This window comes from Microbacterium sp. M1A1_1b (assembly GCF_053345565.1).
The window spans coordinates 790,157-834,375 of record NZ_JBKFAJ010000002.1 but is presented as its reverse complement, the minus strand read 5'-3'; the positions used below and the strand labels follow the sequence as shown (position 1 = coordinate 834,375).

42 protein-coding genes and 1 tRNA gene (1 of these 43 cut by a window edge) are annotated in these 44,219 nt (G+C 70.7%); 10 read left to right on the top strand and 33 right to left on the bottom strand.

Annotated features, from left to right (window positions below):
* Positions 1-209: hypothetical protein (locus ACLBWP_RS08590; protein ID WP_447654832.1), on the top strand; the 209-nt coding region annotated here is incomplete at its 5' end.
* 234 nt (positions 210-443) lie between these two features.
* On the opposite strand, the gene ACLBWP_RS08585 is transcribed toward ACLBWP_RS08590, so the two are convergent.
* From ACLBWP_RS08585 to otsA, 13 genes are all read right to left on the bottom strand, one after another.
* The gene (locus ACLBWP_RS08585) at positions 444-1,214 is read right to left on the bottom strand and encodes a fumarylacetoacetate hydrolase family protein (protein WP_447654831.1); all 771 of its coding nucleotides are present in this window, start codon (positions 1,212-1,214) and stop codon (positions 444-446) included.
* Between the two features lie 30 nt (positions 1,215-1,244).
* Positions 1,245-2,369, bottom strand: coding sequence for a branched-chain amino acid aminotransferase (locus ACLBWP_RS08580; RefSeq protein ID WP_447654830.1), 1,125 nt, complete (start codon positions 2,367-2,369; stop codon positions 1,245-1,247).
* Positions 2,370-2,384: 15 nt separating this feature from the next.
* Positions 2,385-3,452 carry a 3-isopropylmalate dehydrogenase gene (locus ACLBWP_RS08575; protein WP_447654829.1) on the bottom strand — a complete coding sequence of 356 codons (1,068 nt, stop codon included), beginning with the start codon at positions 3,450-3,452 and terminating at the stop codon, positions 2,385-2,387.
* Between the two features lie 12 nt (positions 3,453-3,464).
* Positions 3,465-5,054 (bottom strand): phosphoglycerate dehydrogenase, encoded by a 1,590-nt coding sequence (gene serA, locus ACLBWP_RS08570; RefSeq protein WP_447654828.1) that lies wholly within the window; start codon positions 5,052-5,054, stop codon positions 3,465-3,467.
* Positions 5,055-5,209: 155 nt separating this feature from the next.
* A complete protein-coding gene (locus tag ACLBWP_RS08565) occupies positions 5,210-5,584 on the bottom strand; it encodes a hypothetical protein (RefSeq protein ID WP_447654827.1) in 375 nt (124 codons plus the stop codon).
* Positions 5,581-6,045 (bottom strand): hypothetical protein, encoded by a 465-nt coding sequence (locus ACLBWP_RS08560; protein ID WP_243561464.1) that lies wholly within the window; start codon positions 6,043-6,045, stop codon positions 5,581-5,583. Before ACLBWP_RS08560 ends, ACLBWP_RS08565 begins: the two co-directional genes overlap by 4 nt.
* Positions 6,046-6,109: 64 nt before the next feature.
* Positions 6,110-7,300: a mannitol-1-phosphate 5-dehydrogenase gene (locus tag ACLBWP_RS08555; protein WP_243561465.1), complete on the bottom strand. Its 1,191-nt coding sequence runs from the start codon at positions 7,298-7,300 to the stop codon at positions 6,110-6,112.
* A 168-nt stretch (positions 7,301-7,468) separates the two neighbouring features.
* Entirely contained in the window at positions 7,469-8,494 is a 1,026-nt protein-coding gene (gene ilvC / locus ACLBWP_RS08550) for a ketol-acid reductoisomerase (protein WP_243561466.1), read from the bottom strand.
* A gap of 45 nt (positions 8,495-8,539) precedes the next feature.
* Positions 8,540-9,040: an acetolactate synthase small subunit gene (ilvN, locus tag ACLBWP_RS08545; protein ID WP_243561468.1), complete on the bottom strand. Its 501-nt coding sequence runs from the start codon at positions 9,038-9,040 to the stop codon at positions 8,540-8,542.
* Positions 9,037-10,860: an acetolactate synthase large subunit gene (locus ACLBWP_RS08540; protein WP_243561469.1), complete on the bottom strand. Its 1,824-nt coding sequence runs from the start codon at positions 10,858-10,860 to the stop codon at positions 9,037-9,039. The genes ilvN and ACLBWP_RS08540 overlap by 4 nt, the downstream gene beginning before the upstream one ends.
* 41 nt (positions 10,861-10,901) lie before the next feature.
* Positions 10,902-12,596, bottom strand: a complete 1,695-nt coding sequence (gene ilvD, locus ACLBWP_RS08535; protein ID WP_243561471.1) for a dihydroxy-acid dehydratase — start codon at positions 12,594-12,596, stop codon at positions 10,902-10,904.
* Positions 12,597-12,715: 119 nt separating this feature from the next.
* On the bottom strand, positions 12,716-13,513 hold the full coding sequence (gene otsB, locus ACLBWP_RS08530; protein ID WP_447654826.1) for a trehalose-phosphatase: 798 nt from the start codon (positions 13,511-13,513) through the stop codon (positions 12,716-12,718).
* A complete protein-coding gene (otsA, locus tag ACLBWP_RS08525; RefSeq protein WP_243561475.1) occupies positions 13,506-15,092 on the bottom strand; it encodes an alpha,alpha-trehalose-phosphate synthase (UDP-forming) in 1,587 nt (528 codons plus the stop codon). The genes otsB and otsA overlap by 8 nt, the downstream gene beginning before the upstream one ends.
* A 134-nt stretch (positions 15,093-15,226) precedes the next feature.
* On the opposite strand from otsA, the gene ACLBWP_RS08520 reads away from it, so the two are divergent.
* The gene (locus ACLBWP_RS08520) at positions 15,227-17,821 is read left to right on the top strand and encodes a hypothetical protein (RefSeq protein WP_447654825.1); all 2,595 of its coding nucleotides are present in this window, start codon (positions 15,227-15,229) and stop codon (positions 17,819-17,821) included.
* An 85-nt stretch (positions 17,822-17,906) separates the two neighbouring features.
* A complete protein-coding gene (locus ACLBWP_RS08515; protein ID WP_243561480.1) occupies positions 17,907-18,878 on the top strand; it encodes a magnesium transporter CorA family protein in 972 nt (323 codons plus the stop codon).
* Positions 18,879-19,022: 144 nt separating this feature from the next.
* On the opposite strand, the gene ACLBWP_RS08510 is transcribed toward ACLBWP_RS08515, so the two are convergent.
* A complete protein-coding gene (locus tag ACLBWP_RS08510; protein ID WP_447654824.1) occupies positions 19,023-20,174 on the bottom strand; it encodes an SLC13 family permease in 1,152 nt (383 codons plus the stop codon).
* An 87-nt stretch (positions 20,175-20,261) separates the two neighbouring features.
* On the opposite strand from ACLBWP_RS08510, the gene ACLBWP_RS08505 reads away from it, so the two are divergent.
* Positions 20,262-20,453 (top strand): hypothetical protein, encoded by a 192-nt coding sequence (locus ACLBWP_RS08505; RefSeq protein ID WP_447654823.1) that lies wholly within the window; start codon positions 20,262-20,264, stop codon positions 20,451-20,453.
* An 84-nt stretch (positions 20,454-20,537) separates the two neighbouring features.
* Here the strand turns inward: ACLBWP_RS08505 and ACLBWP_RS08500 are convergent, their stop codons facing one another.
* Positions 20,538-21,698, bottom strand: a complete 1,161-nt coding sequence (locus tag ACLBWP_RS08500; RefSeq protein ID WP_243561486.1) for a mechanosensitive ion channel family protein — start codon at positions 21,696-21,698, stop codon at positions 20,538-20,540.
* 75 nt (positions 21,699-21,773) lie between these two features.
* Between ACLBWP_RS08500 and ACLBWP_RS08495 the strand changes: the two genes are divergently transcribed.
* Both ACLBWP_RS08495 and ACLBWP_RS08490 read left to right on the top strand, forming a co-directional pair.
* Entirely contained in the window at positions 21,774-23,306 is a 1,533-nt protein-coding gene (locus ACLBWP_RS08495) for an amino acid permease (RefSeq protein WP_243561488.1), read from the top strand.
* Positions 23,307-23,377: 71 nt separating this feature from the next.
* Positions 23,378-23,683, top strand: coding sequence for a hypothetical protein (locus ACLBWP_RS08490; RefSeq protein ID WP_243561489.1), 306 nt, complete (start codon positions 23,378-23,380; stop codon positions 23,681-23,683).
* A 98-nt stretch (positions 23,684-23,781) separates the two neighbouring features.
* Here ACLBWP_RS08490 and ACLBWP_RS08485 read toward each other — a convergent pair whose 3' ends face one another.
* The 10 genes from ACLBWP_RS08485 to ACLBWP_RS08440 form a co-directional block, all read right to left on the bottom strand.
* A complete protein-coding gene (locus ACLBWP_RS08485) occupies positions 23,782-24,612 on the bottom strand; it encodes a VOC family protein (protein ID WP_447654822.1) in 831 nt (276 codons plus the stop codon).
* An 88-nt stretch (positions 24,613-24,700) separates the two neighbouring features.
* On the bottom strand, positions 24,701-25,315 hold the full coding sequence (locus tag ACLBWP_RS08480; RefSeq protein ID WP_447654821.1) for a PepSY domain-containing protein: 615 nt from the start codon (positions 25,313-25,315) through the stop codon (positions 24,701-24,703).
* Positions 25,316-25,393: 78 nt separating this feature from the next.
* On the bottom strand, positions 25,394-26,650 hold the full coding sequence (locus ACLBWP_RS08475; RefSeq protein WP_447654820.1) for a sensor histidine kinase: 1,257 nt from the start codon (positions 26,648-26,650) through the stop codon (positions 25,394-25,396).
* A 73-nt stretch (positions 26,651-26,723) separates the two neighbouring features.
* Positions 26,724-27,401, bottom strand: coding sequence for a response regulator transcription factor (locus ACLBWP_RS08470; RefSeq protein ID WP_447654819.1), 678 nt, complete (start codon positions 27,399-27,401; stop codon positions 26,724-26,726).
* Between the two features lie 126 nt (positions 27,402-27,527).
* Positions 27,528-27,740 (bottom strand): SCO4848 family membrane protein, encoded by a 213-nt coding sequence (locus ACLBWP_RS08465; protein ID WP_447654818.1) that lies wholly within the window; start codon positions 27,738-27,740, stop codon positions 27,528-27,530.
* 117 nt (positions 27,741-27,857) lie between these two features.
* A complete protein-coding gene (locus tag ACLBWP_RS08460; protein WP_447654817.1) occupies positions 27,858-28,769 on the bottom strand; it encodes an alpha/beta hydrolase in 912 nt (303 codons plus the stop codon).
* Positions 28,759-29,685, bottom strand: coding sequence for a hypothetical protein (locus ACLBWP_RS08455; RefSeq protein WP_447654816.1), 927 nt, complete (start codon positions 29,683-29,685; stop codon positions 28,759-28,761). The genes ACLBWP_RS08460 and ACLBWP_RS08455 overlap by 11 nt, the downstream gene beginning before the upstream one ends.
* Before the next feature lie 31 nt (positions 29,686-29,716).
* The gene (locus ACLBWP_RS08450; protein ID WP_447654814.1) at positions 29,717-30,175 is read right to left on the bottom strand and encodes a hypothetical protein; all 459 of its coding nucleotides are present in this window, start codon (positions 30,173-30,175) and stop codon (positions 29,717-29,719) included.
* Positions 30,172-30,609: a hypothetical protein gene (locus tag ACLBWP_RS08445; protein ID WP_243561501.1), complete on the bottom strand. Its 438-nt coding sequence runs from the start codon at positions 30,607-30,609 to the stop codon at positions 30,172-30,174. Before ACLBWP_RS08445 ends, ACLBWP_RS08450 begins: the two co-directional genes overlap by 4 nt.
* Before the next feature lie 61 nt (positions 30,610-30,670).
* Positions 30,671-30,746 (bottom strand) — tRNA-Lys (locus tag ACLBWP_RS08440).
* Positions 30,747-30,857: 111 nt separating this feature from the next.
* On the opposite strand from ACLBWP_RS08440, the gene bcp reads away from it, so the two are divergent.
* Positions 30,858-31,328: a thioredoxin-dependent thiol peroxidase gene (gene bcp / locus ACLBWP_RS08435; RefSeq protein WP_243561503.1), complete on the top strand. Its 471-nt coding sequence runs from the start codon at positions 30,858-30,860 to the stop codon at positions 31,326-31,328.
* A 70-nt stretch (positions 31,329-31,398) separates the two neighbouring features.
* Here bcp and ACLBWP_RS08430 read toward each other — a convergent pair whose 3' ends face one another.
* Positions 31,399-31,833, bottom strand: coding sequence for a hypothetical protein (locus ACLBWP_RS08430; RefSeq protein WP_447654813.1), 435 nt, complete (start codon positions 31,831-31,833; stop codon positions 31,399-31,401).
* 263 nt (positions 31,834-32,096) lie between these two features.
* On the opposite strand from ACLBWP_RS08430, the gene ACLBWP_RS08425 reads away from it, so the two are divergent.
* Positions 32,097-32,345, top strand: a complete 249-nt coding sequence (locus ACLBWP_RS08425; RefSeq protein WP_017888820.1) for a WhiB family transcriptional regulator — start codon at positions 32,097-32,099, stop codon at positions 32,343-32,345.
* A gap of 256 nt (positions 32,346-32,601) precedes the next feature.
* On the opposite strand, the gene ACLBWP_RS08420 is transcribed toward ACLBWP_RS08425, so the two are convergent.
* Complete coding sequence (locus ACLBWP_RS08420) at positions 32,602-34,101, bottom strand: sensor histidine kinase (protein WP_243561506.1); 1,500 nt, start codon at positions 34,099-34,101, stop codon at positions 32,602-32,604.
* Between the two features lie 117 nt (positions 34,102-34,218).
* Here ACLBWP_RS08420 and ACLBWP_RS08415 point away from each other — a divergent pair, with 117 nt between their 5' ends.
* A complete protein-coding gene (locus ACLBWP_RS08415; protein WP_243561507.1) occupies positions 34,219-34,689 on the top strand; it encodes an Rv3235 family protein in 471 nt (156 codons plus the stop codon).
* 566 nt (positions 34,690-35,255) lie between these two features.
* On the opposite strand, the gene secA is transcribed toward ACLBWP_RS08415, so the two are convergent.
* The 6 genes from secA to mtrA form a co-directional block, all read right to left on the bottom strand.
* Entirely contained in the window at positions 35,256-38,036 is a 2,781-nt protein-coding gene (gene secA / locus ACLBWP_RS08410) for a preprotein translocase subunit SecA (RefSeq protein ID WP_447654812.1), read from the bottom strand.
* A gap of 143 nt (positions 38,037-38,179) precedes the next feature.
* Positions 38,180-38,890 carry a ribosome hibernation-promoting factor, HPF/YfiA family gene (gene hpf, locus ACLBWP_RS08405; protein WP_447654811.1) on the bottom strand — a complete coding sequence of 237 codons (711 nt, stop codon included), beginning with the start codon at positions 38,888-38,890 and terminating at the stop codon, positions 38,180-38,182.
* A 161-nt stretch (positions 38,891-39,051) separates the two neighbouring features.
* Positions 39,052-39,753 (bottom strand): phosphoribosyltransferase family protein, encoded by a 702-nt coding sequence (locus tag ACLBWP_RS08400; RefSeq protein ID WP_447654810.1) that lies wholly within the window; start codon positions 39,751-39,753, stop codon positions 39,052-39,054.
* Positions 39,754-39,860: 107 nt separating this feature from the next.
* Positions 39,861-41,615, bottom strand: coding sequence for an LpqB family beta-propeller domain-containing protein (locus ACLBWP_RS08395; RefSeq protein ID WP_447654809.1), 1,755 nt, complete (start codon positions 41,613-41,615; stop codon positions 39,861-39,863).
* Complete coding sequence (gene mtrB, locus ACLBWP_RS08390; protein ID WP_243561512.1) at positions 41,612-43,276, bottom strand: MtrAB system histidine kinase MtrB; 1,665 nt, start codon at positions 43,274-43,276, stop codon at positions 41,612-41,614. The genes ACLBWP_RS08395 and mtrB overlap by 4 nt, the downstream gene beginning before the upstream one ends.
* 5 nt (positions 43,277-43,281) lie before the next feature.
* Positions 43,282-43,956 carry an MtrAB system response regulator MtrA gene (gene mtrA / locus ACLBWP_RS08385; protein WP_243561513.1) on the bottom strand — a complete coding sequence of 225 codons (675 nt, stop codon included), beginning with the start codon at positions 43,954-43,956 and terminating at the stop codon, positions 43,282-43,284.
* A 145-nt stretch (positions 43,957-44,101) separates the two neighbouring features.
* Between mtrA and ACLBWP_RS08380 the strand changes: the two genes are divergently transcribed.
* Positions 44,102-44,219, top strand: the 5' end (the start) of a protein-coding gene (locus tag ACLBWP_RS08380) for a glycerophosphoryl diester phosphodiesterase membrane domain-containing protein (RefSeq protein WP_447654808.1). 1,271 nt of this gene lie beyond the right edge of the window; the window shows 118 of its 1,389 coding nt (coding positions 1-118); it begins with the start codon at positions 44,102-44,104; the stop codon falls past the right edge of the window.

The following is a 44,219-nucleotide window of genomic DNA, read 5'->3' as shown; positions in this document are numbered from 1 at the left end:
GAATTGTCTCCGACTCGACCAGCAAGCTGACCGAGCACGGGGTCAATAAATTGGCATTGACAATGTGCACGCTGTTGAGTTCTCAAGGACCAGACGCACCGAGCTTCTTCTCCGTCAAGAAGTGCCTGCTCGGGCAACTTCGGTACTGTACCACTACTTCAGTGGCGGTCGAATCGACCGGCTTCATTGGAGTGGGTGGTCCCGCTTGAGGTCGGCTCCGTCGGACTGCATCTTCCGTGAACTTGCGTTCCGGGTGACCGTCTCGGCTTCTCCGCCGCACCTTTGGGGTGACGAGTAAGAACTCTACGGGTGATCCCCCGATCGGGCAAACCGGGCGCGCACCACGGCGTGTCGCCCGGAACCACGGGGAACACGTGTCGTGCAACGCCGACGGCCCGACATCCGCGCGGGATGTCGGGCCGTCGTCGTTCGGGGCGGATCCCTCAGTGGCGAGCGATGACCGGGTTCTTCAGTGTGCCGATGCCCGAGATGGTGACCTCGACGACCTCGCCGTCACGGATCTCCGCCACACCGGCGGGTGTCCCCGTCAGGATGACGTCACCCGGCAGCAGTGTCCAGATCGACGACACGAACTCGACGAGCGACGGGATGTCGTGGACCATCTCGTTGGTGGACGCGACCTGACGCAGGTCGCCGTCGACGCGGGTCTCGAGTCGGATGTCCGACGGATCGATCTCGGTCTCGATGACGGGGCCGAGCGGGCAGAACGTGTCGAAGCCCTTGGCCCTGGCCCACTGGCCGTCGCGCGCCTGCAGGTCGCGAGCGGTCACGTCGTTGGCGATCGTGTAGCCCAGGATCACACTCGCGAAGTCCTCGCGCTTGACGTTCTTGGCGAGCGAGCCGATCACGATGGCGAGCTCACCCTCGTGGTCGACGCGGCCGATTCCCTCGGGCAGACGGATCGGCTCGTCGGGTCCGATCACCGAGGTGTTCGGCTTGAGGAACACCACGGGGTCGTCACCCGACACGTCGTCCATCTCGGCCGCGTGCTCGGCGTAGTTGAGCCCGACACCGATGACCTTCGACCGCGGGATCACCGGGGCCAGGAGCTTGGCCTCGGAGAGCGGCACGCGCTCCCCCGTCGTCTCGAACCCCTGGTACATCGGGTCACCCGCCAGCACCACCAGAGCGCGCTCGTCGAGGATGCCGTACCGGGGGTCTTCACCCTTGCTGCTGAACCGTGCGATCTTCACCGTTCGACCCTACCGACGTCCGCGCCGCGATCAGGACGGGTCGGTCAGCTTGGTCATCCACCTGTGCGAGTCGGGACGACGGCCGGACTGGATGTCGGTGAGTTCCTGGCGCAGGGACATCGTCAGCTCGCCGGCGCCTTCGGTCGGGGAACCGATCGTGAACCCGTCGCCCCGGAGCTCGGCGATCGGCGTGACCACGGCGGCCGTGCCACAGGCGAACGCCTCGGTGATCGTGCCGTCGGCCACTCCGTCACGCCACTCGTCGAGCGTCACGCGACGCTTCTCGACGCGCAGCCCGCGGTCTTCGGCCAGCTGCAGGATCGAGTCGCGGGTGATGCCCTCGAGGATCGAGTCGGAGTCGGGGGTGACGAGGGTGCCGTCGGCCTTGACGAGCACGACGTTCATGCCACCGAGTTCTTCGAGGTACTTGCCCTGTTCGGAGTCCAGGAACATCACCTGCTGGCAGCCGTGCTCGTACGCCTCTTGCTGCGGGAGCAGCGACGCCGCGTAGTTGCCACCGGTCTTGGCGGCGCCGGTCCCCCCGCGGCCGGCCCGGGCGTACGTCGTCGACAACCAGATCGAGACGGGCTTCGGACCCGAGGTGAAGTACGCACCGGCGGGACTGGCGATCAGGTGGTACGCGACGGCCTGGGCCGCGCGGACCCCGAGGAACGACTCGGTCGCGATCATGAACGGGCGCAGGTACAGGCTGGTCTCGGGCGCGGACGGCACCCAGTCGACGTCGGTCTGCACGAGCTGCCGGATCGACTCGACGAACACCTCGGTCGGCAGCTCCGGCAGCGCCAGCCGTCGGGCGGACCGCTGGAACCGACGGGCGTTCGCGTCGGGTCGGAACGTCCACACGGATCCGTCGGGGTGGCGGTACGCCTTGAGCCCCTCGAAGATCTCTTGTGCGTAGTGCAGCACGCTCGCGCTCGGGTCGAGCGAGAGCGGGCCGTACGGGTGGATCGACGCGTCGTGCCAGCCGGCGTCGAGGGTCCACTGGACGGTGGCCATGTGGTCGGTGAAGTGCTTGCCGAAGCCCGGGTCGGCCAGGATGACCTCGCGCTCGGCCTCCGCACGCCGCTCTGCCGACGGGGTGGTGGAGAACTCGAGCCCGAAGACGGGTTCGGCGCTGACGGTGTCGGTGCTCATCGGTGTGGCTCCTTCTCAGGCGGTGGTGGTGCGTGCCGTGGCCGCGGCGGCGATCGCGTCGCCGATCTCGGACGTGCTGCGCTGCGTGGTGCCCCGGTCAGCCAGGTCCGCTTCGACGGCCCGCGTCACCGCCGTCGCCAGGTCCCCGCGACCGATGTGGTCGAGGAGGAGTGCGACGGAGAGGATGGCGGCCGTCGGATCGGCCTTCTGCCGACCCGCGATGTCCGGCGCGGATCCGTGCACCGGCTCGAACATGCTGGGGAAGGTGCCGTCCGGGTTGATGTTGCCCGAGGCCGCCAGACCGATGCCGCCGCTGATCGCGCCGGCCAGGTCGGTGATGATGTCGCCGAACAGGTTGTCGGTGACGATGACGTCGAACCGCGAGGGCTCACGCACCATGTGGATGGTGACCGCGTCCACGTGCTGGTAGTCCACGGTGACGTCCGGGTACTCCTGCCCGACGGCGGCGACGGTCCGCTGCCAGAGGGCTCCGGCGTGCACGAGCACGTTGCTCTTGTGCACGAGCGTCAGGTGCCTGCGTGGGCGGCGGTTCGCCAGGTCGAAGGCGTACCGGACCGTGCGTTCCACCCCGTACGCGGTGTTCAGGGAGACCTCGGTCGCGATCTCGTGCGGGGTGCCGACGCGGATCGCCCCGCCGTTGCCGACGTACGGGCCCTCGGTTCCTTCACGGATGACGACGAAGTCGACGGTGCCGGGTGACGCGAGCGGCGTCGCCACGGCGTCGTAGACCTTCGTCGGACGCAGGTTGACGTAGTGGTCGAACGCGAACCGGAGCTTGAGCAACAGCCCGCGCTCGATGATCCCGCCGGCCAGCCGTGGGTCACGGGGGTCCCCGCCGACGGCACCGAGCAGGATCGCGTCGTGCGCGGCGATCGCCGCCATGTCGTCCTCGGTGAGGATGTCGCCGGTCTCGAGGTACCGGGTGGCACCCAGCGAGAACGGGGTCTCGTCGATCACCAGGTCGTCGGGCGTGACGGCGCGCAGGACCTTGAGGGCCTCGTCGACCACCTCGGGTCCGATGCCGTCGCCGCGGATGACCGCGAGCCGGAGGGTCTGCGTCATGTGGGTGCTCCCCTACAGGGTGATGTCGATCTCGCGGAGCGAGGAGGCGTCGATCGTCCGGCGGACGTGCTCGAGGATCTCGGTCGGGACGGGCGAGTCGACGGTCAGGACGCTGAGGGCCTGTCCGCCGGCGGCCTGACGGGCGATCTGCATGGCGGCGATGTTGATGCCCGCCTCGCCGAACTCCTTGCCGTAGACCGCGACGATGCCCGGTCGGTCGGTGTAGTCCATCACGACGTGGTGCTTGTCGAGCGCGACCTCGACGTCGTAGCCGTTGATCTCGACGAGCTTCTCGACCTGCTTGGGGCCGGTGAGCGTGCCGGAGACGCTGATGGCCGGTCCGTCGGACTGGGCACCGCGGATCGTGAGCACGTTCCGGTACTCGGGGCTGTCGACGTCGGTGATGAGCCGCACGCTCACCCCACGTTGCTCGGCGATCAGCGGTGCGTTGACGTAGGACACCTGGTCGCTGACGACGTCGGTGAAGACGCCCTTGAGCGCCGCGAGCTTGAGCACGCTGACGTCGTACTGGGCGAGCTCGCCGTGCACCTCGACGTCGATGCTGGTGACGGGCGAGGTGGCGAGCGCCGTGAAGACCTGACCGAGCTTCTCGACGAGCGGGATGCCGGGACGGACGTAGGGGTCGATGACGCCGCCGGCGACGTTGACGGCATCGGGCACGAGTTCGCCGCCGAGTGCCAGACGGACCGACCTGGCCACGGAGACGCCCGCCTTCTCCTGGGCTTCGCCCGTGGACGCGCCGAGGTGCGGGGTCACGACGACGTTCGGCAGCGCCACGAGCGGCGAGTCGGTCGGGGGCTCGGACACGAAGACGTCGAGTCCGGCACCCGCGATCTGCCCGCTGGTGAGCGCACGGTGCAGCGCGTCCTCGTCGATGAGGCCGCCGCGGGCCACGTTCACGACGAAGGCCGTCGGCTTCATGATCGCGAACTGCTCGTCCGAGATCATGCCGAGGGTCTCGGGGGTCTTGGGCATGTGGATCGTGACGAAGTCCGCGCGGCGGAGCAGGTCGTCGAGCGGGACGAGTTCGACCCCGAGCTGCTGGGCACGAGCGGTCGTGACGTAGGGGTCGTACGCGATGACCGAGACCCCGAAGGCCTGCAGCCGCTGCGTGATCAGCGCGCCGATCCGGCCGAGGCCGATGATGCCCACCGTCTTCTCGTAGAGCTCGACGCCGGTGTAGGCGGACCGCTTCCACGCGCCGGCGGCGAGCGACGCGTGCGCTGCCGGGATGTGGCGGGCGAGCGACAGGATGTGGCCGACGGTCAGCTCGGCGGCCGAGATGATGTTGGACGTCGGCGCGTTCACGACCATGACCCCGGCGGTGGTCGCTGCCTTGATGTCGACGTTGTCGAGGCCGACCCCGGCGCGCGCGACGACCTTGAGGTTCGGCGCAGCGGCGATCGCCTCGGCGTCGACCTTGGTGGCGGAGCGCACCAGCACGGCGTGCGCGTCGGCGAGGGCGGCCAGGAGAGCCGGACGGTCGGTCCCGTCCACGTTCCGGATCTCGAAGTCGGGCCCGAGGGCGTCGACGGTGGCGGGCGAGAGTTCTTCGGCGATCAGGACGACCGGCTTCGGCACAGTTGCTGTTTCCTCACACGAGACGGGCGATGTCCGACCATCGTATCGACGCGACCGGTCCGTTACGACCGCGCGTCACGGTCCTGGGGACGCCGGAACCGACAGGAGGCCCGTGGCGGGATCGCCACGGGCCTCCTGTCGGTGGGGATGGTGCGTCAGGCGCCGATCCGGAGCGTCGAGGACACGTACTGCAGGAGCGTGAACCAGAGTGCCGACACCGCGCAGAGCGCGGCGACGAAGACCACGACGGTCCGGACCAGGTCCATCCGCCGCGACACCAGCCAGGCCACGACGAAACCGACCGGCGCGATGAGCACGTCGATCACCAGGACGGTCCAGGGGGTGGCGGTCTCGAGGCCCTTGCCGCCGTTCTGACGGACGAAGGCGTTGAAGTCGGACACCGACTTCGCGACGCCGACCAGGTTGCCGACGGCCTGCCAGGTCACCCAGGCCAGGCACACGGCGGCGACCACCCACACGGCGACCTTGCCCGGTGTGACGGTGCGAGGACGGTCGGTCACGACGCTCACCCGAAGCTCCTGGTCATGATGAAGGGCCACGGGATCAGCACGAGGGCGCCGACCAGCAACCACGTGAACTTGGTGCGGTCCCGGCTGCCCTGACCGAGCCAGAGCGTGGCGGCGAACCAGAACGCCGGCGCCATGATCGCCAGGACGCGCATGGCCTCGGACGCGATGCCGGCGACGCCCGTGCCGGTGACCGTCAGCAGGCTCGCACTGACGAGCCAGGCGACCGTGTACAGCAGGTAGATGCCACCGAAGACGCCCATGCCCACCAGGGCACCGGAGCCCAGCGGGCGTTCGGCGTCGGGTTCGGGTCGGGCCTTCGCACGGACCGGGTTGTGGGCGGCGTCGACGTGGGTGGCGTCGTCGGCGTCGTCCCAGGACAGCGCGGCTTCGTCGTCGTGGTCGACAGCGCCGTCCGGCGGGGACGCCGCGTGGCCGTCGCGTGCGGGAGGTGCCGGAGTCATGCCGTCGATTCTACGAGAGCCACGGCTTCCCGTCCGACGTCGGCCGACTCCGACGTCGGCCGGCTCAGACGTCGGCGGCCTGGGCCTGCAGGACCTCGGCGACGACGTCACGCACGGCGGGGAACAGCGGGTGGCTCTCCATCAGGCCCGTGAGGATCTCGGTGAGCGCATGTGCGGTCGCGCCCGAGCGGAGCAGCGCGTGCAGCTCGATCGATTCGGGGTCGTCCTGGTCGTCGAACGCCAGCGCCACGCGGATCGCACCGAGCAGGTGGTCGACGGGCATCCCCCGCTCGGCGAGCTGTGCGGCCGGCCCGACGAACCGTTCGCGGCGCCCGAGCTTGCGGAGGGGGTTGCGTCCGACGCGGACCGTGGTGTCGGGCAGGTGCGGGTTCGCGATGCGGGACAGGTTCGCCGCGACGTAGCGCGCGTGGTCGGCCGGGTCGAAGCCGTGCTTGGCGACCAGGAGCTCGGTGGTCTCGGCGAGGACGCCGTCGACCTCGGCGCGGACGTCGTGGTCCTCGAGTGCCTCGCGGATGAGCCCGATGCCGCGGACGTACCCGTGGTAGGCGGCCGTGGCGTGCGCGGTGTTGACCGTGTAGAGCTTGCGCTCGACGAACGGCTGCAGGTCGTCGACCCAGGTGACCCCGTGGATCTCGGGCGGTTCGACGTCGGAGTCGGCGAAGGGCGTGCGCTCGATGACCCACTCGTAGAACGGCTCGAGCACGACGTCCAGACCGCCGGACTGTCCGAGCACGCCGGACTGGTCGGGGACGATCCGGTCGATCGCGCAGTTCGCGAAGACCGCGGCGATGTCACGGTCTTCGAGGATGGGGGCGCGACGGATGCTGGCGTGCAGCGAGTCCGTGGCGTTGAACGCGTTCTCGCAGGCGACGATGGTCACGTCACCGCGCTCGAGCGGGCGGGCAGCCAGACCCTCGGCGATGACGGGTGCGACGAGCGGCAGGGTCCGGGCGCCGACGGCCGTGGTGACGACGTCGGCGTTCGCGATGGCCTGCACCACGCGGGCGCGGTCGGTCTTGCTGTTGAGCGCCGTGAAGCCGTACACCAGGTGCTCGACCGGCATCTCGCCGACCTCGTGCACGACGAACCGGCCCGCTTCGTTGAGCGCGGAGACGACCCGGTCGTCGACGTCGACGAAGGTGAGCTCGTAGCCGCTCGCGACGAGGAACTGGCCCACGAAACCGCGCCCGATCTTGCCGGCGCCGATGTGGACCGCTCGTTTCGTCACCGCCATCCGATGATCATCCCATGCGGAACGGGCGTGCTCTGACGCAGGGCAGGGGCGTGCTCGGGTGGGGCGCTCGTGGTGGTGGAGAGTTGCTGCATACCGTTCGGGTCACATCGAGAGGCGGCGGTGCACCGGAGCACACCGCCGCCTCGTCATCGAGTGGTCTTCGGAAGACTACCGCGCGGCGGAACCGTCGACGTAGTCGGAGTCCGTCTGCTTCCACGCGAAGAGCGCACGCAGCTCGCGACCGGTGGCCTCGATCGGGTGGCCCTCGCCCTTCTCGCGCAGGGCCGTGAACTCCGGAGCACCGGCGTCCTGGTCCTCGATGAAGCGCTTGGCGAACGTGCCGTCCTGGATGTCGCTCAGCACGGCCTTCATGTTCTCCTTGACCTCGGGCGAGATCACGCGCGGGCCGGAGACGTAGTCACCGAACTCGGCGGTGTCGGAGATCGACCAGCGCTGCTTGGTGAGGCCGCCCTCCCAGATCAGGTCCACGATGAGCTTGAGCTCGTGCAGGACCTCGAAGTAGGCGATCTGCGGCTGGTACCCGGCCTCGACCAGGGTCTCGAAGCCGTACTGGATGAGCTGCGAGGTACCACCGCACAGGACGGCCTGCTCGCCGAACAGGTCGGTCTCGGTCTCCTCGGTGAACGTGGTCTTGATGCCGCCGGAGCGCAGACCACCGATGGCCTTGGCGTACGACCATGCCAGGTCCCAGGCGCTGCCCGAGGCGTCGACCTCGACGGCGACGATCACCGGGACGCCGCGGCCGGCCTCGTACTCGCGGCGGACGGTGTGGCCGGGGCCCTTCGGCGCGACGAGCGACACGTCGACGCCCTCGGGAGCCTGGATGTAGCCGTAGCGGATGTTGAAGCCGTGGCCGAAGACGAGCGTCGCGCCCGGCTGCAGGTTCGGCTCGATGTCGTCCTTGTAGACGATGCGCTGGACCTGGTCCGGAGCCAGGATGACGACGACGTCCGCCCACTTCGTGACCTCGGCCGGGGTGTGGACCGCGAAGCCTGCCTCTTCGGCCTTCTGGCGGCTCTTCGAGCCCTCCTGCAGGCCGATCTGCACCTCGACGCCGGAGTCGCGGAGGTTGAGGGCGTGGGCGTGGCCCTGCGAGCCGTAGCCGATGACCGCGACCTTCTTGCCCTGGATGAGCGTCAGGTCGGCGTCGGCGTCGTACACGATGTCAGTCACGGTGCGTGATCTCCTTGTTGGTGGTTCGTTGATCGGCCAGCGCGCTCAGCGCACGCGGTCGGTGATGCTCTTCGGTCCGCGGCCCATGCCGAGGAGTCCGGCGCGTGCCAGCTCCTTGATGCCGTAGGGCTCGAGGACGCGGAGGATCGCCTGGATCTTGCCGGGGTCGCCGGTCACCTCGACGATGAGCGAGTCGTTCGCGACGTCGACCACCTGGGCACGGAACAGGGTCACTGCTTCGAGCACGGCAGAGCGCGTCTGGTTGTCGACACGGACCTTGACGAGCATGTGCTCGCGTTGGACCGACTGCGAGAAGTCGAGTTCGACGATCTTGATGACGTTGACGAGCTTGTTGAGCTGCTTGGTCACCTGTTCGAGCGGCAGGTCCTCGACGTCGACGACGACCGTGATGCGGGACAGGCCCGCGACCTCGGTGTTGCCGACGGCGAGGGACTCGATGTTGAAGCCCCGTCGGGCGAAGAGCCCGGCGACGCGGGTCAGCAGGCCCGGCTTGTCCTCGACCAGGAGTGACAGGACGTGGCTCATGCGGGTTCTCCGGTCATGTCGGCGTCCTCGTCGTCCCACGTCGGAGCGAGGTCGCGGGCGTACTCGATCGAGGAGTTGCCGGTGCCCTGCGGGACCATCGGCCACACCATGGAGTCACGGCTGACGACGAAGTCGATGACGACCGGACGGTCGTTCGTGTCGAGCGCGAGCTGGATGGCGGCGTCGACGTCCTCGGCCTTCTCGACGCGGATGCCGAGCGCGCCGTACGCGTCCGCCAACTTGACGAAGTCCGGAACCCGGCGGGTGCCGTGGCCGGTCTGCAGGTCGGTGAACGAGTGACGACCGTCGTAGAACAGGGTCTGCCACTGCCGCACCATGCCGAGCGACGAGTTGTTGATGATCGCGACCTTGATCGGGATGTCGTTGATGACACAGGTCGCGAGCTCCTGGTTGGTCATCTGGAAGCAGCCGTCACCGTCGATCGCCCACACCACGCGGTCGGGCTGGGCCACCTTGGCGCCCATCGCGGCCGGCACCGAGTAGCCCATCGTGCCGGCGCCACCGGAGTTCAGCCACGCGTTCGGGCGCTCGTACTTGATGAACTGCGCGGACCACATCTGGTGCTGCCCGACGCCCGAGGCGAAGACGCCCTCGGGTCCGGTCATCTCGCCGATGCGCTTGATGATCGCCTGCGGGGCGAGCAACCCGTCGGTGGGCTCGGTGTACCCGAGTGGGAACTCGGTGCGGAGCTGCTGCAGGTGCGCGTGCCAGTCGGCGGTCGACGCGCGCTCGGCGACGGGGACCTCGGCCCACGCGGCGGTGAGGTCGACCAGGACCTCGCGCGCGTCGCCCACGATGGGGACGTCGGCGTACCGGATCTTGGAGATCTCGGCGGGGTCGATGTCGACGTGCACGACCTTGGCGTCCGGCGCGAAGTCGTCGACCTTGCCCGTCACGCGGTCGTCGAACCGGGCGCCGAGCGCGATGATCAGGTCGCTCTCCTGCAGCCCGAGCACTGCCGGCACCGTGCCGTGCATGCCGGGCATGCCGAGGTGCTGCGGGTGCGAGTCGGGGAACGCCCCGCGCGCCATCAGCGTGGTGACGACGGGTGCGCCGGTGGCCTCGGCGAAGGCGAGCAGCTCGGCGGAGGCTCGGGAGCGGATCACGCCACCACCGACGTAGAGCACGGGCTTCGACGACTCGGCGAGCAGCTGCGCGGCCGCGGTGATCTGCTTGCCGTGCGCCTTGGTGACCGGCCGGTAGCCGGGCAGGTCCACCTTGGGCGGCCACACGTAGGGTGCCGACTTCTGCTGGGCGTCCTTGGTGATGTCGACCAGCACCGGGCCCGGACGGCCCGTCGTCGCGATCTGGTACGCCGCAGCGAGCGTCGCGGGGACGTCCTCGGGCTTGGTGACCAGGAACGAGTGCTTGGTGATCGGCATCGTGATACCGACGATGTCGGCCTCTTGGAAGGCGTCGGTGCCCATGAGCGTCGAGAACACCTGGCCGGTGATCGCGATCAGCGGTACCGAGTCCATGTAGGCGTCCGCGATCGCGGTGACCAGGTTGGTGGCACCCGGACCGGACGTGGCGATGGCGACCCCGACCTTGCCGGACGAGGACGCGTAGCCCTCGGCCGCGTGCCCGGCGCCCTGCTCGTGCCGGACCAGGATGTGCCGGATGGTCGTCGACGCCATGAGCTCGTCGTAGAACGGGATGATCGCGCCGCCGGGCAGACCGAAGACGTCGGTGATCCCGAGGTGCTCGAGCGACCGCAGGACGGCGCCCGAGCCGGTCAGGACCTCCGGCGAACGGCGTGTTCCGGTGGCCGCGGAGAGCGGTGTGGCTTCCGTGGGCATGAGGGGTTCCTTGCCTGACGAGATGGCGATGGTGCGAACGGCTAGCCGGTGACCGCGCCCTTGGCGGCGGACTGCACGAGCTTGGCGTACTTCGCGAGGACTCCGCGGGTGTAGCGCGGGGGCAGCGGTGCCCAGCCGTCACGGCGGGACTCCAGCTCGGCCGGGTCGACCAGTAGGTCGAGCGAGCGAGCCGCGATGTCGACACGGATGCGGTCGCCATCGCGCACGAAGGCGACTGGACCTGCGTCCACCGCTTCTGGTGCGATGTGGCCGATGCACAGGCCGGTTGTGCCGCCCGAGAACCTGCCGTCGGTCAAGAGTAGTACATCCTTGCCCAGCCCAGCGCCCTTGATCGCGGCCGTGATGGCGAGCATCTCGCGCATCCCCGGCCCGCCCTTCGGGCCCTCGTACCGGATGACGACGACGTCGCCCTTGGCGATCCCGCCCTCGGTCAGGGCGTCCATCGCGGCGCGCTCGCGGTCGAACACCCGCGCAGGGCCCTCGAACACCTCGGCGTCGAAGCCGGCGGTCTTCACGACGGCACCCTCGGGAGCGAAGGTGCCCTGCAGCACGGTCAGGCCGCCGGTGGCGTGGATCGGGTTGTCGAGCGTGCGGAAGACCTTGCCGTCGAGCGCAGGCGGGTCGATCTCAGCGAGGTTCTCGGCGACGGTCTTGCCCGTCACGGTCATGCAGTCACCGTGCAGCAGGCCGGCGTCGAGCAGCGCCTTCATGATGACCGGGATGCCGCCGTTGCGGTCGACGTCGACCATGACGTACTGGCCGAAGGGCTTCATGTCGGCCAGGTGCGGGACCTTCGCGCCGATGCGGTTGAAGTCGTCGAGGTCGAGTTCGACCTCGGCCTCGTGCGCGATGGCGAGCAGGTGCAGCACGGCGTTAGTCGAGCCGCCGAGCGCCATGAGCACGGTGATCGCGTTCTCGAACGCCTGTCGGGTCAGGATCTGCCGCGCGGTGATCCCGTGGCGCAGCATGTTCACGACGGCTTCGCCCGAGCGGTGGGCGTAGTAGTCGCGGCGGCGATCGGCGCTGGGCGGTGCCGCGGAGCCGGGGAGCGACATGCCGAGGGCCTCGGCCAGGCTGGCCATCGTGTTGGCCGTGTACATCCCGCCGCAGGCACCTTCGCCCGGGACGATCGCGCACTCGATCTCCTTGAGCTCGGCCTCGGTCATCGTGCCCGCCTTGCAGGCGCCGACGCCCTCGAAGGAGTCGATGATCGTGACTTCCTTCATCGAGCCGTCGGCCTGCTTGACGTAGCCCGGCATGACCGATCCGGCGTACAGGAAGACGCTCGCCAGGTCGAGGCGCGCGGCGGCCATGAGCATGCCCGGCAGCGACTTGTCGCAGCCGGCCAGCAGCACCGTTCCGTCCAGGCGCTCGGCGCTGACCACGGTCTCGACGCTGTCCGCGATGACCTCGCGCGAGACGAGCGAGAAGTGCATGCCCTCGTGACCCATCGAGATGCCGTCCGACACCGAGATGGTGCCGAACTGCAGCGGGTACCCGCCGCCGCCGTGGACGCCTTCCTTGGCGCCCTGGGCGAGCCGGTCGAGGCTCAGGTTGCAGGGGGTGATCTCGTTCCACGACGAGGCGATGCCGATCTGCGGCTTCTCCCAGTCCTCGTCGCCCATCCCGACGGCCCGCAGCATGCCACGCGAGGTGGTTGCTTCGATCCCGTCGGTGACGACCCGGCTGCGCGGCTTCACGTCGATGTCAGGCATGGCCTGAGTCTAGGACGGATTGGGATACCAGTGGTGCACCTGCATGCGTCCGCATGTTCCGGCCCGACGGACGCACCGGCCTGGAGGCACGGATCACCTGGGCGGGCGCGCCCGGTCCGTCAGCGTGTCGCCCGCAGACGAGCGAGCTGCTTCAGCACGTCGGTCAGGGCCGCCGGGTCGGCGACGCGGAACCCGGCGACGGTGTCGCCCGGGCCGACCTTCACGCCGACGTCGCCGGCGCCGAGCACCCGGAAGGCGTCCTCGTCGGTGACGTCGTCCCCGGCGAAGAAGACCGCGTCCGCGCGGCGGAGCTCGCGCAACCGGGCGATCGCGTCGCCCTTCGTGACGTGCCGGACGGCGAACTCGACGATGTCCTTGCCGCCGCGCTCGAGCACCTCGGGATCGGCGTCGTGCGCGGCCTGGCTGGCGGCGGCGTTCGCCTGGGCAGCGACCTCGGCGCTGACCCGGCGGGTGTGCACGCCGTGCCCCGCGGGCTTGTGCTCGATGACGACGCCGGGGAAGCGCTCCCCCACGGCGTCGAGCGCGGCACCGATGCGGGCGACACGCGCCCGTTCGTCGTCGGTCAGGGCCGCTTCGTCGTGGCCGTCCACCCGCCACTCGACGCCGTGCGACCCCACGAGGGACATGTCGTCGGGTGCGTGGCTGACGCGAGCCAGGCTGTCCAGGGGACGCCCGGACACCAGCACGACCTCGGTCCGTGCCGCGCGCTGCAGGGTCAGGACGGCCGCCCAGCTGCCGGGGAGCGCACCGACCTGGCCGGGGTCGTCGGCGAAGGGTGCCAGCGTGCCGTCGAAGTCGAGCGCGACCAGGAGCGTGCCGGAGCCGGCGAGGTCTGCCAGGGCCGTGTCGAGCCCTGGGGCTGCCGTCTCGTCGACGTGCGGGGTCTGCTCAGGCATCACGGTCCTCCCGGGTGTCCTCGGCGGCACGCGCGGTCTGCGCGTCCTGGTCGAAGATGGACATGTTGTCGGTCTGTGCCTCGCGGTGTGCGGGCTCGGTCGCGGACGGATCGATCCGCGCGTCGCGGGGCGCGTGCCGGTCGAGCGCCTCGAGGAACGACCGCGACCAGCGCGCCACGTCGTTGTCGCGGACGCGCTTGCGGAGCGCGCGCATGCGGGTCGAACGCTCGCGGCGGGGCATCTCGATCGCGCGTTCGATCGAGTCCTTCAGCGCGCCGATGTCGTGCGGGTTGATGATGACCGCCTGCTTCAGCTCGTCGGCGGCACCGGCGAACTCGGACAGGATCAGCACCCCGTCGTTGTCGAACCGACTGGCGACGTACTCCTTCGCGACCAGGTTCATGCCGTCGCGCAGGGCGGTCACGAGCATGATGTCGGCGGCCAGGTAGAGCGCGACCATCTCCTCGCGCGGGTAGCCGTGGTGCAGGTACGAGATCGGCTGGTGACCGATGGTGCCGAGGTCGCCGTTGAGCCGTCCGACGCTCAGTTCGATCTCGTCGCGGAGCAGCCGGTACGAGTCGACCCGTTCGCGGCTGGGGCTGGCGACCTGCACGAGGGTGGCGTCCTCGACCGCGACCCGGCCGTCCTCGACCAGTTCACCGAACGCCTTGATGCGGTGCCGGATGCCCTTGGTGTAGTCGAGTCGGTCGACCCCGAGCAGCACGGTCTTGGGGTTGCCGAGGCCCTCGCGGATCGCACGGGCCCGTTCCTGCACCTCGGGGCGGCGGGCGATCTCCTCGAAGCTCTCGGCGTCGATCGAGATCGGGAAGTGGCGCGCCTCGACGTGACGGACGGTGATCCCCTTGCGGCTGCGCGGTGCATCCGGGTCGTCGACCGGCACGTCGATCGTCGTGCCCTTGGTCGTGTAGCCCTTGATGTGGCGGACGGCCCGCAGGAAGTCGCTGGCGTCGTCGTGGCGCTGGAACCCGATGACGTCCGCCCCGAGCAGCCCGTCCAGGATCTGCGCACGCCACGGCAGCTGCGCGTAGATGCCGACCGGGGGGAACGGGATGTGGTTGAAGAAGCCGATCGTCAGGTCGGGGCGCAGTTCGCGCAGCAGCGCGGGCACGAGCTGCAGCTGGTAGTCCTGCACCCAGACGATGCCGTCCTGCTCGACGATCTCGGCGATCTGCTCGGCGAAGCGCTGGTTGACGCTCTTGTACGCGTTCCACCAGTCGCGGTGGTAGCTCGGGTGCTCGATGACGTCGTGGTACAGCGGCCACAGCGTGTCGTTGCTGAAGCCCTCGTAGTAGTCCTCGACGTCGCTCGCGCTGAGGGGCACCGGGACGATGTGGATGCCCTCGTTGTCGAACGGCTCGACCTCGACGTCGGGCTGGCCGACCCATCCGACCCAGGCGCCGTCGTTCGCGCGCATGACCGGCTCGAGCGCCGTGACCAGCCCGCCGGGCGAGTGCCGCCAGCCCTCGTTGCCGTCCTCGTCGACGACGCGGTCCACCGGCAGGCGGTTCGAGGCGACGACGAAGGAGTACTTGCTGGACGAACTGGAAGGAGCAGACACGGCTCGCAACCTACCAGCGCGCCGACACCCGGTTCCCGGCTGCCCTGCGGCTGAGCGTATGCTGAGCGTCGTGTCGGGGGGACACGGCGTGCCGGAGGGCGGTGCGCGGCCGCCCGGCCGGAGAGGAATCCGCCGTGAGCGACGTCCCGCCCGAATCCTGGGGTCCTTCGGGCCCGCCCGTGCCCGGCCCGGGGGCCGACGGCAGCGGTGGTGCCGGTGGCCCCGGTGGCCCCGGTGGTGCCGGTGCCGCCGCCGGACCGCCGCGTGAGCCGGACGCCCTCGGTCGTCTGCTCGGCTCGATCGGCGGACGCGACTGGCTCGCTGCCGCCCTCGCCGGAGTCGGCGCCTGGGTGGCCGCGTACGTCGTCGCCGGGATCTCGCTGCTGCTCACCGTCGCCGTGGTGGCGGCCGGCGGATCGGGCGACTCGTTCGGTGGCGCCGCACTGCCGGAGACGGGTGGCGCTGCATCGACCCCGGACGTGCAGAGCCTGCTGTCCGGTGTCAGCGTGCTGCTCGGTGCCCCGGCGCAACTCGTCGCGCTGGCCGACTTCGGCCGGCTGCACGTGTCGGGGTCCGTCGCCCTGTTCGGGGTCTCCGGCGCAGCGTCGATCGGGGTCGTCCCGCTCCTGGTGCTCGTCGCCCAGGTCGTGCTCGCCGTGGTGCTGACCCGTCGGATCCGCAGCCGTGTGCTCGGACTCCCCCAGGTGCTCGTCACGTCCGCTGTGACCGGGATCGTGCTGACGGCGTTCACGACGATCGCCGGGCTCGTGCTCGCGATCCGCTTCCCGGCGACGTCCGGCGTCACGATCGGGGCGGTGCACGCCGTCGGTGCGAGCAGCATCATCGGCGCGTTCGTCGTCGGTGCCGCGTCGGCGTTCCTCGCCCGTCCCGCGATGCTCGTCCGGGGTCGTGTGGTGCTGGCCCGCGCGCTCGGGACCGCACGGGTGGCGACCCTGCAGCTCGGGACCCTGACCGTGGTGGTCGCCGTCGTGCTGGTGCTCGTCGCGCTCGTCACCCAGCCGTCGTGGGGGTCGGCGCTGCCCGTCGCCATCGGCAACCTCGCGCTCGCACTCGTCGCACTCGGGTTCCTCGGTGGCATCGGGGCGTCCGGCTTCGGCAGCGCGGCACAGACCGGCTCGGCGTTCGGCGGGACCACCGGGTGGATCTGGCTGGTCGTCCTGCTCGTCGTCGTCGCCGCGCTCGTCGCCGGGCTGTTGCTCGCCGTGCGCCGCAACGACCGGGTCCGCACGACGCTGGACTGGGTGGTGACCCCGGCGGTCTGGCTGCTCGCCGGTGTCGTGGTCTTCGTGCTCGGGACGGTCGTCGTGTCGTACAGCGCGACCGGGTCGAGCGCGGTGTCCGGCGCCGGGTCGGCGGGCGTCGCGCCGTGGACGCCCGTCGTGTTCGCCGTCTGGGGTGCGGTGATCGAGGTCGTCGCACGGTTCCTGGCGCCCCTGCTGCTGCCCGTGCTGGGTGGGCGCGTCGTGCTGCTGGCGTCGAAGGTCGTCGGCGCTGATCCGCGTGCGGTCGTCGCCCCGGCGTGGGGAGCCGCTCCTCCGGCGTGGGACGGCGGCCGGTCCGGTGTCGGCACGGCCGGCCCCGCCTCGGCTGCCGACACCGGTACGGTCGGCGCCGCCGCCGGTACCGGGTCGCAGGCCTTCGTCGGTACCGGGTCGCAGGCCTTCGTCGGTACCGGGTCGCAGGCCTTCGCCGGTGCCGGGTCGCAGGCCTTCGTCGGGCCGGAGGCGGCGAGCGCCGCTGCGCCGATGTCGCCCCGCGCCCGCAAGGTCCTCGTCCGCTCCCTGGTCGCGGCCGGCGTGGTCGTCGTCGTGGTCGTCGCGGGAGCCGTCACCACCGGCGTGCTCCGGTCGAACGTGTGGGGCCCCGCCCCGACCGTCCGCAGCTACGTCGCGGCGATCGCCCGCGGCGACGCCACGGCCGCCGACCGCATGAGCGAGGTCCCGGGCGACGCGTCGATGCTCGACGCCACGGTGCTGCGGAGCGCGACGGACCGGCCGGCCGACGTCCGCGTCGGTCGCGTCGTGACGAGTGGTGACACCGCGACCGCGACGGTGAGCTACACGCAGGGCGGCAAGAACCGCTCCGGGCAGGTCGCGCTGCGCCGCACGGGCACCAGCTGGCTCGTCAAGGACGAGTGGCGGATCACGACGCCGCTCGCGACCCGGCTGTCGGTGGCCGCGTCGTCGGCACTCGAAGGCGCGCCGGTGACGGTCGCGGGCAAGCGCGTCGGGAAGATCGAGGACGGCACGTTCGCCTCGCTCGCCTACCCGGGCACGTACCGCATCCAGGTCGGTGGGTCGAAGTACTTCGTCGGCGGCACGAAGACGGTGTCGGCCGGCTCGTCGGCGTCGAGCTCGTACGTGGACTTCCAGCCGAAGGCGACGGAGCAACTCACGACCGACGCCCAGAAGTGGGTGGAGGACCTCATCACCACCTGCGCTGCCAAGACCGACGTCGACGCGCTGGACGGCTGCCCCTGGTACGGGCCGTACGACGCCGACGGCCCGGTGAAGTACACGGTCACCACGATGCCGAAGCTCGAGATCGAGGCGACCGGGTCGGGCACGGTCGAGGTGCGGAGCACGTCGGACGGCGTCATCGGGTACGACTACACGTCGTTCTTCGGGGACTCCGGCCACGCCGAGGACAACTTCGACGTGAACGAGTACCTGAAGGTGCAGGACGGCAAGCTCGTCAGCGCCTACTGACGACGATCCGGACCCTGTCCGTCCTGCGAGCCCCGGGTACCACGTTGCCCGGGGCGCGCAGTCGTCGCTCACTACGCTGTGGCACATGGTCAGCACGCGCTCGTGGCGGAACGGATCGGCAGCCGAGCGGGACTTCCCGGTGGAGCGGGTGTCGGACTGCATCGCCGACGGTGACGGCTTCGTGTGGGTGGACTACACGGACCCACAGGCGTCGGACCTGCGACAGCTCGAAGAGGAACTCGACATCCACGCGCTCGCCGTCGAGGACGCGGTCGAACGGGGGCAGCGACCGAAGCTCGACCGATACCGCGACAGCCTGTTCCTGGTCGTCTACGACGTGCAGGGACGCGACGACGCCGGCGCGCTGGTCACCCGCGAGGTCAAGGCGTTCATCACGAAGCACGCGCTGGTGACGATCCACGGACCCGAGGTCGACACCGGGGCGATGGAACGCCGGCTGGACTCGAACGCCGACCTGGCCGGGCACGGTGTGCCCTGGTTGGTGTGGGCACTGCTCGATGCGGTCGTCGACCACGCCACGGCCGAGGTCGAGGCGATCGAGCAGGACATCGACGAGCTCGAGGACGACCTGTTCGAGCGCAGCGACCCGCGCGAACAGCAGATCCAGCGCCGGTCGTTCGCCCTGCGGAAGGCCCTCGGGGTGCTCCGGCGGCTGGTCGTGCCCACCAGGGACAGCGTGGCGTCGCTGCTGCACGGCGACGCCGACACGATCGTCGACGGCGTGCGTCCGTACCTGCGCGACGTCGAGGACCACCTGGTGTCGATCGCCGACTCGGTCGACCAGCTCCGCGACGCCGTGTCGAGCGTGCTGGACACGAACCTGAACCTGGCGTCGAACCGGCAGAACACCGTCATGAAGAAGGTCACGAGCTGGGCAGCGATCATCGCCATCCCCACCGCGATCACCGGCTTCTTCGGGCAGAACGTGACGTTCCCGGGCGAGAGTTCGTGGAGCGGGCTGTTCCTGTCGCTCTCGCTCATCGTGGTGACGTCGCTGGTGCTCTACCGCGCGTTCAAGCACCGCGACTGGCTGTAGCCGCAGCGCACGACCTCGCACGGTGCTGGCGAGCACCGTGCGAGGTTCGCGCCACGTGCCCGGTTGGCGGCGTGGTGCGAGGAAACAAGCGCGCACGGGGCGAACAAGCTCGCACCAGCAGACAACCGAGCGCGGCGCGCTCCGCTACAGCCGCAGCGCGAGGACGCCGGCGACGACGGTGAGCGGGGCGACGACGCAGCCGAGCGCCATGTACCGACCCCACGACAGGTGCACACCCTCGGCGGCGAGCCGCGCGTGCCACAGCAGCGTCGCGAGCGAGGCCCACGGCGTGATGAGGCAGCCCGCGTTCACGCCGATCAGCAGGGCCGCGTAGCGCAGGGCGTCGTGCCCGGCCGCCGGCTCGAGCACCAGGTACGCCGGCAGGTTGTCGATCGCGTTGGCGGCGACCCCGCCAGCGCCGGCCAGCGCCAGCAGCGAGCCGGTGCCCGAGCCGCCCGGCAGTGCGTTCACGAGCGGGTCGGTGATGCCGGTCGTGTGCAGCGTCTCGACGACCACGAACAGCCCGGCCGCGAACACGAGCGTCGACCACGGCACGCGCGAGGGCTTCAGCTCGGACGGTGCCCGGAACGCGGCGACCACGACGAGCGCGAGTGCGGCGAGGACCGCGGCGATCCACACGGTGACACCGGCGGTCAGCGCGACCACCAGGGCGACCAGCACGATCGACGCGGCGGTGAAGAACACCCGGTCGGCCGGCGGGCGCACCGACACCGGTGTGTACCGGCCGAAGAGCTTGCCCCGGAACACGACGAGCAGCACCGCGCACGGCACGACGACCCCGGCAAGCGCCGCCCACACCATCAGCCCGGCGAACGGGATGGGTCCGTCGAGCCCGATCTTGTCGACGGCCAGCAGGTTGGTCAGGTTCGACACGGGCAACAGCAGCGAGGCGGTGTTCGCCAGCCACACGGTGGTGAGCGCGAACGGCATCGGCGGCAGGCCCACCCGGCGGGCGAGAGCGATGACGATGGGCGTCAGCAGCACGGCGGTGGTGTCGATGGACAGGAACACGGTGCAGAGCACGGCGAGCACGACGACCGCGCCCCACAGCCCGATGGTGCGGCCACCACCGACGCGCGCGGCCAGGTCGGCCAGACGGTCGAAGACCCCGGCGTCGGCGGCGAGCTCGGACACGATGGTCAGGCCGAGCACGAACCCCAGGACCGGCAGCACCCGGTCGGCGAGTTCGATCAGGTCGGGAACGGGCAGCAGGCCGAGCGCGACGCACACCGCGCCGATGACCAACAGCACTGCACCGATGACGGCTTGACGCACGACGACTCCTTGTGTGGGGTACCGCCACCGGCGGCGCTCCAATGTAGCGACCAGTAGCGTGGCCTGAGACGACGACAGGAGGAATCCGTGCGCAAGTTCTTGTTCAACGGTGCGGTGTGGAGTTCGATCATCAGCGGCTACAGCGTGATCCAGACGACGCGTCAGGGTCCGCGTGACTGGCGCCTCGCCCTGACGTGGGTTGCCTGGCTGGCGACCACGGTGGTGGCGATCGGCACGGTGGTGGAGGACGACCGCGCGGTCCGCGCGCGGCAGCCGTGACCTGAGCGGTCCATCATCCGCGGGTGACGGACCGGAGGCCCGGTGCCAGCTGGCACCGGGCCTCCTGTGTGTCCCGGGTCGGGTCTACCGCTCGGACGGCGGGATGTGCGCGGTCTGGATCGGTCCGGTGAAGAGCGCTCCGCGCTCGTCGTCCTCACGGAAGAGCGAGCTGTCGCCCTCGGTGGAGCGGCCGCGTCGGCGCAGCGGCGTCGCGGGCTCGGCGAGCTGCACGCGCTGGACGGGCAGGGCGTCCGGGTGGGTGCGCTGCAGCCAGTCGACCATCTCCTCGCGGACGTAGCACCGCAGGTCGAACAGGCCACCCGCGTCCGGGGCGGTGACCAGGACGCGGACCCGCACCAGCCCGCCCACGGCGTCGGTGACCTGCAGCACCTTGGTCCGGCGGTCCCAGATCGTCGACGTCTCGAGGATCCGGTCGAGTTCCTTCCGCATCTCGGCGGGGCTGACACGCCAGTCCAGGTCGAACTCCACCGCGCCGAGCAGTTCGCTGCTGGTGCGCGTCCAGTTCTCGAACGGGGTGGACGTGAAGTACGTCGAGGGCAGCACGAACCGGCGGTCGTCCCACAGGTGGACGACGACGTACGTCAGCGTGATCTCCTCGATCCGGCCCCACTGGGTCTCGACCACGACGACGTCGTCGACGCGGATCGACCCGGAGAACGCGAGCTGCATGCCGGCGATGACGTTGCCCAGGGTGGACTGCGCCGCGAGGCCCGCGATCACGGAGATGAGTCCGGCCGAGGCCAGGACGCTCGCGCCGGCGGCCTCGACCCCGGGGAAGGTCAGCAAGATCGCGCCGACGCCGATGATGACGAGCACGGCGACGGTGACCCGCCGCAGGATCAGCACCTGCGTGCGGACCCGTCGCGCGACGCGGTTGTCCGGGACGTCGACGCGGTAGCGGTGCAGGCCGAGGCTCTCGAGGAACACCGCGAGCTCGCACGCCAGCCAGGTCCCGACACCGATCGTGACGACGAGGAACGCGTGCGAGACGTGGTCACGCCACGGGTACGCGTCGGTGTTCGGGATGGATGACGCGAACGCGATCCAGAGCAGCACGACGAGCAGCATCGTGCGGACGGGGTGCTTGGTGCGCCGGGAGAGCGCGGCGGCCCAGCGTTCGCGTCGACCGAGCCCGCGGAACACCAGGTGCAGGACGAGAGCGGCCACGGCGGTCGCCAGCAGGGCGAACCCGACCGCGACCAGGAGCTGGAGGAGGATGTCCATCTGCCCATGGTGCCAACTCGACGACGGGCGTGGCCCAGTCGCCGGACGACTCGGTGCGCATGTAGCGTGTCGGCCATGACAGCGCAGAACGACACAGGCGTGGAGCAGGCGCCAGCGAACGACTTCTCGCACGAGCAAGAGGGCTACCAGCACGGGCTGAAGCCCCGGCAGCTGCAGATGATCGCGATCGGCGGTGCGATCGGGACCGGGTTGTTCCTGGGTGCCGGTGGACGCCTGCACACCGCCGGGCCCGCCCTGGCCGTCGTGTACCTGATCGCGGGCGTGTTCGCGTTCTTCATCCTGCGGGCGCTCGGCGAGCTCGTGCTGCACCGTCCGTCGTCCGGGTCCTTCATCTCGTACGCGCGCGAGTTCTACGGCGAGAAGTTCGCCTACGCCGCGGGCTGGATGTACTTCCTGAACTGGGCGATGACCTCGATCGTCGACACCACCGCGGTCGCGCTCTACCTGCAGTACTGGCGGGCCTTCACCGCGGCGCCGCAGTGGCTGCTCGCCCTGATCGCGCTCGTGGTCGTGCTCGCCGCCAACATGGTGGCGGTCAAGGTCTTCGGTGAGCTGGAGTTCTGGTTCGCCATCATCAAGGTCGTCGCCCTGGTGGCGTTCCTGGTCGTCGCGCTGATCTGGCTGATCTTCGCGTTCCCGGTCGAGACGGGTGGCGAGGCCGTCCGGACGGGCTTCTCGATCTGGCAGGACAACGGCGGCCTGATCCCGAACGGCCTGCTGCCCGCGGTGCTCGTGGTGCAGGGCGTCGTCTTCGCCTACGCCGCGATCGAGCTCGTCGGCACGGCGTCCGGCGAGACCCAGGACACCGAGAAGGTCATCCCCCGCGCCATCAACTCCGTCGTGTTCCGCATCGCGGTGTTCTACGTCGGGTCGGTCGTGCTGCTGTCGCTGCTGCTGCCGTACACGTCGTACAAGGAGGGCGAGAGCCCCTTCGTGACGTTCTTCTCGTCGCTCGGCAACCCGCAGGTCGGGGTGATCGTCGGTTCGATCATGAACTTCGTGGTGCTGACCGCGGCGCTGTCGTCGCTCAACGCCGGGCTGTACTCGACCGGTCGTGCGCTGCACTCGATGGGCATGAACGGATCGGCGCCCAAGTGGACGACGAAGATGACGAAGGGCGGCGTGCCGTTCGCCGGCATCCTGCTCACCGCGGCCTTCACCGTCGCCGGCGTCGCCCTGAACTACTTCGTCCCGAAGCAGGCCTTCGAGATCGCGCTCAACATCGCGAGCCTCGGCATCATCACCGCCTGGGGCACGATCATCCTGTGCCAGATGCGCCTGCGGCAGTGGGCGAAGCAGGGCAAGGCGAAGGAACCGTCGTTCAAGCTGCCCGGCGCCCCCGTGACCGCGTGGCTCACGCTGGCGTTCCTGGTGTCGGTGCTCGTGCTCATGGCGATCGACTGGCCCGTCGGCACGCTCACCATCGCGTCGCTCGTGATCATCATCCCGCTGCTGATCGTGGGCTGGTTCCTGCAGCGCGACCGCATCCTGCGCATCGCCCAGCTGCGCGAGGGGGTCACGGGCCCGTACCCGATCACCGGGCGCGACCCCGCGAACCAGGTGCGCCGCGACGGCGACGGGAACTGACCCTGTCCGTCCAGCGCGAACCGCGCGGCGACAGCGTCGGCCGGTCGGGCACCCGCCAGTACGATCAGCGGGTGCCTGACCGTGCCGCTCCCCCGATGCTCGACCTCCAGCTGACCTGGCGGGGCTGCTTCGGGCGCGTCCGGGTGTTCCCCGACCGGGTGCACGCCGAGACCAGCTTCGAGCGGGACGCCCTCGAGCCGGTGCCGATGGACGCGGTGCGCGGCTGGCGCATCGAGCCGTGCGACTTCGATGCCGTGTGCGTGGAGTTCCTCACCCCGGACGACACCTGGCGGGTGCTGCTCGACACGTCCGACGAGCAGGTCGCCGCGCTGGCGCTCCGCCGGGTCCTCGGGCAGCCGGCACCCACCGAGTCCTGACCGACCGGCGCAGCCCACCCCGCGGCGCGGACCGGTGCGGGTCCACCCCGCGGCGCGGACCGGCGCGGGTCCACCCCGCGGCGCGGACCGGCGCGGGTTCAGCCCGCGGCGTACTGCATCACCCGGAACGGTGCCCCCTGCGGGTCGACGACGTCCGCGGCGCGCGTGTACGGCCCCTCCCACGTCGAGCGCACCCGGCCCCCGAGGGACTCGATCCGGGCGGTCGCCTCGTCGCGGTCGGCGACCCCGAACGTGACGTACCAGTCGTCGGGGCCGGCGTCGATGTGGGCCAGGGCGGCCACGACGTCGGCGAACTCGGGCGGTGCCCCGGCCTGGCGTTCGCGGATGTGCGGGTCCGACGTCGCAGCCAGGTGGTCGCCGTACCCGGGGAGCAGGAGCATCGTGCTCGGCCCCTCCTGCACGCCGGAGCGTTCCCAGCCGAACAGCTGCTGGTAGAACGAGAACGCCGCGTCGGGCTCACTGGAGCGCAGGTCGCTGAACACCCAGCCCCCGGGCGCGTTGATGTGCTGCGCGCCGAGGCGGTCGCGGGCCTGCCACAGCGCGAAGGCTGCCCCGCGCGGATCGACACACGTGGCGCCGCGTCCGGCACTGCCACCCGGGCCCGCGTCCGCCGGCGCCGTCGCCGTGCCACCGAGGTCGACGACGCGGGTGACGACCTGGTCGACGTCGTCGACCGCGATGGTGGTCCACCACGCGGCGGGGTCGTCGCTCGAGGCGATCGCGCCGACGTCACGGCCGTCGAGTGTGGCGATCCGGTACGACCCCGGCACGGACGGCGGCAGTCGCTCCTCGAGCTGCCAGCCGAACAGGGCGGCGTAGAAGTCGGCGGCGGCGTCCGGATCCGGGAAGCTCCCCTCGATCCAGCTCGGGACGCCCTGCGGGTACGTGCGCGGTGTCGCGTCGGTCATCGTGGCCTCCGGTCAGGTGCGGCGGATGCGCCCCGGTCTACTCCGTCACCGTGCTCCGTGACCAGCTCCCGGACCGGGACTGAGCGCCTCAGTCGTCGGTGTCGACGGTGTTCGTGACGACGTCACCGGACCCTGCGTCGATCCGGATGCTGTGCTTCGTACCCGAGGCATCGCGGACGTCGCCCTCCCAGACGACGGTGCCGGCGTGGTCGTCGAGTCCGAGCTCGGTGACCGAGCCCGCGACGGCGCCGGTGAGTCGGTCCGCGGCTTGCGCCACGTCGAGCTCGGCAGCGTCGACGAACCGCTGGTTCTCCGCGACGTCGTCGGGGTCCGTGCCGTCGGTCCGCGGCGCGCCCTCGGCACCGGTGCCCGCGGCGTCGGTGTGGACCTCGCGCTCGGTGCCGTCCTCGGCGACGACCAGCACCTCCCAGGCCGAGCCGTTGCGTTCCTGCTCGATCGACACCACGGTGCCGGAGCCGACGGACTTGCGGGCGGTGGCGGCTGCGTCGACGAGGGCGTCGTTCGACCGGGCTGCGCTGCTGGGAGCGGTCGTGGCCCCACTGGCGGTGTCACCGGCGGCCACCGTGGCGCCGTCCGAAGGGTCGTCAGCATCGGCACAGCCGCTGACGGCGAGGCCGCCTGCGAGGAGGACGGCGGCGGAGATGGCGATGCGGCGGGTCCGGGTCATGTCGGTGATCATCATGGGAGCGAGCCTGGCTGGCGGGTGCTGAAGCAGACCTGAAGCGGGCTGAGCGGAGACCGGGCGCCGGGGACGCGCGCATCATCCGCCGACCGGCATGCGCACGACGAACCGTGCACCGCCACCGGGCGCGTCCTCGACCACCACGCTGCCACCGTGCGCGCGCACGGCGTCGCGGACGATCGCCAGGCCCAGGCCGGACCCGCCGTCATCGCGACTGCGGGCCTCGTCCAACCGGACGAACCGGTCGAACACCCGGTCCCGCTCCCCCACCGCGATCCCGTCGCCGTCGTCCTCGACCGTCAGCTCGGCGATGGTCCCGACCTGCCGCACGCCGATCGCGACGGTGCCACTGGCATGACGCGCGCCGTTGTCGACGAGGTTCCGGACGACCTGGCCGAGCAGCCGGTGGTCGCCGAGGACGCGGGCCGGACCGATCCCCGAACCGTCTGCGCGTACCCGGCCCTCGGCGCGAACCCGTGCCACCTCGGACAGCGCCAGGTCGTCGAGGTCCACCGGCCGCCGCTCGACGAGCCCGCGTTCGTCCAGACGGGAGAGTTCGAGCAACCCGTCGACGAGCGCGGCCAACCGGTCGTTCTCGGCGAGCACGACGTCGGTCAGGTCGGCCAGGTCGATCCTGTCCGGGTGCGCGCGCGCCACCGACGCGTGCTGGCGCACCGAGGCGATCGGCGACCGGAGTTCGTGGGACGCGTCCGACACGAACCGCCGCTGCGCGGCAGCCGACCGGTCCAGTCGCTCGAGCATGTCGTTCATGGTCGCGGCGAGCCGAGCCACCTCGTCGCCCGTGGACGGGACCGCGACGCGAGCACCGCGGGACGCGCCGCCGACCTCGGCGACCTGGCTCCGGATCCGTTCGACCGGTCGCAACGACCGGCCCACGACGACCCACGTGCCGATGCCCATGAGCAGGACCAGCAGCGGCACCCCGACCGTGAGCAGTGTCACCACCGTGGTCGTGGCCGTGTCCGCCGCCTCGAGCGACGACCCGAACACCACGGTGGCGTCGGAACCGTCCGGCAGGTCGGCGTCGTCCGCCACGAGCAGCCACCGCTCGCCGTCGTGCGACCACCGAGACTCGTCGGTGGTCGGCAGCGCGGGTGGGTCGGCGTCGTCGCCGTGCGCCAGGACCCGACCGTCCGTGCCGACGACCTGCACGAGTACGTCGTCGTACCCGGCGACCGCCCGCGCGCCGTCGGTCTCGACCCGGGCGGTCGCCTGTTCCAGTCCGCTCTCGGCGCTGGTCCGCACGCCGTCGAGCAGCACCAGCCGCAGGACCGTCACGAACAGCACGGACCCGACGACCAGCGCGGCGGACACCAGCAGTACGGCGGCCAGCGTCGTCCGTGCCCGCACACTCCGCGGCGACCGCAGCAGGGAGCGTGCCCTCCGCTCACGCACCGTCCACCGCCAGCCGGTAGCCGGCACCCCGCACCGTCTCGATCGTGGCTCGCCCGAACGGCCGGTCGACCTTGCGCCGCAGGTGCCCGACGTAGACCTCGACGATGTTCGGATCGCCGTCGAAGTCGACGTCCCAGACGTTCTCGATGACCTGCCGCTTCGAGCAGACCTGGCCAGCTCGGCGGACCAGGAACTCCAGGACGGCGAACTCCCGGCTGGTCAGGTCGAGCGGGACCTCGCCGCGCGAGACGGTACGGGCTGCCGGGTCGAGCGCCAGGTCGTCGACGGTCAGGACCGCCGGGCGCTCGCGAGCACCACGACGCACCAGGGCACGCAGGCGCGCGACGAGCACCGGGTGCGAGAACGGCTTCGTGACGTAGTCGTCGGCGCCGGCATCGAGCGCCTCGACCTGGTCCCACTCGCCGTCCTTCGCGGTGAGCATGAGCACCGGCGTCCAGTCCTGCTCAGCGCGCAGTGCGGCGCAGACCGCCCAGCCGCTCAGGCCGGGCATCATCAGGTCGAGGACGATGGCGTCGTAGTCGAACTCCCGCGCGTACCAGAGGCCGTCGACGCCGTCGTGCGCCACGTCGACCGCCCATCCCTCGGCCTCGAGCCCTCGGCGGACGCCGTCCGCCAGCCGGACCTCGTCATCGACCACCAGGACACGCATGGACGGCAGTCTGTCGGGTGCCGCTGAAGCGCCGCTGAAGTCGCGGCTGGCGCCGAGATGGACGGGAGGCCCGTGGCGGGGTCGCCACGGGCCTCCCGTCCGGTGTGGGCCGGGGTCAGACCGCGGTCAGACCAGCAGCAGGATCCCCGCGATCACCGACGCGAGCGCGATCGCCATCGCGATCAGCAGCAGGATGAAGTGCACACGGTAGAAGGTGGTCGGACGGCCCGATGCGTCACGTGCACGGGTGTCCTTCGCGACGCGCTGGAAGAAGCGCGGCCAGGCGATCACGTTGAAGAGGGCACCGACGAACAGGACGACTGCGGCGAAGACGAGCACCCGTTGATCCTACCGATCGGCCGTGCGGGGCCGATGCCAGCGGTGGCGCTCGGCCGCCCCCAACGCGGCCGAGTCCCACCGGCGATCACCACACGGATGTAGCAACTGCTACAGACACTACACGGTGGTCGAGACGTCGTCGAGCCACCCGTTCGGGGCGACGTCGCGCTCGGCCCCGTGCCGGGCTCCGTGCACGATCCGCAGTCGTGCCGGACCGGTCCACGCCGCGACGAGGGCACGACTGGTCGCCAGCGGAACGGTTCGATCGGCGTCGCTGTGCACGACGAGCAGCGGCATCGCGTGCCCGGTCACCACGGGCCGTCGGAGCTGGAGGGGTGCGGCCTGTCCGGCGAGTCGCGACAGTCCGGGCACCGCGAGCACCACCGACACAGCACGACCCAGGCTCCGTCCCAGCACGCCACCGCCGACGCCGTGCGCGATGGTGGGGACCCAGTCGGTGAGCGGTCCGGTGAGCACCACGGCGCGGACCGTCACCGGCAGCGGGTCGTCGGACGCCAGCGCTCGCAGCCACAGGAACGCGCCGAAGGACCAGCCGAGCAGCACCACCTGCTGCGCACCGTGCTCGGCGGCGTACCGCAGCCACGCTCGGGCCTCGTCGGTCTCCCGCACGCCGAAGCGGTGGCGCCGCGTCGGCCAGTGGGCGGAGTGCGCCGCGAACAGGCAGGTGTACCCGAGCACGGCAAGACGCGGGGCGATCTCCTGGTGGCGGAGCGGGTGCGAACCCAGGCCCGGCAGCGCCAGGGCCCACCGCGAACCGTCGCCGACGCTCGGCGCGACCCACCCCTGCAGCTCGTGTCCGTCGACGTCGTGCACGTGCACGCCACGCAGTCCGGCGTCGGGCTGCGGTGCGGGCGCGGGTGGCTCGTGCACCGCAGCCGCACGGCGGGCGACGAGCGCGGTCGCCGTGAGCGCGAACGTGGCCGCGGCGAGGGCGACTCCGACCGCGGCGGCACGAGCCGGTGGGCCGGGTCTGCCGACGACGAGCGCGGGGCGGCCGCTACGCGACATCGAGCGCGGCTTCGGCGCGGGCGAGCACCGCGCGCTCGCGATCACTCAGCGAGGACCGTGTGCTGCGGACGCCGTCGTTGATCTCGACGATGAGCCGACTGAGCCGCGTCGCCGGGTCGTCAGTGTCGGGGTACTCGTTGTCGCTGCCGAGCCGGGCGTGCAGCGGCGCGAGGGTCTGGATCGCCCGTTCGACCTGGCGTGACCGTCGCGCACGGGCGGTCCGGTGTCCGATGACCAGCAGGAGCATGCCCGATGCGACGAAGACCACCGCGCCCGGGGTCAGGACGTCGTAGGGCAGCGAGAGTGCCCGCGTGACGGACAGGTCCCCCAGCACGTGTGCCAGGTCCATCACCACGACGACGACCATCCGCACGACGCCGAACACCCCGCCGACCACGAGCACCCACAGTCCGACCAGGTCGGTGCGGGAGCGGGCTTCGCGCAGGCGCAGCACGCAGATCACGCCCGTGGCGCCGAGCGCGACGCCCAGGTACACCGTCTGCGCGATCGAGTACACCGCCGCCGCAGCGTGGCCGCCGGCGTCGAGCATGAAGGTCGTCGTGGTCGGGGGCTTGTCGAGCACGGTGAACGCGGTGACGATCACGATGCCGACGACCGCGCACGCCACGATGATCGCGTTGCGCAGCCAGGGCCCAGCGGCACCGACGGCCTTCGCCACGCCCCACAGCAGCGTGCTCGTCCCCGCGATCATCAGGCAGTCGCTGATCACCGTCACCAGGTTGAACCCGCCGAACACCGGGTCGAGCCAGCGGTACAGCGGGTCGATGTTGGTGACGATCGTGGCGCAGAACAGCAGGAAGGTGACGGCGAGGGTGCAGTCCTGCCCGCGCTGCAGCACGAAGAGCACGACGGCCCCCACGACCAGCAGCGCCGCCTGGACGACGGCCAGGATCACCGCGACGCCCCCGCCGGCGAGCGACGCGGCATCATCCGAAGACGCCGCGGAACGCGCTCGGGCGCCCGCGGTGGTCGCGGATCAGGGCGGCGAGTTCGTCGGCGAACAGCTCGGCTTCGCGCTCGAAGTCGTTCTCGAAGAGCCCGCGGGCCATCGCCCGTTCGACCTTGTACTCGGGCAGGTCGGGGATGACGTCACGGATGTACGCCGCCTGCGCCGAGGCCTGGTGGTGCGCGTGCAGCACGTGGCCGAGCTCGTGGCCGATGACGAACGACCGGAAGGTCGAGGACGGGGTGGGCGAGATCATGATGAGGTGCTGGTGCTCGAGCGTCGCGACGAACCCGCACACGGGTTCAGCGGCCAGGAACGCTTCTTCGCGGACGACGATCGGCTTGCCGACCACCTGCGCGGCGGCGACGACGGCCTGGTCGACACTCGACCATCCCTCGGCACGACCCCGTGCCCAGAACTCGGCGACGTGGTCGCTCACGGCACGATCCCGCGCTGGGACTCTTCCTCGATCACCGAGGCGATGCGCCGGAGTGCCTCGGGCGAGAGCTCGCCGGGGAACGTCCGCGCTGCGAACCCGCTGACCCGGGCGGACCGCAGCGAACGGACGAGGGCGAGCTGGGCGCCGATGCGCTCGGGGACGTCGCTGTCCTCGAGCAGGAAGCGCTCGTCGACCTCGAAGAAGCCGGCGAGCAGCTGCAGCAGCGCGGTGTCCCGGTTGCGCCGACCGTCACCGGAGAGCATGTAGGTCCACTTGGCCCGCGAGAGCGACCCCCCGCGCGAGTCGACGTAGTCCTCGATCGCCGAGAACGGCACCGGCGTGCCGCGCTGGGACTCCTCGAAGTCGAGCAGCAGGTTGAGACGGCGAGCGAGCTCGGCCGCGTCGAGGGCACCACCCTTGGGTTCCCGTGTCATCACGTTTCCCGACCCCCTCGGATACACGGGAACCCCCGCCGGAGCGAGGGTTCCTTGTTCGTGGTGCACCCCCTCGGACTTGAACCGAGAACCCACTGATTAAGAGTCAGTTGCTCTGCCAATTGAGCTAGAGGTGCATGCCCGTGACGCTTGGGCGGTGTTGTGGTGTGTGCCGCAACGGGAATCAACAATAGCATGGGTTTCGCGTGCCGGAGACCACCTGTCGGCACCGACTGAACAGGAGCACCATGACCGATCGTCTCGCCGCCGGCGACACCGCACCCGACTTCACGCTGCCCGACCAGGACGGTGTCGAGCACGCCCTGGGATCGCTCCGTGGGCGCAAGGTCATCGTGTACTTCTACCCCGCCGCGTCCACCCCGGGCTGCACCACCGAGGCGTGCGACTTCCGCGACAACATGTCGTCGTTGCAGGCCGCCGGGTACCAGGTCCTCGGCGTCTCGAAGGACGACCTGCCGGCGCTCAAGCGGTTCCAGCACGAACAGGCACTGACCTTCCCGCTGCTCAGCGACCCCGACCTGGCCGTGCACCGGGCGTACGGCGCGTGGGGCGAGAAGAACAACTACGGCAAGGTCGTCACCGGCACCATCCGTTCGACGATCGTCGTCGACGAGGACGGCCGCGTCGAGCTGCCGCTGTACAACGTCAAGGCCACGGGCCACGTGGCGAGCCTGCGGAAGAAGCTCGGCCTGGTCTGACCGGACGCAGCGCACGGACCGGAGGCGCGGTGCCAGCTGGCACCGCGCCTCCGGTCCGTGCGGTGCGGGGCTACTCGACGCGACGCGCCAGCGCGGCCGTCACCGACTTCGACAGCACCAGCGTGATGGCGACCAGGGCGGGCAGCAGCAGCGCCCAGCCGACCGACGGGACGCGGAACACGCCCTGGAACGCACCGATCGCCAGCGCTCCCTGCAGGACCTGCCACACGATGATGCCGCTGCGCACCCACGAGCGAGACCGCCAGAGTCCGACGAGCATCGAACCGAGCCAGAGCGCGGCGATGGCCGTCAGCACCGTGAGCGCGATGCCCGAGGCGAGGCTCGACGCCGGGGAGACCAGCACCTCGACCAGCAGGAACACCGTCGCTGCCACCAGGGCCGCGAACTCGAGCGCGACCACCACGAGCAGCACGAGCATCGCCCGGGAACGCGGCTGGCGCGGCGGCTCGTGGGGGTCGAGCAGATTCGAGGTGGGCTCAGACACAGTGATCCTCCAGCATTGCAACCCTTGATTTGGCCATATCAGTATGGAACGATGTTCGAGGTCGTTTGGACGGCACGATGTGGTGTGCGTCTCCCGTGGTTCGATGCTCCTCCCCCGAGCATCTGCGGGCGTCGGACTCTCCCCGCACGGTTTCCTCCCCACAGGATCCTCCCGTACGTCACATGAGCATGTGCAGAGTCCTCGAGCCCCGAACCACGGCCCCGGCCTGCCGTTCGAGCATCGACATCAAGGAGCACCACCACATGGACTGGCGTGACAAGGCAGCCTGCCTCACCGCGGACCCCGAGCTCTTCTTCCCCGTCGGGAACACTGGTCCCGCGGTGGACCAGATCGAGAAGGCCAAGTCGGTGTGCGCACGGTGCACCGTGACCGAGATGTGCCTGCAGTACGCCCTCGAGAACAACCAGGACTCGGGCGTCTGGGGCGGCCTCAGCGAGGACGAGCGTCGCGCGCTCAAGCGCCGCGCCGCGCGCGCTCGCCGCGCCTCCTGACGCAGCAGCACTGACGCACCAGCACTGACGCACCAGCACTGACGACGACGCCCGCCGGGCCCCTCGGGGCGCGGCGGGCGTCGTCGTGCGCGCGCCGTGCGGGGTGCATGCCGGCCCGTTCGCACAACCAGGAGCACGGCGCACCACGCGAACACGTGGCGCGGGGTGACTTCCGTTGCGCGGGGGCAGTCGCAACCGCCTGGAGGCCCGCGACCGGTCCGGCGGATCGGTGGCGGGCCTCCAGGCGGTCGCGTCGCTACGCGGCGGCGGTCTCCCACCGGAACGGGATCGAGATCGTGACCTCGGTGCCGCTGCCGGTCAGGGTGTGCCAGTCGATCGTGCCGCCGAGCTCACCCTGGATGAGGGTCCGGACGATCTGCGTGCCGAGCCCCGAGCCGACCTTGCCCTCGGGGAGCCCGACGCCGTTGTCGCGGACCTGGATCGACAGGTGGTCGTCGGAGCGGTGCGCGACGATCTCGACCTCGCCGTCGCGACCGTCGAGGCCGTGCTCCACCGCATTCGTGACCAGCTCGGTGAGTCCGAGTGCCAGGGGTGTGGCCGCTTCGGACGGCAGCACGCCGAACTCCCCCGTCTTCTTCGGATGCACCGTGGTGTTGTGCGACGCCGCGACCTCGGTGACGAGCTTGAGCACGGAGTCGAACACCTCGTCGAAGTCGACGTTCTGGCTGAGCCCGGTCGACAGCGTGTCGTGCACGACGGCGATCGCGGCGACGCGGCGCATGGCGTTCTGCAACGACGTGCGGGCTTCGTCCGAGTGGGTGCGCCGTGCCTGGATGCGCAGCAGGGACGCCACCGTCTGCAGGTTGTTCTTGACGCGGTGGTGGATCTCGCGGATCGTCGCGTCCTTGGTGATGAGCTCGCGCTCCTGGTGCCGCATCTCGGTGACGTCGCGGCAGAGCACGACGGCGCCGATCCGCTCGCCGTGGTCGCGGAGCGGGATCGACCGCAGGGTGACCGTGACGCCCTTGGACTCGATGTCCGCGCGCCACGGTGCGCGACCGGTGACGACGAGCGGCAGGGACTCGTCGACGTCGAGCTGCTGCCCGAGGAGCTCGGTGGTGACCTCGGCCAGGGACTTCCGCTCGAGCTCTTCCTCGTAGCCCATGCGGTTGAAGGCGCTGAGCCCGTTCGGGCTCGCGAAGGTGACGATGCCGTTCGTGTCGAGGCGCAGCAGACCGTCACTCGCGCGCGGGGCACCGCGGCGCGGGCCGGCCGGTGCGCCGAGGTCCGGGAAGTCCCCGGTCGCGATCATGCCGAACAGGTCGTTCGCACTCGCGGTGAAGTTCAGTTCCTGACGACTGGGCGTGCGCGACTCGTCCTGGTTCGAGTGGCGGGTGACCACCGCGATCGGACGGTCGGTCGTCTGCTTGCTCTTCGGGCTGAGCCGCCGCAGCACCGGGATGGCGCGGACGCGGGTCGGGGTGTCCTCGTACCAGTCCGGCTCGGCGGAGTCCGTGACGCGCGCGCTGGCGAAGCTCTGGGTGACCTGCTCGCGCCACTCCTCGCGGATCTCCTGCCCGACGATGTCGCGGTAGAACAGGGTCGCAGCGGACGACGGACGGGCGTGGGCGACCGCGACGAACGAGCCGTCCTCGGCAGTCGGGACCCACAGCACCATGTCCGCGAAGGACAGGTCCGCCAGGAGCTGCCAGTCGCCGACGAGCAGATGGAGCCACTCCACGTCGGCTTCGGAGGACCGGCCTTGCGCGAGGACGAGATCACTGAGGGTCGACACCGCATCAGTCTAGGTGCGACGGCCTGTGGAGAATCGCTCTCCGTCCACAGGTGAACGCTCGATGAAATCTGAATGTTGCATTCCCCATACGCTCGATCTCCGACGGAAGGGGCCCGGGTGGCGCGGGAAGCACAACGGATCGATGACGATGCGGAGGAGCCGCGACGAGCACTGCGGCCGGGCTCGGGCGGCGCAGTCGCACGCCGGCCCGACCAGCCAGCGGGCGGGGCCGACGGCCAGGCGACCGGGCCAGGTGACCCGGCGGAGACAGCCCGCGCGCTGGCGCTCTGCGTCGCCGAGATCCTCACGGGAGCACGAGAGGTCGACAGCATCGCGCGGTGGATCACCGAGGACGTGCATCGACATCTGCAGCAGCGTGCCGCGTACGCCGCGCGGGCTCGATCGGCGGCGCGACGACACAGCCGGCGGGCGTCGATCCGCGTCGGCGGTGCCGTGGTCAGCCGTCCGGCAGAGGGCGTGGCCGAGGCGAGTGTCGTGGTGCACACGCGGTCGCACGCCCGAGCGGTGGCGATCCGGCTCGAGGTGCGGTCGGGCCGGTGGCGGGCGACCGCGGTCGCCATGCTCTGACGGCGGCGACGCGCTCGACGGGGTGCGGGGTGCGGGGTGCGGGGTGCGGGGTGCGCCCGGCATGCGACGCGCCCGGCGGGGCGTGCCCGGCGGGACGCGTGCCGCGAGCACGGCGTGCGACGCGCCCGGCGGGGCGTGCCGCGGGCGCGGTGTGCGACGCGCCCGGCGTGCCGTGCGCGGCACGCCGCGATGCGCCCGGCGGTGCGCCGCACCCGCGTGCGGACGTCGCACCCCGTCACCCCCGGGCGCGACGTCCGCCCGGGGGTGCGACGGAACCGCCCCGGGGTGCGACGCGCCCATCCCAGGGACAGGCGCCACCCGTCAGACCGACGCCGAGCCTCCACAGCGGCACACACACGCACCGCACCCCCGTGCGCACGTCGCGCCCCGTCACCGACGGGCGCGATGTCCGCCCGGGGGTACGACGCGACCGCTCGGCGGCAACGGCAACGGTGCCGACGCCGACGACGGTGCCGGGCACGACGAAGCCGCCCTGAGTCCGGCGCGGTCGTGTCGGACCGTCGCCGGGCCCCTGAGCGGCTCGTCGTGTGCGGTGTCCGGGAGCGTCAGCCCTTCTTGGCGGCCTGACGACGGTCGGCACGGTTGGTCGCCGTCGCCTGGCCGGTGGCCGTGGCAGCCGAGCCGAACGCCGAGCCCTTCTCGGGCGCGACTTCCGCTTCTTCCTCGGCCTGGGCGCGCTGCGCGAGCGCGGTTGCGGCCTGTTCGAGGCGCCCCTGCTCGTCGCGGACCTCGACCTCACCGTCGATGGACGGTGCCGAGAACTCGAGGCCAGCGACCTCTTCTTCGTCCAGGCCCTTCGCCTGGATGACCGCGTTCTCGCCGTCGGACTGCACCTGCACCTCGAGGTTGAACAGGAAGCCGACCGACTCTTCGCGGATCTGGCCCATCATGCTCTGGAACAGCGCGAAGCCCTCGCGCTGGTACTCGACGAGCGGGTCGCGCTGCGCCATGGCACGCAGGCCGATGCCGTCCTTCAGGTAGTCCATCTCGTACAGGTGGTCGCGCCAGCGGCGGTCGACCACGGAGAGGACCACGCGGCGCTCGAGCTCACGCATGGCCTCTTCGCCGAGGGTCTCCTCGCGCTGGGTGTAGGCCAGCTTGGCGTCGGAGAGGATCTCGCGACCGAGGAACTCGCGCGTCGCCTTGCCCTTGGAGCCGGCCTCGGTGATGACCTCGTCGATGGTGATCGAGATCGGGTACAGCGTGCCGAGCTCGGTCCACATCGCGTCGAGGTCCCAGTCGTCCGGGGAACCTTCGCTGGTGTGGGTGTCGATGACGTCGTCGATGACGCTCTTCAGGAACGACTGCGTGCGTTCGTGCAGGTCGTCGCCCTCCAAGATGTGGCGACGGTCACTGTAGATCGCCTCGCGCTGGCGGTTCAGGACGTCGTCGTACTTCAGCACGTTCTTGCGGATCTCGGCGTTGCGGCCCTCGACCTGCGACTGGGCCGAGCGGATCGCACGCCCGACGAGCTTGTTCTCGATCGCCAGGTCGTCCGGCACGTTCGAGCGGCCCATGAGGCTCTCGGCGGCGCCGGAGTTGAAGAGCCGCATCAGGTCGTCGGTGAGCGAGAGGTAGAAACGGCTCTCGCCCGGGTCACCCTGACGGCCGGAACGACCACGGAGCTGGTTGTCGATGCGACGCGACTCGTGGCGCTCCGTGCCGAGGACGTACAGTCCGCCGGCTTCGCGGACCTTGTCACCCTCGGTCTCGACGATGGCCTTCGTCGCGGCGAACACCTCGTCCCACGCGGCCTCGTACTCGTCCGGGGTCTCGGTCGGCGACAGGCCCTTGGCGTGCATCTCCTGGACCGCGAGGAACTCCGCGTTGCCGCCGAGCATGATGTCGGTACCACGACCGGCCATGTTCGTGGCGACGGTCACAGCGCCGACGCGACCCGCCTGGGCGACGATCGCTGCTTCGCGCGCGTGGTTCTTCGCGTTGAGGACCTCGTGCTTGACGCCCTTCTTGGCGAGCAGCTTGGACAGGTACTCGGACTTCTCGACGCTGGTGGTGCCGACCAGGACCGGCTGGCCCTTCTCGTGCCGCTCGGCGATGTCCTCGGCGACCTGCTCGAACTTGGCCTTCTCGTTCTTGTAGACCAGGTCGGTCTGGTCGAGACGCCGCATCGGCTTGTTGGTCGGGATCGGGACCACGCCGAGCTTGTAGGTCGACATGAACTCGGCCGCTTCGGTCTCGGCGGTGCCCGTCATGCCCGAGAGCTTCTGGTACAGCCGGAAGTAGTTCTGCAGCGTGACGGTGGCCAGCGTCTGGTTCTCCGCCTTGACCTCGACGCCTTCCTTCGCCTCGATGGCCTGGTGGATGCCCTCGTTGTACCGACGGCCCATCAGGATGCGACCGGTGTGCTCGTCGACGATCAGGACCTCGCCGTTCATCACGACGTAGTCCTTGTCGCGCTTGAACAGGGCGTCGGCCTTGATCGCGTTGTTGAGGAACGAGATCAGCGGGGTGTTCGCCGACTCGTAGAGGTTGTCGATGCCGAGGTAGTCCTCGACCTTCTCGATGCCGGGCTCGAGCACGCCGACGGTGCGCTTCTTCTCGTCGACCTCGAAGTCCTCGCCCGCGGTCAGACGACCGGCGATCGAGGCGAACTCGGTGAACCAGCGGTTGGCTTCGCCCGAGGACGGGCCGGAGATGATGAGCGGCGTGCGGGCTTCGTCGATGAGGATCGAGTCGACCTCGTCCACGATCGCGAAGAAGTGGCCGCGCTGCACCATGTCAGCGGCCTGCCACGCCATGTTGTCGCGCAGGTAGTCGAAGCCGAACTCGTTGTTCGTGCCGTAGGTGATGTCCGCGGCGTACTGCTCGCGGCGTTCGATCGGCGACTGGTTCGCCACGATGCACCCGGTCGTCATGCCGAGCGCGCGGAACACGCGGCCCATGAGCTCGGACTGGTACGACGCCAGGAAGTCGTTGACGGTGATGACGTGCACGCCGCGGGACGGGATCGCGTTGAGGTACGCGGCGGTCGTCGCGACGAGGGTCTTGCCCTCACCGGTCTTCATCTCGGCGATGTTGCCGAGGTGCAGTGCGGCGCCGCCCATGAGCTGGACGTCGAAGTGCCGCATGCCGAGCGTGCGCTTGGCGGCTTCGCGCACGGCGGCGAAGGCCTCGGGCAGCAGGTCGTCGAGGGTCTCGCCGTTGGCGTACCGCTCACGGAGCTCCTTGGTCTCGTCCTGGAGCTCGGCGTCGGTGAGACTCGCGAAGTCGTCCTCGAGGTCGTTGATGGCCGAGGCGTACGCCTTCAGCCGACGGAGGGTGCGCCCTTCACCGATGCGGAGGACCTTCTCCAGCACGTTTGCCACGTGAACTCCTTACGGGGTCGTCGCGCGCGGGTGGCGCGCCGATCAGCCAGTCATGCTAGCAACCCGCACGAGCGGGCTGCTGTGAGCAGCGGTGTGCACGGCCCGCGGACGGACCGTGCACACCGACTGGTCGTCGTCCGTTGCTAGGCGATGGCGCTGGCCGGCTCGGTGCGGCGGTCCTGGGCGTCGGCAGCAGCGGTGCTGTCGGTGCCGTCGAGGCCGATGACGCCGTAGTCCCAGCCCTTGCGCCGGTACACGACACTCGGACGGTGGGTGTCGGCATCGACGAACAGGTAGAAGTCGTGCCCGACGAGCTCCATGTGGTAAAGCGCGTCGTCGACGGTCATCGGGGCCGCTTCGAACACCTTCTCGCGGATGACGACGGGCGAGTAGACCTCTTCGGCGTCCTCACGCGCGGCTTCGTCCACGACGCTGATCGCCCCCGTCGCCACGTCCTCGATGAGCTTGGCGTCGGCCGGGACCACACCCATGCCGTCGAAGGCCGATCCGGACGCCTCGGCCACCGAGGTGGGACGGTGACGCCCACGGTGGACCTTCTTGCGGTCGCGTGCCCGACGCAGCCGTTCCGACATCCTGGCGAACGCCAGGTCGAACGCCGCGTACTTGTCCGATGCCGCCGACTCGGCCCGGACGAGCGGCCCGGGTCCGATCAGGGTCAGCTCGACGCGGTCCTCGCCCTGGCTGCTGCCGCTCTTCTCGTGGTGGCGGCTGATGCGCACCTCGAAGGCGAGGGCGCGGTCGGCGAGCACGTCGAGCTTGTCGGACTTCTGTTCGACGTAGGTGCGGAATCGATCGGTGATCCCGACGTTCCGGCCCGTGATCGTCACGTCCATGGCGGCTCCCATCCGTACTTCGGCGCGTCGCCTCCATCCGGCGATCTACGGCGCCTTGTCGCCACACGCTAGACCCGCAGACCATCGCGCGTCACGTCGGAACCGTGGTTCGCGAAGACACCCACCGGATGCACAGTGGACACCGGGCGTTCACCCGGCAGTCAGCGCTCGACACTGGCCGTCGCCACACACCGCACCACCCGACCGCCGGCCGCCCGGACGGCCCGGACCGCCTCGGCCATGGTGACGCCCGTCGTGACGACGTCGTCGACCAGCACGACGTGCCGCCCGCGGACACCGACCGCGCGCAGGGTGCCGACCGTGGCGTCGACCCGCTCGAGCGCCGTCCGTTCCTTCTGTCCGCCACCACCGCCGTGGGTCCGGTCGGACACGGACCGCCGCGACCGGCGCAGTCGTCCGGTGCGGTGCACCCCGCCCCGCGCCAGCAGGAGCACCACGGTGTCGAACCCGCGGCGTCGACGGCCCCGGGGAGACGGAGGCACCCGGAGGACACGGGTACCCGGCGGTGCTCCGGCGAGCGCCTGACGCACGAGCGCGGCCGTCGGTCGTCCGAGCGGTGTGGCGACGTCGACCCGCCCCCGGAGCTTGAGTTCGAGCAGCAGCGTGCGGACGAGCCCCTCGTACTCGAAGGCGGCATCGAGCCGGGCGCCGGCGACGAGCCGGACCCGTCGGGGTCGGGCGGCGAGATCGGCGCGACACCGCCGGCAGAGGGCCCGGTCGGGCGCCCCGCACCCCAGGCAGGCGACGGGCAGGAACAGCCCGACCACCGCGGCCACGGCGTCCGACCAGGGACGCGGCGGGGAATCGGTGTCGGGTCGGGGTGGCGGCGGTGTCGATGGCATGCCCCGATCCTGGTGGCCGGAGCCCACCGGACGGCGGCCGACCCCGGGAACGGTGGACGAGCCTCCGGTCCGGCGGGGTGTGGAGGAACAGCCGACGGGACCGGTCGTCAGCGCTGCATGCCGAGCACCGAGGCCTTGATGCCGGTGCGGTCCCATCCGCCCCCGGCCGACTGCAGCACCTGGCCGTCGGACATCCGCAGCAGCAGCGCTCCACCGCTGCCGCCGACGATCTGCTTCGCCGTGCCGTCCGGCTTCTGCAGGGTCGTCGCCTGCCCGCCGATGGTCGACCGGACGATGCTCGGCCCGCTGGCCGTCTGCCCGAGCGTCGCGACGTCGAGGTCGCTCACCCAGGTGGCACCGACCGCCGTGCCCGTTGCGGCCTGCAGACGGACCGGGGCACCGAGCGCCGTGGGGGCGCGGTCGGAGTCGCGCACGATCGCCATGACGTAGAGCGCCGGGCCTCCGTCCGTGTCGATCAGGGCGAGCGCCCTGGTCGAGTCGCGGGACACCTGGAACGACACGAGCCGGCCGTCCGGCAGCGTCGAGGTCACCTGGTGCTGCTCGCCGCGGAAGCTCCACGCGGTGATCGCCCGCGGGTTCGTGGACTGCGCCGTCCAGACGAACCCCTGGTCGTCGACGGACGGCGGGACGAGGTCCTGGCTCGAGGTGACGCGGACGGGCTTCTTGCCGCTCTGGACGACGAAGACCCCGTCGCCGTTGCGCACCGCGGCGTCGGTCCCGGCCGCGTTCAGGGACAGCGCGTCCGGGGTGAGTGCGGCGATCGCGTCGCCGAGACCACTGCCGAGCTTCGCGACGTCGCCGGTCCCGGGAGCGGCGTAGCCCACCCCGTCGGAGGACACCACGAGCGGCCTGGGGTCGACGTCGGGGTTGACCACCGCGCTCGTGCCGCTGGAGTCGGGGATCGAGAAGCTGCCGCCCTCGATGGTCAGCTCGACCGACGAGATCGTCGCGACCGAGGAAAGGGACCGGGCGAGCTGCTCGCGCATCCGCACCTTGTCGACAGTGCTGGCCCGGAGCGCTTCGCTCGACAGGTCCACCTGGGCGCTGCCGTTGTCCACCGTCACCGCGTTCAGCGAGAGCTGCGTGCCCTCGGGGAACGACGACAGCACGGCGCCCTTCATCCAGTCCGCCGGGCCGGCCAGCAGGGCGCTGACGATCCGCGTGCTGGTGGAGGACCTGGCGAGGAACCAGCGCTCGTCGGGGACCAGGTAGCGGTAGGTCGGGTCGTAGAAGTACAGCGCGTGGGGCTGGAACACCTGCCCGAAGCTGCCCGGTGTCAGGATGATGCCGTCGGGCGCGTAGCTGATCCGCCACTCGCCGTCCTGCTTCGTGAACTGGAACGTGAGCGTCGACGACGTCGGTCGGACCGCCTGGGTGTACTCGCCGTCGCTGTCCACCGTGGCGCTCGCGGTGAGCGTGTAGGTCAGCTCGCGGTCCCCCACCTGTTCCACGTCGCCGTCCCCCTGCCGGATCGTGGTGCTCTGGCGCGGGTTCCACTTCTGGGCGAACCCGTCGCTCAGGAACTCGCGGGCGACGGCGTAGTTGTCCTGCGCGCCAGTGGCGGCGTTCACGAACCCGCGCAGGATCGCACTCTGCGTGGAGCCGTCCTCGGGGGCGCTCGGCCGGTAGTCGACACCGGAGACCGACTCGTCCTTGAGGCTCTGGCCGGTGCGGACCGGACCGCCGGTGGGGATCGCCGCACAGGCGGACACGGCGACGAGCGTCAGGGCGGCGAGCGCCACGGCGAGGACGCGGCGCGTGCGGACGCGTGCGGGGCGCGTGCGGACGCGTGCGGGGCGCGTGCGGACGGGTGCGGACGTGGCGGGGCGCGTGCGGCTCATCGGGTGGGCTCCTCTCGCGGGCCGTCGTAGGACTCGTCGAGCTCCGGCAACCGGATCGCACTCGTCGCGGTGGGTTCCTGCCCCTGCCGTGGGACGGTCAGCACGAACGCCGATCCCTCACCGAGCCGCGACCACACGTCGATGCGGCCCCCGTGCAGCTTGGCGTCGCCGAGGCTGATGGCCAGTCCAAGGCCGGTCCCGCCGATCGTTCGCTTGCGGCTGGGATCAGCCCGCCAGAAGCGGTCGAACACCCGCGTGGTGTCCTCGGCGGGCATGCCGACGCCGTGGTCCCGCACGGCGATGGCGACGGTCTTCGCGTCGCTGTCGACGACGACGTGCACGGGTTTGGCGTCGCCGTGCTCGATCGCGTTGCCGACCAGGTTGCGCAGGATCCGTCGGATGCGGCGGGCGTCGAGCTGCATCGTCGTGTGGCCCCCCGGCGTCGCCAGCCGGAGTTCCACGCCGGCGCGTTCGGCGAGCGGCCGGAACTCGTCGACGATGTCGGTGGCGAGCGCCGCGGGGACGACCGGTTCGGTCTCGAGCTCGACCGCCTGGGCGTCGTACCGCGAGATCTCCAACAGGTCGGACAGCAGCAGCTCGAACCGTTCGATCTGGTCGTGCATGAGCTCCGCCGAGCGACCCGCCGACGGTTCGAACGCGTGCCGCGCGTCGTACAGGACGTCACCGGCCAGGCGGATGGTCGTCAGCGGCGTCCGGAGCTCGTGGGAGACGTCGGACACGAACCGCTGCTGCACCCGCGAGAGCTCGGCGAGCTGGGTGATCTGCCGGCTGACCGCGTCCGCCATGCCGTTGAAGCTCCGAGCGAGGGTGGCGACGTCGTCCTGCCCGCGGACCGGGATGCGTTCGTCCAGGCGTCCGGCGGCGATCTTGCGGCTCGTCTCGGCAGCGCCGCGGATCGGGACGACGACGAGCCGGACGACGAGGGACGTGACCAGGGCGATGAGCACGATGAGCGCGACGCCGCCGATCGACAGCGTCTGCGACACGAAGTCCAGGGTCTTCTGCGCGTCGGACAGGTCGTACACCAGGTACAGCTCGTACTGCCCGGCGCTCGGCACCTGCAGCGTCGACCCGACCGCGATCCCCGGCTCGCGCCGACCGCCGTCGTCGAGACGGACCGCCTGCAGGTGCAACCGCCCGGTGTCCTTGCCCACCTCCTTCCGGAGCGCGTCGGTGATGACCGCATCGGGGAAGTACTGGCTCGCCCGGTTCTGCAGGGTCTGCGGCGTCGACTGGTTCGGGGACCGCTCGATCGCGATGCTCGTGCCGCCCGGGCTGGTCGTGTTCGACAGGATCGCGCGCTGCGCCTCGTTCTGCAGCGTCTCGAGTTCGGACTGGTTGTTGTCCTCGGCCGCGGTCGCCGCGTCGAAGATGCCCTGCGCGACGTTCGTCGCCCGAGCGGACTCCGCCTCGATCTGGTCGCGGCGCTGCGCGTACACGTTGCTCGAGATGCTCAGCATGACCGCGGTGCCGATCACGACCACCGCGAGTCCGGTCGTGGTGACGGTGATGGCCACCGACCGGAACATCAGCGATCGACGCCACAGGTACGCGACGGCGCGCCACCCGCGTCGGGCCCAGTGGCGCAACCGCCGGCGCACCTGGCCGAGGCCCGACGCACCGGACGTCGTCGGCGGCACGGTGCTCAGGCTCCCCCGGCGCGGTACCCGACGCCGCGGACGGTGGTCACGATGCGCGGGTTGTCCGGATCGTGCTCGATCTTCGCGCGGAGGCGCTGCACGTGGACGTTCACCAGACGGGTGTCGGCCTTGTAGTGGTAGCCCCAGACCTGTTCGAGCAGCATCTCGCGGGTGAACACCTGGTTCGGCTTCTCGGCGAGGGCCCGCAGCAGGTCGAACTCGAGCGGGGTGAGCGCGATGACCGCGTCACCGCGACGGACCTCGTGCCCGGGGACGTCGACCGTCAGGTCCCCGACGTTCAGGACGGTGGCGTCCGAGGCCGCCGGTCGCAGCCGCGTGCGGATCCGCGCGACGAGCTCCTTCGGGTTGAACGGCTTCACCACGTAGTCGTCGGCGCCGTTCTCGAGCCCGGCGACGACGTCCGAGGTGTCGCCTCGGGCGGTCAGCATGATGATCGGCGTGCCGCTCTCGGCACGGATCCGACGGCACACCTCGATGCCGTCGATCCCCGGCAGCATCACGTCGAGCAGCACCAGGTCGGGCTTGGTCGCGTGGAAGGCGTCGACGGCGTCGTTGCCGTCGGCGCTGAACTCGGGCTCGTAGCCCTCGGAGCGGAGGACGATGCCGATCATCTCGGCGAGGGCCTGGTCGTCGTCGACGACGAGGATGCGCGGTGTCATGGTGATGGCTGCTCTTCGGTGGCGTGCGGACGTACCCGAGCGGGCACGTGTCGTTCACGATAGCCGAGGCCCCATCACGACGGGTTTTCCGCCAGGATGGACGTGTCCGCGTGTCCCAGCGCGGCCGACGGGAGGGGGCGGTCCGATGGCGAACGACGAATGGCGTGCACCCGGGGCGTCCGACGGTCCGGACGACCGACCAGGAGGCCCGCGGCAGCCGCCGACGCAGCCGCCGTCCCAGGGCACCCCAGCAGCCCCTGCAT

What these genes read in the sequence shown, in the direction of transcription:
- ACLBWP_RS08580 (WP_447654830.1), bottom strand. Translation starts at nt 2,369, where the DNA reads ATGAGCACCGACACCGTCAGCGCCGAACCCGTCTTCGGGCTCGAGTTC.
- ACLBWP_RS08575 (WP_447654829.1), bottom strand. Translation starts at nt 3,452, where the DNA reads ATGACGCAGACCCTCCGGCTCGCGGTCATCCGCGGCGACGGCATCGGA.
- ACLBWP_RS08560 (WP_243561464.1), bottom strand. Translation starts at nt 6,045, where the DNA reads ATGACTCCGGCACCTCCCGCACGCGACGGCCACGCGGCGTCCCCGCCG.
- ACLBWP_RS08555 (WP_243561465.1), bottom strand. Translation starts at nt 7,300, where the DNA reads ATGGCGGTGACGAAACGAGCGGTCCACATCGGCGCCGGCAAGATCGGG.
- ilvN (WP_243561468.1), bottom strand. Translation starts at nt 9,040, where the DNA reads ATGAGCCACGTCCTGTCACTCCTGGTCGAGGACAAGCCGGGCCTGCTG.
- ACLBWP_RS08540 (WP_243561469.1), bottom strand. Translation starts at nt 10,860, where the DNA reads ATGCCCACGGAAGCCACACCGCTCTCCGCGGCCACCGGAACACGCCGT.
- ilvD (WP_243561471.1), bottom strand. Translation starts at nt 12,596, where the DNA reads ATGCCTGACATCGACGTGAAGCCGCGCAGCCGGGTCGTCACCGACGGG.
- otsB (WP_447654826.1), bottom strand. Translation starts at nt 13,513, where the DNA reads ATGCCTGAGCAGACCCCGCACGTCGACGAGACGGCAGCCCCAGGGCTC.
- ACLBWP_RS08515 (WP_243561480.1), top strand. Translation starts at nt 17,907, where the DNA reads ATGGTCAGCACGCGCTCGTGGCGGAACGGATCGGCAGCCGAGCGGGAC.
- ACLBWP_RS08500 (WP_243561486.1), bottom strand. Translation starts at nt 21,698, where the DNA reads ATGGACATCCTCCTCCAGCTCCTGGTCGCGGTCGGGTTCGCCCTGCTG.
- ACLBWP_RS08495 (WP_243561488.1), top strand. Translation starts at nt 21,774, where the DNA reads ATGACAGCGCAGAACGACACAGGCGTGGAGCAGGCGCCAGCGAACGAC.
- ACLBWP_RS08485 (WP_447654822.1), bottom strand. Translation starts at nt 24,612, where the DNA reads ATGACCGACGCGACACCGCGCACGTACCCGCAGGGCGTCCCGAGCTGG.
- ACLBWP_RS08480 (WP_447654821.1), bottom strand. Translation starts at nt 25,315, where the DNA reads ATGATGATCACCGACATGACCCGGACCCGCCGCATCGCCATCTCCGCC.
- ACLBWP_RS08470 (WP_447654819.1), bottom strand. Translation starts at nt 27,401, where the DNA reads ATGCGTGTCCTGGTGGTCGATGACGAGGTCCGGCTGGCGGACGGCGTC.
- ACLBWP_RS08460 (WP_447654817.1), bottom strand. Translation starts at nt 28,769, where the DNA reads ATGTCGCGTAGCGGCCGCCCCGCGCTCGTCGTCGGCAGACCCGGCCCA.
- ACLBWP_RS08445 (WP_243561501.1), bottom strand. Translation starts at nt 30,609, where the DNA reads ATGACACGGGAACCCAAGGGTGGTGCCCTCGACGCGGCCGAGCTCGCT.
- bcp (WP_243561503.1), top strand. Translation starts at nt 30,858, where the DNA reads ATGACCGATCGTCTCGCCGCCGGCGACACCGCACCCGACTTCACGCTG.
- ACLBWP_RS08425 (WP_017888820.1), top strand. Translation starts at nt 32,097, where the DNA reads ATGGACTGGCGTGACAAGGCAGCCTGCCTCACCGCGGACCCCGAGCTC.
- hpf (WP_447654811.1), bottom strand. Translation starts at nt 38,890, where the DNA reads ATGGACGTGACGATCACGGGCCGGAACGTCGGGATCACCGATCGATTC.
- ACLBWP_RS08400 (WP_447654810.1), bottom strand. Translation starts at nt 39,753, where the DNA reads ATGCCATCGACACCGCCGCCACCCCGACCCGACACCGATTCCCCGCCG.
- ACLBWP_RS08395 (WP_447654809.1), bottom strand. Translation starts at nt 41,615, where the DNA reads ATGAGCCGCACGCGCCCCGCCACGTCCGCACCCGTCCGCACGCGCCCC.
- mtrA (WP_243561513.1), bottom strand. Translation starts at nt 43,956, where the DNA reads ATGACACCGCGCATCCTCGTCGTCGACGACGACCAGGCCCTCGCCGAG.